Origin of the sequence: Rhodococcus sp. NPDC059179 (genome assembly GCF_042754885.1) — a bacterium.
Classification (GTDB): Bacteria; Actinomycetota; Actinomycetes; order Mycobacteriales; family Mycobacteriaceae; genus Rhodococcus_G.
The window spans coordinates 1-56,857 of the sequence record NZ_JBHZBV010000007.1; the positions used below are offsets into that span (position 1 = coordinate 1).

Consider the following 56,857-nt stretch of genomic DNA (forward strand, 5'->3'; position numbering starts at 1 on the left):
TCATCGGCACACTGTTGAGTTCTCAAAGAACACGCACACACCATCACCACCAAGAAACTCGTTCTCGGCCGCTCCGGGGCAACTGTTCCAGCCTAGCTGATCTACCCCGCCCGGTCAAAACCGGGCCGAATGATCAAGCAGGCGTTGGGATTTTGTCTGGCGCCTACGTCCAACCTCGTGTCCCCGGCCTCTCGGCCCGGGTCGGTGTCCGTGTCGCTCTGACTCGACAAAAGTTACGCGGCGGCGAACGCTGTGGCAAATCGCCATGTCGCGCCCCACTCGCCCCAGAAGTTCCCAGGTCAGGGCCCCGCTCCTGCCGTCAAAACCCGTTGTTCGAAGAATTTCACCGGCTGTGACGCCGGACACCATCAATGGCGTCCCCGCGAAACGAGCGAAAGGCGCCGTCGCCCGCGAGATCGCGGACGACGACGCCCTTCAACGGGAGCAGGTTCGATCAGCCGGCTACTGCAGGGGCAGGCACCCGCTCGATGGCGCCGCCGAGGTCCGTCAGGTTCTCCACGAATCTCGGGTACCCGCGATCGATGTGGAAGACATCGTTCACCTCGGTGATGCCATCCGCGACGAGGCCTGCCAGCACGAGACCCGCGCCCGCCCGGATGTCCGAGGACCACACGGGAGCACTCGAGAGCTGCGGGATGCCGCGGACCACCGCGTGGTGACCGTCGGTGCGGGCGTCGGCGCCGAGCCTGATCATCTCCTCCACAAAACGGAAGCGTGCCTCGAATACGTTCTCGGTGATCATCGAGGTCCCGTCGGCCACCGCGGCCAGCCCGATCGCCATCGGCTGCAGGTCGGTGGGGAATCCCGGGTACGGCAGGGTCGCGTAGTTCACCGCGGTCGGCCTGCCCTCCTGCACGATCCGGAATCCGTCCGTCTCCATGGTCACCTGCGAGCCCGCGGACCGGAGCTTGTCGAGCACGAGCGAGAGGTGCTTCGGGTTGACCCCACGCACCCGCACGTCACCCCGGGTCATTGCGGCGGCGATCCCCCACGTCGCCGCGACGATCCGGTCGCCGATCACCCGGTGTGTGGTCGGCTGCATGGTCTTCACGCCCCGAATGGTCAGCGTCGTGGTGCCCGCGCCCTCGATCTGGGCGCCCATCCGCCTGAGCATGTTGCACAGGTCCACGATCTCGGGTTCGCGGGCGGAGTTGTCGATGACGGTCTCGCCCTTGGCGAGCACCGCCGCCATCAGGATGTTCTCGGTCGCACCGACCGACGGGAAGGCCAGGCGGATGGTGGCACCGTGCAGGTCGTCCGCCTCCGCCACCACACACCCGTGCTGGATCTCGCTGCGCGCCCCGAGCAGTTCCAGTCCGGACTGATGCATGTCGAGGGGTCGTGATCCGATCGCGTCGCCGCCCGGGAGCGCGACCACCGCACGCCTGCACCGCGCGACCAGCGGACCGAGGACGCACACCGACGCCCTGAACTGGGTCACGGCGGGGAAGTCGGCGTGGTACTTCGGCTCGGCCGGCGTCGTGATGCGCGCCTCGTCGCCCTCGAGCACCACCTCGCAGCCGAGCCCGCGCAGTACCTCCGCCATCAACGGGACGTCGAGGATGTCCGGGCAGTTGGTGATGGTGGTGGTGCCCTCCGCCAGGAGAGCCGCCGCCATCAACTTCAGGACGCTGTTCTTCGCGCCGCCCACCGAGACCTCACCCGTCAGCCTGTTGCCGCCGGTGACAAGAAAGCGTTCACTCACAGTGCGACAGCCTAGTCAGCCTCGATGCGCCCGCCGACCGCGACCGGTCCCGATTCGATCTGGGCGAGCGGTACCGTGACGTCATGTCCGTACACCTGACCCGCATCTACACCCGCACCGGCGACGACGGCACCACCGGTCTCAGTGACTTCTCCCGGGTATCGAAGAACGACCCGCGGCTGATCGCGTACGCGGACTGCGACGAGGCCAATGCCGCCCTCGGCGTGGCGCTCGCGCTCGGCGCGCCGGGGCCCGCACTCGTCGACGTGCTGCGCCAGATCCAGAACGACCTGTTCGATGCGGGCGCGGACCTGTCCACCCCGGTCGTCGCGGAGCCGAAGTACCCGCCGCTGCGGGTCACCACCGGATACATCGACCGCATCGAGCGGTGGTGCGACGAGTACAACGAGTCGCTGACTCCGCTGAACTCCTTCATCCTCCCGGGCGGCACCGCCCTTGCGGCGCTCCTGCACGTGGCGCGCACCGTGGTGCGGCGCGCGGAACGCTCGGCGTGGGCGGCGGTGGATGCGGCCCCAGACGACACCAGCGCGCTGCCGGCCAAGTACCTGAACCGGCTCTCCGACCTGCTGTTCATCCTGAGCCGCGTCGCGAACCCGGAGGGCGACGTGTTGTGGAAGCCGGGCGCGGGCGGCACCGAATCCCCCGGCGCACACTGAAAACGAGAAAACCCCGGCCGCGGGCCGGGGTTGAGGTGTGACGGACGTCAGGCCGGACGGCCTCGCATGGACCGTCCAGAGGGACGCGATTCCACCCAGGACAGGAACGCGGTGAGGGCGCCGGAATCGAGCGCCACCTCATAGCCGTGATCGCCGTCCTGCACCGACAGGATCACGATCTCGTCGGTCATGATGTCGAACTCGGTGTCGCGGGGCGCGCGCCGATCCCCCACCTCGATGCCCTGCCTGCTGATCCGCGAGTCGGGTCCGGGCCGGAGGCTGGACAGCTTGTAGAAGACGAGGTCCTCCTCGCCGTACCGGATGACGCCGTGCCGCCAGCCCTGCCCGCCGACAGCAGGCGTCGGACGGACGATCGCCGCGGTACCGCCGCGGCGAAGCACCCCCAACCGGTACACGAAAGCCGCGACGAGCGCCGCGAGCAGGACCACCAGAACGAAGAGAACTATCACTCCAGTGGTCACTGCTCGTCGGCCTTGCTCGTCGCGGCTATCGGCTACTACCGGTCAGGCCCGCTCGACGGCGCGCAGCTGACCCTTGGCGATCGCGATCGCCTCCAGGTCGGCCCGCTCATCCGTCAGCACGGTCTTGGCGGCCTCGACATCGACGTCACCGGCGAAGTCCGCGGACTCGGCCAGGATCGTGACGGTGGTGCCCGTCACCGAGAGGAAGCCACCGTGCACCGCGGCGACAACGCGCTCGCCGTCGGCGGTGGTGATGGCGACCACGCCTGCCTCGATCAGCTGTCCGAGGACCGGCTCATGTCCGTACATGATGCCGATCTCGCCCTCGGTGGTCTGAGCACTGACGAGCGTCGCCGAACCCGACCACAGCCGCTGCTCGACGGCAACCAGCTCAACAGTCATCTCAGCCATCGTCGACTACTTCCCGGCGATCTTCTTGGCAGCGGCCTCGACGTCGTCGAGTCCACCGCAGCTGTTGAACGCCTGCTCGGGCAGGTGATCGAACTCGCCCTTGCAGACGCGGTCAAACGCCTCGATGGTGTCGCGCAGCGGCACCACGGAACCGGCCTCACCCGTGAACTTCTCGGCCACGATGAAGTTCTGGCCGAGGAACTTCTGGATACGGCGCGCGCGGCCGACGAGGATCTTGTCCTCTTCCTGCAGCTCGTCCATACCGAGGATGGCGATGATGTCCTGCAGCTCCTTGTACTTCTGCAGGATCCGCTTGACCTCGTTCGCGACGCGGAAGTGCTCCGCACCGACGATGCCCGGCTCCAGGATGCGCGAGGTCGACGTCAGCGGGTCCACAGCGGGGTAGATACCCATCTGCGAAATCGGACGCGAGAGCTCGGTGGTCGCATCGAGGTGCGCGAAGGTGGTCGCGGGCGCCGGGTCGGTGTAGTCGTCGGCGGGGACGTAGATCGCCTGCAGCGAGGTGATCGAGCGGCCACGGGTCGAGGTGATGCGCTCCTGGAGCTCACCCATCTCGTCCGCCAGCGTCGGCTGGTAACCCACGGCGGAGGGCATACGACCCAGCAGGGTCGAGACCTCGGAGCCGGCCTGCGTGAAGCGGAAGATGTTGTCGATGAAGAGCAACACGTCCTGGTTCTGCACATCGCGGAAGTACTCCGCCATGGTCAGCGCCGACAGGGCGACGCGCATACGCGTTCCCGGCGGCTCGTCCATCTGACCGAACACAAGGGCGGTGTCCTGGAGAACGCCCATCTCGGCCATCTCGAGGTGGAGGTCCGTGCCCTCACGGGTGCGCTCACCGACGCCAGCGAACACCGAGGTTCCGGAGAACTCGCGGGCGATACGGGTGATCATCTCCTGGATCAGAACGGTCTTGCCGACGCCGGCGCCACCGAACAGACCGATCTTGCCGCCCTTGACGTACGGGGTCAGCAGGTCGATGACCTTGATGCCGGTCTCGAGGATCTCGGTCTTGCCCTCGAGCTGATCGAAGGCGGGGGGCTTGCGGTGGATGCCCCACTGCTCGCCGTCGCGACCGAGGCCCGGGGTGTCGAGGCAGTCACCGAGGGCGTTGAACACGTGGCCCTTGACGACGTCACCGACGGGAACCGAGATCGGCTTGCCGGAGTCGACGACCGCCGCGCCGCGGACCAGGCCGTCGGTCGGCTGCATCGAAATGGTGCGCACCAGGTTGTCGCCCAGGTGCTGCGCCACCTCGAGGGTCAGCGTCTTCGCGACCGTCGGCAGAGTGACCTCTGCGTTCAGGGCGTTGAACAGAGCGGGAACGGCGCCACGCGGGAACTCAACGTCCACAACGGGACCGATGACCCGCACGACCCGGCCGGACGTGGTGCCCGAGCCGTTCGCGTTGGTTTGGGTTACTGCTGCGGTCATGTGTCTAGTCACTTCCTGCGCTCGAGGCGAGCGCATTCGCGCCACCGACGATCTCGCTGATTTCCTGGGTGATCTGGGCCTGGCGAACCTGGTTGGCCTGACGGCTCAGGGTGTTCACCAGCTCGTTTGCGTTGTCCGTTGCCGCCTTCATGGCGGTACGACGTGAAGCCGACTCCGAGGCCGCCGCATCGAGCAGCGAGGAGTAGATCCGGGTGCTGATGTACTTCGGCAGCAGCGCCGAGAGCAACGTCGCGGCCTCCGGCTCGAAGTCGTACTGCGCCGTCGGCTGAGCACCGTTCGAATCGGAGAGCATGTCGTCCCCGAGTTCGAAGTTCTCGTCCTTGTACTCGACCTCGAGCGGAGCCATCCGCCGGACCTCAGGCGTCTGGGTCAGCATCGACACGAAGCGGGTGTAGACGATGTGGAGTTCGTCCACGCCCTCGACGGTGCCCTCGCCGTTGTACGCGGCAACTTCGGTGCCCGACCCGGCCATGAAGAGCTCGACCAGGTGCCTGCTCGCCTTCGCGGCATCCGCGTAACCCGGCTGCTGAGAGAACCCGGTCCAGGCGCCCTTCAGATCACGATCACGGAAGGTGTAGTACGTGAGGCCCTTCGCGCCCATCGCGTACAGCACCGGCTCCTTGCCCTCGGAGCGCAGCAGCTGCAGCAGCTCCTCCGCCTCCTTGAGGACGTTGGAGTTGTAGCCGCCGCACATACCGCGGTCGCTGGTGACGACCAGCACGGCAGCCCGCTTGGGCTCCGGCCGCTCGTTCAGCAGCGGATGGTCGAGCGACCCGGAGGCGCTCGCCAGCGCGGAGAGCACCTTGGTGATCTCCTCGGCGTAGGGCTTCGACGCCGCAACCCTGGCCTGAGCCTTGGTGATGCGGGAGGTCGCGATCAGCTCCTGCGCCTTGGTGATCTTCTTGGTCGAGTTGACTGACTTGATACGTGAGCGCAGTTCGCGCAGGCTTGCCATCTACTCAGTCACACTCCCTTCCCACGAGATTCCGACACGGCAGTCACACTCACTTGCTGACGTGCTTGCGAGTGACGGAAACCTGCTCCTGGCTGACCTCGTCCGCACCGAGGGTCGAGGCCGCGGCCTCGTTGACCACGCGGCTGCCGTCGGCGGCGATGAAGCCTTCCTTGAACTTGTCGGTCGCGGCCTTGAGGGCAGCGATCGAGGTCTCGTCGAGGGCCTTGCCACCCTTGATCGACTCGTAGACCGAGCCCGCATTGCGGTGCAGGTCCTCGAGCAGCTCGGACTCGAAGCGGCGGACGTCGCCGACCGGCACCGAGTCGAACACGCCTTCGCCGGCCAGGTAGATCGAGATGATCTGGTCCTCGACGGCGATCGGGGAGTACTGGTCCTGCTTGAGCAGCTCGACGAGGCGCTGTCCACGCTCGAGCTGAGCCTTGGAGGCGTCATCCAGGTCGGAGGCGAAGGCCGAGAAGGCCTCCAGCTCGCGGAACTGGGCCAACTCGAGACGCAGCGAACCGGAGACCTTCTTCATGCCCTTGGTCTGCGCGGCGCCACCGACTCGGGAAACCGAGATACCCACGTTGATCGCGGGGCGGATGCCCTTGTTGAACAGGTCGGACTCGAGGAACACCTGACCGTCGGTGATGGAGATGACGTTGGTCGGGATGTAGGCCGAGACGTCGTTGGCCTTGGTCTCGATGATCGGCAGTGCGGTCAGCGAGCCGCCGCCGAGCTCGTCGGAGAGCTTGGCCGAGCGCTCCAGCAGGCGGGAGTGCAGGTAGAACACGTCACCGGGGTACGCCTCGCGGCCCGGCGGACGACGCAGCAGCAGCGAGATGGCGCGGTACGCCTCGGCCTGCTTGGTCAGGTCGTCGAACACGATGAGGACGTGCTTGCCCTGGTACATCCAGTGCTGGCCGATGGCCGAACCGGTGTACGGGGCGAGCCACTTGAAGCCGGCCGAATCGGAGGCCGGGGCCGCGACGATGGTGGTGTACTCCATCGCGCCCTGCTCCTCGAGGGCCTGCTTGACGCCCGCGATGGTGGAGCCCTTCTGGCCGATCGCGACGTAGATGCAGCGAACCTGCTGCTTCGGGTCGCCGGTCGCCCAGTTGGCCTTCTGGTTCAGGATGGCGTCGACGCAGACCGCGGTCTTGCCGGTCTTACGGTCGCCGATCACCAGCTGGCGCTGTCCGCGGCCGATCGGGGTCATCGCGTCGATGGCCTTGATGCCGGTCTGCAGCGGCTCCTCGACGGGCTGACGCTCGAGCACGGTCGCGGCCTGCAGCTCGAGGGCGCGGTTCTCGGTGCTCTCGATGTCGCCGAGGCCGTCGATGGGCTGGCCGAGCGGGTTCACCACGCGGCCGAGGAAGGCGTCGCCGACCGGCACGGACAGCACGTCGCCGGTCCGCTTGACCTGCTGGCCCTCTTCGATGTGCTCGTAGTCGCCCAGGATGACGGCACCGATCTCGGTGGCATCCAGGTTCAGCGCCACGCCGAGCACGCCGCCGGGGAACTCCAGCAGCTCGTTGGCCATCGCCGAAGGCAGGCCGGTGACGTGCGCAATGCCGTCACTGGTGTCGGACACCGCTCCGACCTCCTCGCGGGAGGCCTCCGGGGAGTAGCTCGCGGTGTAGTTCTCAATCGCGCTACGGATCTCGTCGGAGGAGATCGTCAGCTCCGCCATGTTTTTCCTGCTCTCGGTATCTGGTCTTCGAATATCTGGAGTTTGAGGTCGGACGCGAACGCCGGGACTACTTGAGGGTCTTGCGCAGTGACGCGAGACGTCCCGCCGCACTGCCGTCGATGACCTCGTCGCCCACGCGAACGACAAGGCCGCTCAGGAGCTCGGGGTCGACCTCCACGTGCACGGTGACCGGCTTGCCGTAGGTGCGGGACAGGGTCGCGGCGAGCCGCTCCTCCTGCTCGGCGGACAGCGCCGAGGCGCTGCGCACGTGTGCGACCGCCTTGTCGCGTCGCGCCGCCGCCAGTTCCGACAGCTCGTTGAAGGCATCCGCGGGTGCGGTCCGCAACCGGCCGGCCACCTGGTTTGCCAGGGCCTCGGTGATCGCGGTGACCTTGCCGTAGAGCAGCTTGGACAGCAGTTCACGCTTGGCCGCGGTGGGCGTCGCGCGATCCGACAGGGCCTGCTCGAGGCTGGAATTACCCGCCACGATGCGGCCGAGCCGGAAGAGCTCGTCCTCGACGGTGTCGAGCTGACCCTGATCGTCGGCCGCCTTGAGCAGCGACTCCCGACCGAGCAGCACCAGCGAGTTCCGCAGGTCAGCCGAGCTCGACCAGTCCTGGGACACGGCCGCCTTGAGCGTCGCGATGGCCTCGGCCGAAACCTTGGCCGAGAACACCTGCTCGGCCAAGGCCTGCCGAACCGCCGCGGGGGCCGAGGGGTCGGACAGCGCGCCGCGAAGCGTGCGCTGACCGTCGAGAACCTCGACCGCCGAGAACAGCTCGGCACCGGTCTGTGCCGCAGCGGCAGTCGCCGCGCCGGCCGAAACTCCGGCCAACGCTGATTCCAGGGCGCTCCTCGTATGAGTCAGCGCCTCACGGCTTGCTGCGTACATGGTGCTCACTTTCCGGCTGCGGAGTCAGCGCTGACGGCGTCCAGTTCGCTGAGGAAACGGTCGATCGAACCCGACCGCTTGACCTCGTCGGCCAGCGACTCGCCGATGACCTTCTCGGCCAGATCGACCGCGGTCTTGCCCAGGTCGCTGCGCAGTTCGGTGACGATCTGCTGACGCTGAGCGGCGAGCTGGCTGCTGCCTGCGGCCACGATGCGGTCGCTCTCCGCCTGTGCCTGGACCTTCATCTCGGCGATGATCTGCTGGCCCTGGGTGCGGGCATCCTCACGGATGGCCGCGGCCTCGGTCCGTGCCTCGGCGAGCTGGGCGCGGTACTGCTCCAGCGTCTCCTTGGCCTCGGCCTGAGCGTCTTCGGCGCGCTTGATGCCGCCCTCGATCTGCTCGGTACGGTCCGCCAGCACCTGCTGGAACTTCGGAAGGATGTACTTCCAGAAGACGAAGCCGATGATAGCTACGCAGACCGCCGACCACACGATGTCGTAGGTCGCGGGGACGAGAGGATTGATGTCCTCGCCCTCCGCGGCTGCGATCAATGCAATGGTTGACATGGCGAGATCAGAAAATGAAGCCGGCGACGAGGCCGATCAGCGCGAGGGCCTCGGTGAATGCGATACCGAGGAACATGTTGGTACGGATCTGGCCGGCCAGCTCGGGCTGACGTGCGATGCCCTCGATGGCCTTGCCGACGACGATGCCCACACCGATGCCGGGGCCGATGGCCGCGAGGCCGTAGCCGATGGCGCCGTAGCCCTTGCCGGTGGTCGTCTGCTCAACGGCTTCCTGTGCCAGGTACGCGAGGCTCATTTGGTTTCCGTTCCCTTTCCGTTGCCCACCGCCGGGATCGGCGAATGGGTCAGTTTGTGTGTAGTGCGGTCAGTGCGAGTCGGCGTGCAGCGCCAGGTCGATGTACACGGCGGTCAGCAGGGCGAAGACGTACGCCTGCAGGAAGATCACCAGCATCTCGAAGAGGGTGAATCCGAAGCCGGCTGCCAGCGAGAACACGCCGAAGATCTTCATCCCGGCTGCTGCCTCGAAGAAGAAGAACTGCGTGGCGCTGAAGAACAGCACGAGCATGATGTGGCCGGCCAGCATGTTGGCCATGAGTCGGACGGTCAGCGTGAACGGCCGGAGGATGAACGTCGAGATGAACTCGATCGGGATCAGCAGGACGTGCAGCGCAATCGGGACGTTCGGGACCACGATGCTGCTCTTCACGTACTTGAAGAAGCCGTACTTCTTGATGCCCACGTAGTTGAACGTGACGTACGCGAGCGCTGCCAGCACGATCGGCATGCCGACGCGGGCGTTCGAGGAGATGTTCAGGAACGGGATGATGCTCGACGCGTTCAGGAACAGCACGGTGAAGAAGATCGTGGTGATCACGGGCAGGAAACGCTTGCCCTGCTCCTTGCCGAGCACCTCGTCCGCGATCTGGTTCTTGACGAATCCCAGGCCCATCTCGGCGAGGTTCTGCACGCCACGCGGCACGAGCTTCGGGCTGCGCATCGCGATCACGAAGAAGGCGAGGAGCACCAGCGTCATGAGGATGCGGATGAGCATCAGCCGGTCGAGCTCGAAGGGCGTGCCCTCGAACAGCACAGCGGGAGGGAAGAAGTCTGCAAGTGACGGCGGATGGAACTCCGCGGCCAGGGTGGTGACGCTCAGCGGTCTCTCCCGTAGTCGTGGCCGCAGGCGGCATCGCCTGCGGTTCGATCGGACATTGACGATCTAACAAGTCGACAAGGTCGGCTCGCGTATTCGTCAGCTGCTGTGGCCGATTGGCTCGGCCCCGCGTCTGTCGGTGTCGGCGGACTGTCGTCGACTCGGTGTTCCGCGACGTGCCGGCTCCGAACACGCTGGAGTGGCAATCGTGGTCACCTGCGAGGATGCCGGTCCTGCGAAATGTGTGTTTCGCGTTGTTCCCGCACTCGCTTGGGCCTGACCCTACCAATACAACTACGACGTTGTGTAGATGGGGGTCCGGCTTGACCGATTACGACAGGTCGTCGTACTACTTTTCGTCGGATTCGGGCTCACCGGCCGGGCCGTCCGGCTGTGCGGGCGTCACGTAGGGCACCTTCACCTTGAGCAGCCCGTAGGTCTCGGCGCCGAGCACGATCACCAAAGCGAGCACCATGACGATGACGAGCGCCTGCTTGCTGTAGAAGTCCATGCCCTTGAGCACGCCCAGCACCAGGATCGCCAGGATCATTTTGAGCAGCCAGCTGCCGAGCAGGACCGCGCCGGAGGTGGCGGGCGGGAGCTTCTCGGTGAACAGCACGGCCAACGCGGTGCACAGGATGAAGCCACCGCCGACGGCGACGCCGATCAGCGCACCCCACAGGCCCGGCAGACCAGCGGCGACGGTGGCGAGGATCGAGCCGACCACCGCGAGCGCGATCAAGCCGATCACGCCATAGCGAACCGCTGCACGCAGCGGGGCGGACTGGTCGGGCACGGGTTCCGGAGAGAAGGTCACGGTCTGCAAGCCTAGCGGTCTACCGCTCGCGCGCTCGATCGCGTCCGGGAATCTGCTTCAGGCGCAGCGACGGCACGGCGGTGACGACCAGCGCGAACACCAGCCCGCCCGCCACCAGCAGCACCACGATCCGCCGGTCCAACAACGCCGATCCCACCGCGCCGAACGCGAGCACCCCGACCCACAAATAGATCAGCAGCACCACGCGCCGGTGCGAATGCCCGATCTCCAGCAGCCGGTGGTGCAGGTGCATCTTGTCCGGGGCGAACGGGCTACGGCCCGCTCTGGTCCGCCGCACCACCGCGAGCAGCAGGTCGAGGATCGGGATGAACATGACGGCACCCACCAGCAGCAGCGGCGTCAGCAGGCCGAGGATGTCCCTGGTGCCGTAGGCGCTGAGCGGGATCCGGCCGGAGGCGCTGGTGGAGATGGCCGCCAGCATCAGGCCGATCAACATCGAGCCCGAGTCCCCCATGAAGATCCGGGCGGGCTGGAAATTGTGTGGCAGGAAGCCCAGGCACGCGCCCGCGAGCGCGGCGGCCAGCATCGCGGGCGGATACGCGCTCACGTCGCCGCCCTGGTCGTGCAGCAGGCCGACCGAGAACACACAGATCGCCAACGCGGCGATCAGACCGAGACCGGCCGCCAGCCCGTCGAGGCCGTCGACGAAATTCATCGCGTTGATCATCACGACGGCGATCAGCACCGTCACCAGGCCCGACTGGAGCTGGTCCAGAACCAGCGTGGTGCCGTTGAACGGCAGGTACAGCACGAACCAGCTGACCCCCATCACCACCAGCACGCCCGCGGCGGTGACCTGTCCGACGAACTTCGTCAGCGCGTCCAGTCCCCACCGGTCGTCGATGATGCCGACCAGCACGATCACGCCGCCGGAGACGAGCGCCGCCGGGATGTCCTTGGTGTTGTAGTCGAATCCCCTCGCCAGTGCGGGCAACTGCTGTGCGAACAGCAGGGCCGCGACGAATCCGACGTACATGCCGACGCCACCGAGCCTGGGCGTCGGCTCGACGTGCACGTCGCGATCGCGCGGGATCGCCACCGCCCCGAACCTGAGGGCGAGCAACCGGACGGCCCCGGTCGCCAGGAACGTGATGACCGCCGCGGTGAAGAGCACCAGCAGCAGTTCCCTGATCGGGACCCCGGCCCCTCGGCCCGACTGGGCGAGCAATTCGGAATGGGCGGCGATCACGTCGAAGAGGCTACCGTCACCGCGCGCCGTCCCCCGTCGCTGCACTCTTCCGAGTTGCCGGCCGGGGATAGGCCGGCTTCCGCGCCACCAACTCCGACACCTGATGTGCGACGTCCGCCAACTCGGCGTCGCCCGCGGTGGTGCCGTCCTCGGCCCGCACCGCCCTGGCGATCAGCGCACCGACGGCCGCGCAGTCATCGGCGTCGAATCCCTGCGTGGTCACCGCGGCCGATCCGACCCTGATCCCGGACGCCACCATCGGCGGCGCCGGGTCGTACGGGATCGCGTTCTTGTTCAACGTGATTCGGGCGGCATCGCTCCGACGCTCGGCCTCTGCCCCGGTCACCCCGAGCTCGCGCAGGTCCAGCAGTGCCAGGTGGGTGTCGGTGCCGCCGGACACCGCGCGCATGCCGCCTGCCTCGAGCGCCTTGGTCAGAGCCGCCGCGTTGTCGACCACGCTCGAGGCGTAGGCCCGGTAGTCCTCGCTCGCGGCTTCCTTCAGGGCCACCGCCTTGGCCGCTATCGAGTGCATGAGCGGGCCACCCTGGCTGAAGGGGAACACCGCCTTGTCGATGGCCTTGGCGTGCTCGGCCTTGCACAGCAGCATGCCGCCCCGCGGTCCGCGCAGCACCTTGTGGGTGGTCGCGGACACGACGTCCGCGTACGGCACCGGCGACGGGATCGCCCCGCCCGCCACCAGGCCGATGAAATGCGCGGCGTCGACCCAGAGGATCGCGCCCACCTCGTCGGCGATCTGGCGGAACTTCGCGAAGTCGATCAGGCGCGGATACGCGGTGGCACCGGCGACGATGATCCGCGGCCGGTGGGTCAGCGCGAGGTCGCGGACCTCGTCGTAGTCGATGAGCTCGGTGGACTTGTGCACGTGATACGGGATCGGTGTGAACCACTTGCCGGAAAAGCTCACCTTGGACCCGTGGGTGAGGTGGCCACCGTGCGGCAGGCTCATTGCCAGCACCGGGTCGCCCGGCTGCGCGAACGCGGCGTACACGGCGAGGTTGGCGCTGGCACCCGAATGCGGCTGTACGTTGGCGTGCTCGGCGCCGAACAGCACCTTGGCCCGCTCGATTGCCAGAGTCTCGGCGCGGTCCACCTCGGCGCAGCCGCCGTAGTACCGGCGGCCCGGGTAGCCCTCGGCGTACTTGTTGCTCAGCGTCGACCCCAGCGCCGCCAGCACCGCGGGGCTGGTGAGGTTCTCGCTCGCGATCAGTTGCACACCACCGCGCAGCCGGTCCAGCTCGGCGAGCGTGATCTCGGCGATCTCCGGGTCGGTCCGCTCCAGTTCGGCAAAGTCCGGCCCCCAGAACACCTGCTCGGCAGAGCCCGGTCCCTGAGATCCCGTCCCGGTCATTCCGGTACCCGTCCCGGCTGCAAGCTCTCGCGCGTGACCCCGAGCACGTCCGCGATGTCCGACACGGGGACCGCGCCCTCGCGCAGGATCCGCGGCTCGTCGGCCGTCAGGTCCACGATCGTCGACGCCACCGCGTGCTTCGCGGGGCCACCGTCCAGGTACACCGACGCCGCGCTGCCGAGCTGGTCGCGGGCCTGCTCGACGGTGGAGGCCGGTGCGTGCCCGGAGATGTTCGCGCTGGACACCGCGAGCGGACCCACTTCCCGCAACAGCTCGAGGGCCACCGGGTGCAGCGGCATCCGCAGCATCACCGTCCCCCTGGTGTCGCCCAGGTCCCACGCCAGCGAGGGCGCTTGCTGGACAACGAGACTCAGTCCCCCGGGCCAGAATGCGCGGATCAGCTCGCGCGCCTGCGGCCGCACCGTGAAGACGAGTCCGTCGATGGTGTTCCACGAGCCGACGAGCACCGGCACGGGCATGTCCCGTCCGCGGCCCTTGGCGTTCAGCAACGAGGTGACGGCCTCGCCGTCGAAGGCGTTGGCCGCAAGGCCGTAGAGGGTGTCGGTCGGCAGGACGACCAGGCGCCCGGCCTTGAGCGAATTCGTCGCGGCCGTGATGCCCGCCTCGCGCGAATCGGTCTGCCTGCAGTCGTAGACGATGCTCACTCCCCCATCCTTCCATCCGGCGGTCAGTGCCCGCGAGCCGCCTCGGCGTCGGTCGCGACCCTGCGGGCGACGACAAACCGCGGTTTGCCCGCCAGGTCCGGATGCTCGGCGACCTCGCCGAACACCCGCCGCTCCCGCAGCAAGGCCGCCACCTGACCGCCGTTGGTGTCGTCGTGTTCGATGGCCAGCGCGCCGCCGATCTTCAGCCAGCGCGCGATGTTGGAGACCATCGGGGTGATCACCGACAGGCCGTCCGGCCCGCCGAACAGCGCCAGGTGCGGGTCGAAGTCCGCGACCTCGGGGTCGAGCTCGGCACCCTCCGGGATGTACGGCGGGTTCGACACCACGATGTCGACCTTGCCCTCGAGCTCGGTGAGCAGCGAACGGTCGGTGACGTCGCCCTGATGCAGGGTGATCGGGGTGTCGCCCTCGTTCGCCCTGGCCTCGGCATTGCGGCGGGTCCAGGCCAAGGCGGCAGGATCCAGCTCCACCGCGTGCACGACCGCGTCCGGACGGGCGTTGGCGAGCGCAAGGGCCAGGGCCCCTGTGCCCGCGCACAGGTCGAGGATCACCGGCGGGTGCGCCGAATGACCCTCGAGGAACGCGAGTGCCCAGGCGAACAGCAGCTCGGTCTCCGGCCGGGGCACGAAGACTCCGGGACCGACCTGGAGGTCGATGTCGCCCATCCACGACACGCCGGTGAGGTACTGCAGCGGAACCCGTTCGGCGCGCCGGGCCACCAGCGCGCGGTACCGCTCGATCACCTCCGGATCGACGAGCGGTACCAGTCCGAGCCTGGTGCGTTCGACCCCCACGACGTGGGCGGCGAGCAGTTCCGCGTCGGTGCGCGGACTGTGCACGCCCGCCTCCTCGAGCAGCTTGGTGGCCTCGAGGATCGCAAGGCGGAGGGGTTGACGGCTCACCCGTTCAGCCTGCCATGGGTCGGCCTCGGAACGCCGCATTACCCGACCGCGCCTGGTGCGGCCACGCCCCCGAATTTCGAGCGACCTGCAAGCAGTCGCTACTCGACTGCGAGCCGGGCTTCCCGGTCCGACTTGCCGAGCGCGTCCAGCAGCGCATCCAGGTCGCCGTCGAGGACGGCATCGAGGTTGTGCGCCTTGAACCCGATGCGGTGATCGGTGATCCGGTTCTCGGGGAAGTTGTACGTGCGGATGCGCTCGGAACGGTCCACGGTGCGCACCTGGCTCTGCCTGCCCGCCGACGCCTCGTCGGCCGCGGCCTCCTCCGCCGCGGCCTGCAGCCGGGCCGCGAGCACCTGCATCGCGCGGGCCTTGTTCTGCAGCTGCGAACGCTCGTTCTGGCAGGTCACGACGATGCCCGTGGGCAGGTGGGTGATGCGGACCGCGGAGTCGGTGGTGTTGACGCCCTGGCCGCCCTTGCCCGAGGACCGGTAGACATCGATGCGCAGATCGGTCTCGTCGATCTGCACCTCCTCGACCTCCTCCGGCTCCGGGTAGATCAGCACGCCCGCCGCCGAGGTGTGCACGCGGCCCTGCGACTCGGTCACCGGCACGCGCTGGACGCGGTGCACGCCGCCCTCGAACTTGAGCCGGGCCCAGACACCGTCGCGGGTGTCGCCCTTCGACTTGATCGAGAGGGTCGCGTCCTTGTAGCCGCCGAGATCGGAGATGTTGGCGTCGAGGACCTCCACCCGCCAGCCGTGCCGCTCGGCGTAGCGCAGGTACATCCGGGCCAGGTCGGACGCGAACAGCGCCGACTCCTCGCCACCCTCGCCCGATTTCACCTCGAGCACCACGTCGTCGCCGTCGTGCGGGTCGCGCGGCGCGAGCAGATCGGTGAGGGCGACGTCGAGCTCGGCGACCTTGGCCTCGAGCTCGGGTACCTCGGCGGCGAAGCTCGAGTCGTCGGCGGCCAGCTCCCTCGCCGCCTCCAGGTCCTCGCGCGCGGCCTGCAGCTTGGTGTGGGTCGCCATGATGGGAGCGAGCTCGGCGAACCGCTTGCCGACCCGGCGCGCCGCCGAGGGATCGTTGTGCAGGGACGGGTCGGACAGCTGCAGTTCGAGGCCGGCGTGCTCGGCCAAGATGTCATCGATCGCCGACGGCTGGGTGGTCCCCGCCATGGTTCGCTCCTCGGTTGTGGCATCCCGCGGGGATGCCGGGCAGTGCGATGGGTGTTGCAGGCGACGGGTGGGGCGCGTTGCAGCACAGGTACAAAAAAGCCGACGCCCGGCCTGCAGTGGAACACAGGACGGGCGTCGGCGGCACAGCTAGCTGTCGGCGTCGGCCTTCTTGCCGGCGCGCTTGCCGTAGCGAGCCTCGAAGCGGGCGACGCGTCCACCGGTGTCGAGGATCTTCTGCTTGCCGGTGTAGAACGGGTGGCACTGCGAGCAGACCTCGACGTTGATGCGTCCGGACTCCTTGGTGCTGTGGGTCTCGAACGTGTTACCGCAACCGCAGACGACGGTGGTCGCCACGTAGTTGGGGTGAATTCCTGCCTTCATGGTGTCCCTTTCAGTGGTCGCCGGGTCGGCTTCGCCAATCGAAGCCGTGAACCGGAACCGGACATTGTTGTGCTCGCACGCGGCGAGTGCCGCGGGCGCGGTGGTTCATTCTGCCAGAACGCGCGCATCAAGTCCTAACGACCATCCGCCGCGATCTGTTCCCGACCGGCGCGGACGCCCCTGGGCGAAACGGCTGCGGCCCGGGAACCATCCGGTTCCCGGGCCGCAGCGCCGAATCAGCCGACTAGTCGTTGTCGCCCATCGCGCCAGGTGCGGTCTTGGAGACCTCCATCAGGAACTCGACATTGCTCTTCGACTTCTTGAGCCGGTTGACAAGCAGGTCGATGGCCTGGTGGGTATCGAGACCCGAGAGCACGCGGCGCAGCTTGTGCACGACCGCGAACTCGTCCGGGTTCATCAACAGTTCGTCCTTGCGGGTGCTGGACATGTTGACGTCGACCGCGGGGAACACCCGACGCTCGGCGATCTTGCGGTCGAGCTTGAGCTCGGCATTGCCGGTGCCCTTGAACTCCTCGAAGATCACCGTGTCGCCGGTGGAACCGGTCTCGACCAGTGCGGAGGCGATGATCGTGAGCGAGCCGCCGTTCTCGATGTTGCGCGCCGCACCGAGGAACCGCTTCGGCGGGTACAGCGCGGTCGAGTCGACACCACCGGACAGGATTCGTCCGGAAGCGGGCGACGAGTTGTTGTACGCGCGTCCCAGGCGAGTGATCGAGTCCAGCAGGACCACCACGTCCCGACCGTTTTCGACCAACCGCTTGGCCCGCTCGATGGCGAGTTCGGCAACCGAGGTGTGGTCTGACGGCGGGCGGTCGAAGGTGGAGGCGATGACCTCACCCTTGACCGAGCGCTGCATGTCGGTGACCTCTTCGGGTCGCTCGTCGACCAGAACCACCATGAGGTAGCACTCGGGATTGTTGGTGGCGATGGCGTTCGCGATGTCCTGAATCACCGTCGTCTTGCCCGCCTTCGGGGGCGAGACGATCAACGCGCGCTGACCCTTGCCGATCGGCATGACCAGATCGATGACGCGGGTGGAGATGACGTTCGGCGTGGTTTCGAGGCGCAGCCGCTGGTTCGGGTACAGCGGTGTCAGCTTGCCGAACTCGGGCCTGCGCCTGGCCGCCTCGACGTCGCCGCCGTTGACGGTGTCCAGGCGGACCAGCGGGTTGAACTTCTGACGCTGGCTGCCGCCGCCGCCCTCACCCTCACGGGCGACGCGGACGGCACCGGTGATGGCGTCGCCGCGACGGAGCCCGTTCTTGCGGATCAGGTTCATCGAGACGTAGACGTCGTTCGGACCGGCCAGGTAGCCGGAGGTCCGCACGAAGGCGTAATTGTCGAGCACGTCCAGGATGCCTGCGACCGGCTGCAGGACGTCGTCCTCGCGGATCTCCAGGTCGCGGTCGACACCGGCGCCGCCACCCTCGCCGCGGTCGCGTCCACGACGACGCTCACGGAACCGGCGTCCCCGCCGACCCCGGCCGTCCTCGTCATCGCCGCCGCGGTTGTCGTTACGACCCTCGCCGCGCGGGCCGTTGCCGCCCTGGTTGCGCTCACCCTGATTGCGCTCGCCCTGATTGCGCTCGCCCTGGCCACGCTCACCCTGGTTGCGCTCACCCTGGTTGCGCTCGCCCTGGCCACGCTCACCCTGGCCACGCTCACCCTGGTTGCGGTCGCCCTGATTGCGCTCGCGACGGTTGCGGTCGGCGCCCTGATCCTGACGCGGCTGCCGGTCGCCGCCCTGTTCACCGGCCGGGGTCGTCGACGCGGTCGACTCACCCTGCTCGGCCGAACCGGCCTGACGAGAGGACCCGCGGCGCTGCCGGTTTCGGCGTCCGCCCTGATCGCCCTCGGCGGCGTCGGCCTGCTGTCCGGCCTGCCGCTCCGTCGCGGCAGGAGCCGACTCGGCGGCGGGGGCAACCTCGGCGACCCGCTGCGGCGCGGTCGCGACCTCGCTCACCTCGGCCTTGACCGGGGCTGCCTTGGGAGCCGCGGACTTGGTTGCCGCGGAGCCGCCCTGGCGCTCCTTGATGGCCGCGATCAGGTCGCCCTTACGCAGGCCGGAAGTTCCCTTGATGCCGAGCTCGGACGCGAGTCCACGCAGCTCGGCCAACACCATTCCGGACAGGCCGGAACCGCGTCGCGCGTCGGCGCGCTTGGTGGACGCAGCCACGGCGCCGCCGGTGGTTTCTGAAGTTTGTGCAGTGCCGCCGGCCTGGCCCGCCGCGGAGTCAACCGGGGAATCGAGAACAGGTGTGGCGATCAGGTCCGTATCGGTCACGGAGATCCTTTCCTTCCCTCGCTCGCGCGGCGCGAAGTCGAGGGTTCGTCCCGAGGCTCAGATTCACTGAACTCGGTTATGCCGGACATGTTCGCTGGATGGAACTATCGGCTCGTCCGCCCCCGTGGCCTCGCAAGCAGGCACGTTCCAAGTCGATCACCGCGGAATTCACGCGAGGGAATCGAGCCAGATGCGTCTACTCCTGCTTCAGCGGTCCCGCGATCCGGGAGCCTCGATTCGGAGTGAATGCCCTGGTAGAACACCGGCGTCTGATGCGCACGATGGGCGAACGACCCTCAGGATAGCCTCGAACCGAGCCATGGGCAAGGACCGACCTTCCGGTGCGCCGCGCGATCAGTAGACCTGGACGCCGTCCGCCACGCCGAGCTCGAGCACCGCGAGTCCGTCCGATTCCGCCTTCTGACGGAGTTCGTCCGGGAAAGCCGCGGTGGACAGAGCCAGCACGGTTGGACCCGCGCCAGACACCGTCGCCGCGATGCCTGCCTGGCGCAGCGTGGCGATCCAGCGCGTGGTCAGCGGCAATGCCGAGGCCCGCTGGCTCTGGTGCAGTCGGTCCTCGGTTGCCGCCATCAGCAGGTCCGGGCGGCTGGTCAGCGCGACCACGGCCAGCGCTCCCCTGCTGACGTTGAAGGCCGCATCTGCATGCGGGACCTGTTCCGGGAGCAGGCCCCGGGTGTGTGCCGTCGAGGAACGCTCCGACGGCACCAGTGCCACCACCCGGATGTCGGGATGCACGTCCACGCGGACCGCGGCGAAGGTTCGCGGCGAGTCCGCGTCGCCGGTGTCCTCGCTCCAGGACACCACGGCGCCGCCGAGCACGCTCGCGGACGCGTTGTCCGGATGGCCCTCGAACTCGGAGGAGAGCTGGACCAGCTGTTCCTGGCTGAGCACCAGCGTCGGGTCGAGCTTGCTCGCCAGCCCGTTCGCCACCGCGAGCCCACCCACCGCGGCGGAGGCCGAGGAGCCGAGTCCTCGCGAATGCGGAATCGCATTGCGGCACACCACGTCCAGACCTCCGGCCCAGACGCCGATCGACTCGAGACCGCGCTCGATCGCACGCACGACCAGGTGCGACGGGCCCCAGGGCACGTCCTCGGCGCCCTCGCCCTCCACCCGGATCGACAGCCCCGCACCGGTCGTCGTCACGGTGATCTCGTCGTACAGCCCCAGGGCCATGCCCAGCGTGTCGAAGCCCGGCCCGAGGTTCGCCGTCGATGCGGGCACACGTGCGGTGGCGGTCAGCCCGGCGGGCAGCGTTTGAGTCATCGTGCTCCCTCCGATGCGCGGTTCGGCCACTAGACGAGCTCGAGCGCTGCGGCCACGGCCACCGGATCGACCGGAATCGGCTGCACAGCAGGCATTCCCGCGAGCGCCGTGTCGGGGTCCTTGAGCCCGTTACCGGTCACCGTGCACACGACGGTGAGCCCGGAATCCAGCCAGCCCTCCTTGCGCGCGGCGAGCAGTCCCGCCACGGATGCGGCGGACGCCGGTTCGACGAACACGCCCTCGGTGCGGGCGATCAGCCGGTACGCCTCGAGGATCTCCTCGTCGGTCGCGGCGCGGAACGCACCGTTCGACTCCTCCTTGGCTGCGACCGCCCCGTCCCAGGACGCGGGCGAACCGATGCGGATGGCGGTGGCGATGGTCTCGGGGTCCTTGACCGGGGCACCGTGCACCAGCGGCGCCGCTCCCGCGGCCTGCACGCCGAGCATCCGGGGACGGACCGTGGTGATCCCGTCCGCGAAGTACTCCGAGTACCCGCGCCAGTACGCGGTGATGTTGCCCGCGTTGCCGACCGGGAGGGCGTGCACGTCGGGGGCCTTGCCCAGCGCGTCGCAGATCTCGAACGCCGCGGTCTTCTGGCCCTCGATGCGCACCGGGTTCACCGAGTTGACCAGGCCGATCGTCGGGAACTCCGCCGTGGTCTTGCGGGCCAGCTCGAGGCAGTCGTCGAAGTTGCCCTCGACCTGGATGATCTTGGCGCCGTGCATGACCGCCTGGGCCAGCTTGCCCATCGCGATCTTGCCCTGCGGCACCAGCACCGCGCAGGTCATGCCCGCGACGGCGGCGTAGGCCGCGGCCGAGGCCGAGGTGTTGCCCGTCGAGGCGCACAGCACGGCCTTCTGACCGCGGGCGAGCGCGTCGGTGACGGCCATCGTCATACCGCGGTCCTTGAACGACCCGGTCGGGTTGAGGCCCTCGACCTTGAGGTGGACCTCGCAGCCGGTGATCTCGGACAGGTAGGCCGCGGGCAGCAGCGGGGTGCCACCCTCGCGCAGCGTGATCGTCTTCCAGTTCGGCCCGATGGCGAGTCGATCGCGATACGCCTCGATCAGCCCCGGCCAGGGCGTGTGAACGGGGGTGTGCAGGCGGGGGCTATTCACTGGAACCTTCCAATCGGAGAACGCTGGTGACCGCGGTCACGAACTCGAGTTTGCCGAGGGCCGCAACGGTTTCGGACAGTGCCGCATCGGTCGCCCGATGGGTGACCACGATCAGCCCGGCACCGCTGCCCATGCCCTCCTGCCGGACCGTCGAGATGCTGACGTCGTGCTTGGCGAACTCCGCCGCGACCGCGGACAGCACGCCTGCACGGTCCGCGACCTGCATGTTGACGTAGTAACGGGTGGGGATCTCGCCGATCGGGGCGATCTTGAGGTCGGCGTACTTCGACTCCCGGGGGCCACGGCCGCCGTGCACCCGGTTCCTGGCCGCCATCACCAGGTCGCCCATCACGGCCGACGCGGTCGGCGATCCGCCCGCACCCTGCCCGTAGAACATCAGCCTGCCCGCGGCCTCGGCCTCGACCACGACCGCGTTGAAGGCGCCGTTCACCGACGCGAGCGGGTGATCGAGCGGCACCAGCGCCGGGTACACCCGGGCGGAGATCCGCTCCGATCCGTCGGCGCCGTTGATCCGCTCACAGATCGAGAGCAGCTTGATCGTGCAGTTCAGCGACTTGGCCGCCTCGAGGTCCGCCGAGCTGATCTTCGAGATGCCCTCGCGGTACACGTCGGCGGCGGTGACGCGGGTGTGGAATGCGATCGACGCCAGGATCGCGGCCTTCGCGGCGGCGTCGTAGCCCTCCACGTCCGCGGTCGGATCGGCCTCGGCGTAGCCGAGCCTGCCCGCCTCGGCGAGCGTGTCGGCGTAGTCCGCGCCGGTCTCGTCCATCGCGGAGAGAATGAAGTTGGTGGTGCCGTTGACGATTCCGGCGACCTTGTTGACCCGGTCGCCCGCGAGCGACTGGGTGAGCGGACGGATCACCGGGATCGCACCCGCGACCGCCGCCTCGAAGTACAGGTCGACCTGCTTGTTCTCGGCCGCCTCGGCGAGCTCACCGGTGTAATCGGCCAGCAGCGCCTTGTTCGCGGTGACCACCGACTTGCCGGAGCCGAGCGCGGCGAGGATGAGCTTGCGGGGCACCTCGATGCCGCCGATCACCTCGACGACGATGTCCACATCCGCGCGCGCGACCAGAGAATCCGCGTCGGTCGTCAGCAACTCGGCTGGCACGCCGCGGTCGCCTTCGATACGGCGCACCGCGATACCGCGCAGCACCACCGGCGCACCGACTCGCGCTTCGAGTTCGCGGGCGTGCTCGCGCAGAATGCGCACGACCTCGCTGCCCACGTTGCCGAGGCCGAGGACCGCCACACCGATCGCGGCGTTGCCACTCGGTTCAGTCATGTTGCTGTACCTCCAAGCTGAGCAGATCTTCCACTGTTTCCCTGCGCAAGATCAGTCGGGATCGACCGTCTCGCACCGCGACCACGGCGGGCCGGGTGAGCAGGTTGTAGCGGCTGGACATCGAATAGCAGTATGCGCCGGTGGCGGCCACCGCGAGCAGGTCGCCCGCGTCGACGTCATCGGGCATCCAGGCATCCCGGATGACGATGTCGCCGCTCTCGCAGTGCTTTCCCACCACGCGGGCAACCACCGGGTCGGCCACGCTGTCGCGCGACACCAGACGCGAGTCGTACTCGGCCTGGTACAGCGACGTGCGGATGTTATCGCTCATCCCGCCGTCCACGCTGATGTATCGCCGGGTTGCCTTGCCGTCCAGGCGCACATCCTTGATCGTGCCGACCTCGTAGAGCGTCACGGTTCCCGGTCCGGCGATGGCGCGGCCCGGTTCCACCATCAGGGTCGGCACGGGAAGGCCTGCCGCGGCCGACTCGGTGGCGACGATGTTCGCAAGCTTCGCGGCGAGCTCGTCCACCGGCGGCGGGTCGTCGCTCGCGAGGTACGAGATCCCCAGTCCGCCACCGAGGTCGATGATCGAGACCTGAGAGGTCTTCTCGACACCGAATCCGTCGACGATCGCCCGCAGCAGACCGATCACCCGGTGCGCAGCGAGCTCGAAACCGTCGACGTCGAAGATCTGCGACCCGATGTGGCTGTGCAGGCCGACCAGCCTGAGGTTGTCTGCCTCGAACACCCGGCGGACCGCGTCGAGCGCGTCGCCCCCGGAGAGCGAGAAGCCGAACTTCTGGTCCTCGTGAGCGGTGGCGATGAACTCGTGGGTGTGTGCCTCGACGCCGACCGTGACGCGGATCAGCACCTCCTGCACGACACCGGCTTCGGCGGCCACGGCGTCGAGACGGTCGATCTCCGCCGTCGAGTCCAGGACGACGTGTCCGACACCGGCGGACACCGCGGCCCGCAGTTCGGCAACGGATTTGTTGTTGCCGTGCATCGTGATCCGCTCGGCCGGGAACCCACCGTGCAGCGCGACGGCCAGCTCGCCGCCGGACGCGACGTCCATCGACAGGCCCTCGTCGGCGACCCACCGGGCGATCTCGGCGGACAGGAACGCCTTGGACGCGTAATGCACCCGCTCGGGTGAGCCGAAGGCACGGGCCATGTCGCGGCACCGGGACCGGAAGTCGTCCTCGTCGACGACGAACAGCGGGGTGCCGTACTGCTCGGCCAACTCCGTGACGGGCACCCCGGCCAGCCGGACCACGCCGTCCTCGCCGCGGGCGGCGTTACGGGGCCAGACGGCGGCGGGCAGCTCGGTCAGCTCCGCCGGGGACTCCGGTCGCGGCGGCAGTCCGGGCGCGTGCGGGATCTCGGCGTGCTTGGGCCCCGCCGGATGCGCGCTCACATCCGCTCCGGTGCGCTGACGCCGAGCACGGCCAGTCCGTTGGCGAGCACCTGGCGGGTCGCCGCGCACAGGGCCAGCCTGGCCGTGTGCAGGTCACCCGCGGGCTCGTCGCCCTGCGGCAGCACCCGGCAGTCGGTGTAGAACCGGTGGTAGGTGCCGGCCAGCTCCTCCATGTACCGGGCGATCCGGTGCGGTTCGCGCAGCTCGGCGGCGGCCGCCACCACCTTCGGGTAGTCGCCGATGGTCCGGATCAGGTCGCCCTCCCTGTCGTGGGTGAGCAGCTCCAGCTTCGGGTTCTCGGTGGAGATGCCCAGCTCGGACGCGTTCCGGCCGAGCGAGGCGAGGCGGGCGTGCGCGTACTGCACGTAGTAGACGGGGTTCTCGCTGGTGGTACTCGCCCACAGCTCGAGGTCGATGTCCAGGCTCGAGTCGACGGACGACCGGATCATCGCGTACCGGGCCGCGTCGACGCCGATCGCCTCGACCAGGTCGTCGAGGGTGATGACGGTGCCCGCGCGCTTGCTCATCTTCACCGCGACGCCGTCGCGGACCAGGTTCACCATCTGCCCGATCAGCACCTCGACGGTGTCCGGGTCGTCGCCGAACGCGGCGGCCGCGGCCTTGAGCCGGCCGATGTAACCGTGGTGGTCGGCGCCGAGCATGTAGATGCACAGGTCGAAGCCGCGCGAACGCTTGTCCTGGAAGTAGGCGATGTCGCCGGCGATGTAGGCGGCGTTGCCGTCGGACTTGATGACGACGCGATCCTTGTCGTCACCGAAGTCGGTGCTCTTGAGCCACCAGGCGCCGTCCTCCTCGTAGAGGTTTCCGGAGGTCTTGAGGGTCGCGACGGCCGACTCGACCGCACCGGACTCGAACAGCGAGTTCTCGTGGAAGTACACGTCGAAGTCGGTGCCGAACTCGTGCAGGGTCTTCTTGATGTGGTCGAACATCAGCGCCACCCCGACGGCGCGGAAGGCCTCCTGGCGATCGCCATCGGACAGGCTCAGCGCGTCCGGCCGCTGACGCAGCACCTCGGCGGCGATGTCGGAGATGTAGGCCCCCGCGTAGCCGTCCTCGGGCGCGGGCTCGCCGCTCGCCGCGGCGATCAGCGAACGAGCGAAACGGTCGATCTGGGCGCCGTGGTCGTTGAAGTAGTACTCGCGGGTGACGTCGGCGCCCTGGGCCGCCAGGATCCGTCCGAGCGCGTCACCGACCGCCGCCCACCTGGTCCCGCCGAGGTGGATCGGCCCGGTCGGGTTCGCCGAGACAAACTCGAGGTTGACCCGCCTGCCCGCCAGCGCCTGGGACGAGCCGAAGCCGTCACCTGCGGCGATGGCGTTCGCGACGATGACACCCTGAGCGGCCGCGGCCAGTCGGATGTTGAGGAAGCCGGGACCGGCCACCTCGACGGTCTCGATGCCGTCGGTCGCCGTCAGCGCCTCCGCCAGCCAGGTCGCCAGCTCACGCGGATTGGCGCCCGCCTTCTTGCCGACCTGCATGGCCACGTTGCTGGCGTAGTCCCCGTGCTCGGGGTTGCGTGGGCGTTCGACGGCGAGCGTCGCCGGGAGGACGCTCGTGTCGAGCCCACGCTCGGCGAGGACCTTCGCGGCGGTCCCTCGGAGCAGTTCGGCAAGGTCGGCAGGAGTCACAGGTATCTATCCTATGGTCTGGCCGTTCAAAGCCTGCGCTCAGGCACTGAACGTAGAGTGACCCCGGCGGGGCCCACCTCCGCCGTCCCTGACTGTCCCACCACCGAAAGAGCACTCACCGATGCCAAGCGGTTCGGAAAATCGCGGCGCCAAGAACTCCGGCGCCAAGTCAGCCAAGGCCATCAAAGCCGCCAACAAGAGTGCCGGCGGCGCCAAGCCCAAGGCCGGGCTCCCCAAGCAACGCCACATCCCGTGGATGACCATCGGTGCGGTGGTGGCCGTCCTGGCCCTGATCGCCGTGCTCGCGGTGAACCTGTTCCCGAAGTACCAGGACAAGGCCGAGGCCGACAAGTTCGCGCCGAGCGCCGAGAACAAGGATCCCTCGACCGGGATCGAGGGCGTCGTGAAGAACGACTACCCGGCCGCGCTGCACGTGAGCGCGACGCAGCGGGTGGCCTACGACCAGAACCCGCCGTTCGGTGGCCCCCACGACGCGACGTGGGCCACCTGCACCGGCATCGTGTACCCGAACGCGATCCGCACCGAGAACGCCGTGCACTCGCTCGAGCACGGCGCCGTGTGGATCACCTACAACCCCGACAAGATCTCCGACGAGCAGCGGGACGCGCTCGTCGATCGGGTGGACGGCAAGTCCTACATGCTGATGTCGCCGTACCCGGGACTGGACTCCCCGATCGCCCTGCAGAGCTGGGGCCACCAGCTGAAGCTCGACGACGCGAACGACCCGCGGATCAATCAGTTCATCGCCGCCCTGCGGCTGAACAACTTCGGGGTCTACCCCGAGGTGGGCGCCAGCTGCTCGACCATCCCGGGCGCGTTCGACCCGGACAACCCGCCCGCGTTCGACGGCTCGGCGCCGGGCCCCGACGCGGTGCCGATGGACGGCGCGGGCCTGACCCCCGACCAGGGCGAGCTGGGCACCGGCGGTCTGCCCGGCGGCCTGCCGACCGACCTCCAGGTCCCGCCTGCCGCGCCCGCCGCACCGGCACCCGCCCCCGCGCCGGCCGGCTGAGATGGCCGATCACGTAGGGCCCGATCGCGTGGAGGCCGATCAGGCGCCGGGCACCGGCAAGCGCAGTCAACGCACCGCGCTCGCCGTGCTCGGCCTGATCGCCGCCGTCGCGATCGGGTTCGCGATCGGATTCCTGGCGACCCTGCCGCTGCGTGACGGCGGCGCCGACAATCCGGGCGCCGGATCGGTGGACGTCGGGTTCGCGCAGGACATGGGCGTGCACCACAACCAGGCGGTGGAGATGTCGGCGATCGCGATCGCCAATGCCACCGACCCGATGGTCCGCGACCTCGCGTACGACATCCTGACCACCCAGCAGAACCAGATCGGCCAGATGACCGGCTGGCTCTCGCTGTGGGATCAGCCGCTGCTCCCGACCGGCGACTACATGACGTGGATGAGCTCGGACGGCGACGGTCACGGGGCCGACGGACACGGAGCCGACGGCCACGACATGGGCGCCATGACGTCCGCCGCCGGGGAGCCCGCGTCGACGGGCCCGATGCCCGGCATGGCCAGCTCCGAGGACATGTCCGCGCTGCGGCAGGCCCGCGGTCCGGCCGCCGACGTGCTCTACCTGCAGCTGATGCTGCGTCATCACCAGGGCGGACTGCCGATGATGGAGTACGGGGCACAGCACGCGGAGGTTCCGACCGTCCAGATGCTGGCCCAGACCATGGTCGACACCCAGCAGAGCGAGGCGGACCGGATCACCGGCATGCTCAGGGAGAAGGGCGCGGCGCCCCTGCCGATGAACTAGGGCAGCCCGGGGGGCGCCGCCTACCTGGCGCCCCCCGGCGCCACGAACGGCGTCAACGCGGCGACGAACTCCTCGGGCTGTTCGATCATCGGGCTGTGTCCGGAGTTCTCGATCACCACGGGCGGCAGCCCCGCGCTGCCGTAGCGTGCGACGTTCACCTCGGTCGGCGTCAGGACGTCGGTCGCACCCCACACGACGAGGACCGGCTTGCCGAGGTCGGCAAGCCGGTCGGCCGCGGCGCGCTCGTCGTTGAGATCGTCGCCTGCACTGGACTTGCACACACCCCGGTGGGTGAGCTGCTCGAGCGACCGGTGCGCGAGGTCCGGCACGGTGAAACCGGCGTCGAATCCTGTCTGCAGCGAGCTGTCGGTCATGGCATCGACGCCGCGAAACCGGTCGAGAACGGCGCCGATGATCGGCCAGCAGCCGACCTGTGCCAACGCCGGCCGGTCGAGGAGATCCTTGTCCCCGTACGTGTCGACCACCGCGACGCGCTCCACGAGGTGCGGCTCGCGCTCTGCGATCGCCGTCGCAACGTGGCCACCCATCGAATGCCCGACCAGCACCGCACGGCGCACACCCAGGGCCTCCAGCGCCCGCGTGACGGCCTGCGCCTGGCCTGCGGCGCCGTAGTCGTCATCGTCGCCCGGGGCGTCGGAGCCGCCGTGCCCGACCAGGTCGATCGCGACCACACGGTGACCGGTCGAGGCGAGAGGCTGCGCGACCTGCTCCCACCACTCGATCGAGGCGGAGTAGCCGTGCAGCAGGACGATCGCCCTGTCGCCGGGAGGCCCGTACTCGCGCACGTTCAGGTCCGGACCGTCGAGCTCGATCACCCGGCCAGCCGCGAACGACTCAGCGTTCCGGGTGTCGCGTGATACCAGGAACGCGTTGACCAGCAAGAGCGCCAGCAATCCCACGACGATGGCTGCGGTGATCCGGAGTTTCATCGCGGTCACGCTACCCGTTCAATCCGACTGAACCAGTGTGACATTGGGGCGACACCCCGACTCCGCACCAGCGCTCCGGGGTGTGATGTCAGGCCGTTTATGGATTCCCGCGCTCCATGCGCTACGCTAAGCCCGCCCAATGGCACACCGGATCTTTCCCGGTGCGCCCCCGTAGCTCAGGGGATAGAGCGTTCGCCTCCGGAGCGAAAGGCCGCAGGTTCGAATCCTGCCGGGGGCACCACCATCACTTCGAAACACTGATGGATTGGTGCAATTCTCAGCGGATTTCTCTCACACTCTGCGGCGCGAATGCGCGGAAACCGCCATTGCTCGCGCAGAGTGTGAGAGAAATGCGGTCCGCTAGCCTGCGAGCGCGGTCAGCGGAGCCATGTCGAAGTAGTCCCGCCACGCCGCGATCTTGCCGTCCGGCGCGATCTCGAAGACACCGACCACCGGCAGGTCGATCTGCTTGCCGTTGATGGCGAACACGTCGGTGCGCTCGTTCATCACCACCGCGCCGTTGGCCACCTGGTGGTGCACGTTGAACACGATCCCTCCGAACGATCCGACGAATCCCGTGATGAAATCCTTGATCGCGGCCTTCCCGACGACCGGTTCCATCGGAATGTTGTGGTAGACGGCGTCTTCCGCGAAGTACTCCACGATCGCATCGGGATCGCCCTGTGCCCAGCGCGCGCAGAACTCGGTGACGATGGACTCCGGATTCATGGTTCTCCTTCGGTTGTGATTTACGGGTGCCGACACCTTCTCACGCGGCTCCGCCGCCGGTGCGCGTGTTTCACCCCGGTTGGGGGTACAACTCACTCACGGTCGCTCGATCCGCAACTCCAGGAACTCCCCGTACCGCCGCAGCTCCGCGTCCAGCGCCGCCGTCTCGCGCGCCGTCAACGCCCTGCCCAGCTCCATGTCGATGGTCGCGGACCGGGCGGACAGTGTGTGCTTCCAGCGCCCCACCACCCGCCCGTCGACGAGGACCGCGTGCATGTATCTCGGCTCACCGCGCTCGGCCAGATCGGGTTCGACCAGGTAGCCCTTCGTTTCGGTGTACGACATGATGCACTCGTCGTACCCCTGGACCAGGTCCACGACGGGCGGCCGCGGCGGGGTGTCCTTCCTGGGCGGATACCAGAGCGCGAGCCCCTCGACCTCGTCCACCCGGAACTCGTCCGCGACCGCGTCGATACCGGACCGGCAGTCGGCGACCGTCAGGCCCGACCACCGGGCGAGATCGCGGACCGTCGCCGGTCCCCTGCTGGCGAGATATCGCCGGGCCAGCTGCGCGAGGGCCGCGTCCCGTCCGAGCGGATCGCTCGCCTGCACCCGCTCACCGAACGCCGCGTAGGTGTGCTGCCTGCCCTTCGGCACACCGCTGATCACCACCCGGTCCAGCTCCGCGCACATGAGGATGTAACCGAGCCGCAGGCCGTCCGCCTCGACCCCGGCGGCGTGCAGCATCGCACCGATCTGCCTGCGCGTCAGGTGGTTTCCGCCGTCCACCGCCGCCGCGATCAGCTCCCCGGTCTTCGCGAGGGTGGCGTCGTCCAGTTCCAGCTTGCGCAGGTAGTAGCCGTTGACCGCATGCACCCGCGGCGCGGTCAGATCCAGCAGCCAGCTCGCGTCCTCCGGGGTGACGAAGTGCCAGGTCGGTCGCAGCAGGTGGGTGCGCAGGATCGACCCCTGCGCGTAGGCGGCCGCGATGTCCGCCTCGACGACGGTTCGGGTTCGTTGCGCCAGCGCCCATTTCGCGTACGCGAACTCCTGTGCCTGCACGGCTACCAGCGCCCCGAGCACCTCGGGGGCCGTCCGCAGCGGCGCGCCCCACAGGTGCTGGTTTCGCATCCGTCGCGGCAGAACCTGGGCCCGGTCCACAATCGGAACGATAGGCCACTGTGCGCGCGTCTCACCCCTACTGGGGTACGACACACTCACGGGTGGCGGAGCCGCGTCACCCGGGCATGTGCGGCTCGATGATCGCCAGGATCGACTCGATCTCCCCGCCCGGCACCGCGAAGTGTTCGGTGATCGCGACGGTGATGACGTGCTCCCCGGCGCCCATGTCGAGCAGGAACCGGGCCACCACGTTCGGCCCCCACTCCCGGAACTCGAGGTCCCGAATCCCGGTGATCGGCTTGTACTGATCGCCGTGCTCGAGCTCCGCGATGATCAGCGGCCCCGAATCGCCTGTGCGCTGGCCGTTCTCGACCCGGAAGCAGTCCCGCGCCAGACGGACCTTGCTCGCGTCGTGGCTGACCAGGCTGTCCAGATACTCCCGCACCATCGCCACGCGCGGGCTCTCCGCAGGCGCGCCGGTCAGCTCCGCGATCCCGGCGAGCAGCGGCAGGGCCAGCTCCGGTCGGCAGATGACGAGATCCGGCAGGTAGGGGTGCGCCTCGTTGTAGGCCAGCGGTGTCCCGTCGATCCGCGAGCAGTGCAGGCCGGCCGCGAGGGCGACCCCGACCGGGGCCGCCGAGTCCCACTCCCACTGGCCGCCGGCGTGAACGTAGGCGTCGGCCTCGCCGCGCAGCACCGCCATCGCCTTGGCCCCGGCCGACCCCATCGGCGCGACGTCGGCGCCGATCCGCTCGGCGAGCGCGCCGATGAACTCGGGAGGGCGGCTGTCGCTGACCAGGATTCGCGGCCGCGTCGCCGACTCCGGCCGCGGGCGGGCCAGCCCGGTCCGATCCGCCATTTGCGACGATCCGCTCACGTAGACCTCGCCCAGCGCCGGCTGGGCGACGGCGGCCGCGGTGATGCCCGCGCCGCGTTCCCACAGCGCGACGTGGACCGCCCAGTCCGGTCGCCCGGGCAGCCCGTACTCGCGCGAGCCGTCCAGCGGATCGATGATCCACACCCGCGGATTGCTCAGGCGTGCAGGGTCATCGGCGGACTCCTCGGAGAGCACCGCATCACCCGGACGCAGCTCACCGAGCAGCCGCAGCAGCAGCGTGTTCGCCTCCTTGTCGCCCCTGCGCCCGAGTTCGCGCGCCTGCGCCTTCTCGAGCGGGGCCTCCCCCAGCTCGCGGTTCCTGAGCTCGAGCAGGAGTTCGCCCGCCCGGGAGGCGAGTTCGCTCGCGAGTGCGGCATCGGTGGTCATCGGTTGAGATACTCCATGATCGCGGCGGCCTGGGCGACGGGATCGCCGTCCTCGGGGCGCAGCACCAACTCGGCGTTCCCCGGCGCCTCGTACGGATCGTCGACGCCGGTGAAGCCGGTGATCTCCCCCGCCCGCGCCCTGGCGTACATGCCCTTCGGGTCGCGCGACTCGCACACCTCGACGGGGGTGTCGATGAACACCTCGACGAACGGCAGCCCCGCCGCGACGTGCTGGGCCCGCACCCGGTCCCGGTCCTCCCGGTAGGGACTGATCAGCGAGGCGACCGCGACCATCCCCGCGTCGGCCAGCAGCCGCGCGACCTCGCCGACCCGTCGGACGTTCTCTGCCCGGTCCGACGCGCCGAAGCCGAGGTCGGCGTTGAGCCCGTGCCGCAGGTTGTCCCCGTCCAGCCGGTAGGCCGGCACCCCCGAGGCCACCAGCCGGCGCTCGAGCTCGACTGCGACCGTGGACTTCCCGGACGCGGACAGCCCGGTCAGCCACACCGTCGCGCCCCGGGTGGCCCGCTCGGTGCGGGCGACCGCCGCCGCGTGCCAGACGACCCGCGATTCCTTGAGCGTCGGCCCGGTGATCATGCCGGCCGCGACGGTGTTGCCGGTCGACTCGTCGACCAGGATGAAGCTGCCGGTGACCCGGCTGCGGCGGTACGGGTCGAACAGCAGCGGCTGCTGCGTCTTGAGCTGGATGCGGCCGATCTCGTTGAGCGACAAAGACTGCGCGGACTCGTCCCGATGCAGGGTGTTGACGTCGAGCCGGTAGTCGAGCCGGACCACCTGCGCCTTGGTCGACTTGGTGGTGTGCAGCAGCGTGTACCGCGTGTTCTCGGAGAGCGAGGATTGTTCGGTCAGCCAACAGACCATGGCGTCGATCTCCTGACCGACCTGCGGGCGGTTGTTCGGCCTGCAGAGCACGTCACCGCGGCTGACGTCGAGGTTGTCGGTCAGCGAGATGGTCACCGCGGACGGGGCGAACGCCTCATCGATCATCGTGCCGCCCGGACCGAAGATCGACTCGATCGTCGAGGTGAAGCCCGAGGGCAGCACCACGACCTCGTCACCCGGCTTGAACACGCCGCTCGCGACGGTGCCCGCGTAGCCGCGGAAATCGTGCAGCTCCGCGTCGGTCTGACGCTGCGGCCGGATCACGTACTGCACCGGGAACCGTGCGTCGATGAGGTTGCGGTCCGAGGCGATGTGCACGTCCTCGAGGTGGTGCAGCAGCGACGACCCCTCGTACCAGGGCATGTTCTCGGTGCGGGTGACGATGTTGTCGCCCTTGAGCGCGGAGACCGGGATGAAGGTCAGGTCGTGCACGTCGAGCTTGATCGCGAACTGCCGGAACTCCTCCTTGATCTTCTCGAAGCGCTCCTGCGACCAGTCCACCAGGTCCATCTTGTTGACACACAGCACCAGGTGCGGGATCCCGAGGAGCGTGGACAGGAAGGCGTGCCTGCGGGTCTGCTCGAGCACGCCCTTACGCGCGTCGACCAGGATCAGCGCGAGGTCCGCGGTGGACGCCCCGGTGACCATGTTCCGGGTGTACTGCTCGTGGCCGGGGGTGTCGGCGATGATGAACTTGCGGTGCGGGGTGGCGAAGTACCGGTGCGCCACGTCGATGGTGATGCCCTGCTCCCGCTCGGCACGCAGTCCGTCGGTGAGCAGGGCGAGGTTGGCGTACTCGTCGCCGCGTTCGCGGCTGCTGCGCTCGACCGCCTCGAGCTGGTCCTCGAAGATCGATTTGGAGTCGTAGAGCAGCCGCCCGATCAGCGTCGACTTCCCGTCGTCGACGCTGCCCGCGGTCGCGACGCGAAGCAGCTGGAGCGCGTGGTGGGACTGCGGCATCAGAAGTACCCCTCCTTCTTGCGGTCTTCCATCCCGGCCTCGGAGATCCGGTCGTCGGCCCGGGTGGCACCGCGCTCGGTGATGCGGCTGGCCGCCACCTCGGTGACGACGGCGGCCGCAGTGGTCGCCGAGGACTCCACGCAGCCGGTGCAGGTGGCGTCGCCGACGGTCCGGAACCGGACCAGCTCCTCGTACGGTTCCTCCCCTGGCAGCAGGGTCAGGAATCTGGTGTGCGCGAGCAGCATTCCGTCGCGCGGCACGACCTGCCTGCGGTGTGCGTAGTAGATGGCCGGCAGCTCGATCTCCTCCTCGAGGATGTACTGCCAGATGTCGAGTTCGGTCCAGTTCGACAGCGGAAACACCCGAATGTGTTCGCCCTTGCGGTGTTTGCCGTTGTAGAGGTTCCACAGCTCCGGTCGTTGCGCGCGCGGGTCCCACTGCCCGAACTCGTCGCGGAAGCTGAACACCCGTTCCTTGGCGCGGGCCTTCTCCTCGTCGCGACGGGCGCCGCCGAAGACCGCGTCGAACTCGTTGTCGCGGATGCCGCGGAGCAGCGCGTGCGTCTGCAGCCGGTTGCGGCTGGCCCTGGGGCCGCTCTCCTCGGTGACGCGGCCCGCGTCGATGTCGTCCTGCACGCTCGAGACCACGAGGCGGAGGCCGGACTCCAGGGCCACGCGGTCCCGGAACTCGATCACCTCGTCGAAGTTGTGGCCGGTGTCGACGTGCATCACCGCGAAGGGCAGCGGCGCAGGCCAGAACGCCTTGGCCGCGACGTGCAGCATCACCACCGAGTCCTTGCCCCCGGAGAACAGCAGGACGGGACGCTCGAAGGTGGCGGCCACCTCTCGGAAAATGTGCACCGCCTCGGCCTCGAGCGCGCCCAGGTGGGACAGCTCGTAGGCGGGTGGGGCGTGACGGGCTGGCATGTGCGGCTCCTCGACTGTATCGGGGTCCGAGCATCGGTACATTTTTGTACCGATATGGTTCGAAAGCTGAAGTCTGAGCCGAGAATAGAACGCGTTCTAGGTTGGGTCAATCCCCCTGCCTGCCAACGGAACACTCGAATCCCCGCGTCGCTCCGGCCACCGCCCACCGACCTCGGCCGTCACCGCGTCGGCCGCCGCCGCGAGGGCGGTCCCCCGTCGCACGATCTCCGCGCCGCTGATCGACGAGCCGACGTCCAGCGTCAGGACCAGCGCCTGACGCCCGTCGGCGTCGTAGGTGGGCGCGGCGATCAGGCTCACCGGATACTCGGCGTCGGCGGCCGTCTCGCGCCCCAGGTACACGCGCTCACCCAGGCTCGAGACCATCTCGCCGAGCAGTTCGCGGATCTCCGACGGCAGGTCACGCCCGGCGACGCCCTGCATGAGCGAGAAGAGCCTGCGCCCCATCGGAGTGAGCCTCTCCACGAGATACCCGGCCCCGCGGCAATCCTCGACCACCTCGCGCAGCAGGTCGCGGTCGAGCACCACCGGCAGCGTCGGCTCGCGGCGCAGCCACGCCTCGAGGTCCTCGTCGGCGCTCCACAGCACGTACATGAGCCCGACGGGGGGTGCGAACGGGTACGCCTGCCCCACCCTGGCCCCGGTCCGACCGCCCGATTGCCCGGGCGGCATGGCCACCTCGAGGATCGTGATCCGGTCCCCCACCACCGCAGACGCCGTGCAGATGGACCCGAACTCGGCCGCGAGCCGGTCCAGGTGGCCGCGCGCGATCGGACCGACCGCGAAGCCCCGCTGCGCGGCCCGCCCGGCGGCGATCAGCGCGGGACCGAGCCCGTAGGTCTTGGACTCCGGATCGCGGGCGAGGTACCCCCCGGAGACCAGCGCCGACAGGATCCCCAGGCAGGTCGGCTTGCTGATCGACAGCGCCCGCGCCAGCTCGGACAGCCCGAATCGCTGATCCGGACGCGCGACAAGGTAGTCCAGCACCTGAATCACCCGCTCCGTCGGCGGGGAGCGACGTCCGGCGGCCGCGCCCGCGACTGCTTCCGGCTCCGAGACCATTGACCACTCCTTAGAACGCGTTCTATTGTCGGATCATCGTAGATCTACCCCTTAGGTACATATGTGTACCACTAGTACGCGAGGACACCAGTGTGCTGACAGAACCCCTGGCCGACGCCATCGCCGAGGCCGAGAAGCTGATCGAGTCCGCCCCCCACATCCGGTCCGAGCAGGACCGGCTCGAGGGCTACCAGTACCTCGCGGGCGGCATCCTGGCCACCGTGCACGCCGCGTGGGCGACCGAGAAGACCCACCCGACCTTCATCCAGGGCACCGGCCCGTACACGAAGATGGGCCTCGACAACCCGGACACCCTGTACTTCGGCGCGCGCATCAACGACGACGCCGAGTACGTCGTCACCGGGCGGCGCGGCACCACGGCCGACCTCAGCTTCCAGGTGCTCAGCGGCAACTACACCGACTCCAACGTCCCCGGCAGCGACGCGGCCTTCGACGACCGCGCCATCGACATCGAGCCGGACGGCAGCTTCGAGGTGCGGTTCGGGCCCGACGCGTCGAACGGGCGCCGCAACTACTTCACCCTGGCACCGGGCGCGTCACAGCTGGTGGTCCGCGAGGTCTACAGCGACTGGTCCCAGCGGCGCGGGACGGTCCGGATCGACCGGGTGGACCGGGTGGGGGTTCCCGGCGACGCCTTGACCCCGGAGGAAACCGCCAAGCGGTTCACCCGCGCGGGCAAGGCCCTGGTCAGCCGCGTCAAGACCTGGCTGCAGTTCCCGGAGTGGTTCTACCTGAAGCTTCCGGTGAACACCATGACCGAGCCGCGGCTCACGCCGGGCGGCCTGGCGACCCAGTTCTCCTCCGTCGGACACTACGAACTCGGCGACGACCAGGCAATGATCATCACGGTGCCGAAATCCGATGCGCCATACCAGGGTTTCCAGCTGGGCAGCATGTGGTACATCTCCCTGGACTACACCGGACACCAGACGTCATTGAACAACACCCAGGCCCAGGCGGACCCGGACGGCATGATCCGCATGGTCGTCTCGGAGCGGAACCCGGGTGTGGCCAACTGGATCGAGACGGTCGGCCACCCGCGCGGCATCCTGCAGTTCCGCTGGCAGCGCACCTCCCGGGAGTTCACCCCGGCCGACGGTCCGACGGTCGAGGTGGTCGGCATCGACGAGGTCGCCGCGAAACTGCCTTTCCACGAACAGAACAAGATCACGTCAGAGGACTGGACCGCCCGCATCGCGGCACGCCAGGCCGCAATCGCCGACCGGATGCTGGGGTAACACGGACATGAGCAATCTTCTGCAGGACAAGGTCGTTGTGATCTCGGGGGTGGGTCCCGCACTGGGGCGCACCCTGGCGCTGCGCTGCGCCGAGGCGGGCGCCGACCTGGTGCTGGCCGCCCGCACCCAGGCCCGCCTGGACGAGGTGGCCAAGGAGGTCACCGACCTCGGCAGGCGCGCGGTGACGGTGTCGACCGACATCACCGACCAGGCCTCCGCCGAGAACCTGATCGCCGCGAGCGTCGAGGCCTACGGCCGGGTGGACGTGCTGGTGAACAACGCGTTCTCGATCCCGTCGATGAAGCCCCTCGCGCGCACCGACTACCAGCACATCCGCGACAGCATCGAGCTCACCGTGCTCGGTGCGCTGCGGCTGACCCAGCTGTTCACCCCCGCGCTCGAGGAGAGCAAGGGCTCGGTGGTGAACATCAACTCGATGGTGCTGCGGCACTCCCAGGAGCGCTACGGCAGTTACAAGATGGCCAAGGCCGCGCTGCTCGCGATGTCGCAGTCCCTCGCCACCGAGCTGGGTCCCAAGGGAATCCGGATCAACTCGGTCGCGCCCGGCTACATCTGGGGCGACACCCTCAAGCAGTACTTCGAGCACCAGGCGAAGAAGTTCGGGATCACCGTCGAGCAGATCTACGAGCACACCGCGGCGGCGACCGACCTCAAGCGGCTGCCCGAGACGGAGGAGATCGCCGACGCGGTGATCTTCCTGGCGTCCCCGATGGCCAGCGCCATCACCGGGCAGTGCCTCGACGTCAACTGCGGCGAATTCCACCACTAAGCGTGGAGCCCGCGGAATGCCCATCCAATCTGGAGAGACGACCATGACTGAACGCAGCAAGCCCGAACGCACGACTGTCGGCACCGTCGAGGATCTGCACGCCTCCGCAACCCGGCTGACCGGCCTGACCGACTTCGGCGCCGACGACTACACCGAGGCACTGGGCGTCCTGCTCGACTCCTACGCCCGCGACGAGGACCTGACGCCGTTCGGCAGCAAGATCTCTCGGGTCTTCCTGCGCGGCGCGCTGGTCGCACGACTGCTGAGCGAGGCGGCGTGGAAGCAGCATCCCGAACACGCCGACGTGCCGATCGAGCGGCCGGTCTTCGTCACCGGCCTGCCCAGGACCGGCACCACCGCCCTGCACCGACTGCTCACCGTCGACCCGGCCCACCAGGGCCTGGAGATGTGGCTGACGGAGATGCCGCAGCCGCGTCCGCCGCGGGAGAGCTGGGACTCGAATCCGGTCTACCAGGCGATTGAGCAGCAGTTCAGCCAGCACCACGTCGAGCACCCCGAGTTCATGGGCGTGCACTACATGTCGGCGGGCGAGGTCGAGGAGTGCTGGCAGCTGCTGCGCCAGACGTTCAAGTCGGTGTCCTACGAGTGCCTGGCCAACCTGCCGACCTACTCGAAGTGGCTCGAGGGTCAGGACTGGACCAACGCCTATGCGCGGCACAAGAAGAACCTGCAGCTGATCGGGCTGCCGGATCGGGACCGCCGGTGGGTGCTGAAGAACCCGAGCCACCTGTTCGCCCTCGACGAGCTGATGGCGGTGTACCCGGACGCGTTGATCGTGCAGACCCACCGGCCGCCGAGCACGATCATGGCGTCGGCGTGCAGTCTCGCCGAGCAGGCCACCGAGGGCTGGTCCAACAGGTTCAAGGGTGAGGTGATCGGGCGCAGCCAGCTCGAACTCTGGGCCCGCGGACTGGAGACCTTCACCGCCGCCCGCGCGAAGTACGACCCGGCCCAGTTCATCGACGTCGACTTCGGAGACTTCCACGCCGACCCGCTCGGCACGGTCGAGGGCATCTACTCGCGCTTCGGCATTCCGCTGAGTTCTGGTGCTCAGCAGAACATGGAGGCCCTGCACTCCGACTCCCAGACCGGTGACCGAAAGCCGGTACACCGGTACACCCTCGAGGACTACGGACTGACGGGGGCGGAGGTCGACGAACGCTTCGGCGCCTGATCGGCTGCCCGATCCCCGCCCGTCACGCGACCTCGGACCATCCGGCGGCGTGCAGGGCGGGGATCACCTGCAGTAGCGCCTCCGCGATCTGCTCTCCCACCCGTTCGAACGCGTCGCCGCGCAGCCCCACCGGATCGCTGATCGACTCGCCGCGGCCGGGCCTGACGAGGTCCCGGCCCGCGGCCAGTTCGTCCACGGTCCGCGCCCCGGTCAGCCACACGATGCGGTGCGCCTCCGGCAGCGTGAAGGTGCGATGCGCGGCCGCAGGCCCCACCCGCACCGCCTCGTCCCGGACCGACTCCGACATGGCCAGCACCAGATCGGCCCGGTCGATCATCTCCGGCCGCAACCGGCGAGCGACGAAGCCCGACGGGTCACCGCCGAGCCCGCGGAGCACCTCGGCCGCCACCGGTTCCATCGGGAAGCCGACCAGCGCCCTGGTGCCGGCGCTCTCCGCGCTCAGGCCCGTCAGCCCCAGCTCCGAGGCAATGGCGACCGCGAGCCGCTCGGCGATGGCCGAACGGCACACGTTGCCGTTGCAGACGAACAAGACGTGCATGGCCGGGACTCTAGCGACGCCGATTGACCTCGGCGAGTTGAGAATTCGTCATTCGCGGTGGAATCGCCTGAGGTTCACCCGCCGTGCCCGAGGAGTTCATTCCCCAGCCCTCAGCCGGCAAGGTACGGCCGGCGCACGCTTGTCGACCGGGCGGAAACAGGTAGGTACGTACGTAGATCTACCGTCGCGGGAGGGGACAAACAAGGCGACAGTGTGATCTGTATCACCAACCGACACCCTGCCGAGGTCCCGATGCACCGACACCTACCCCCACCCACGACGTCCGACGCCGCACGGACGGCCACCGTCGAACCGGATGTTCTGCTCATCAAACGCTGCGCCGGCTGCGCCACCCTGCTCGCGCCGACGACGGTGACATGCGCTTGCTGCCACGGAACCGAGATGGGGGCGGTGCCGTCGTCCGGTATCGGGTCGATCGTGTCCTGGAAGGTGGCATCAGCTCCACCCGACGAACCACAGGCCTGCCCGCTACCCTCCGCCATCGCCATCGTCCGACTCGACGACGGCCCCCAGATCTATGCGTGGATCGAAGGCGAGGTCCCCGTGCTGTCCGATCCTCCCGTCCGGGTCCGGTTCCGGTCGGCGCTGCAGGGCGAGCGCTCCCCCGTATTCGCCGTCAGTTCGACCGCGATCACCGCGCCGACGGCGCCGTCGACGATGGGCGCGATCTGATGGCAGGCGCCGGGGACGACGCCGAGCGGATTCGAGCGCGGCGTCGAGCGTGCAGTCACCTCGAACGACTAGGCGCCATCAGTCCGTACGCCGCGCGGGTGATCGATTTCGCGATCACCTGGGCGCCGTTCGGCGGCGCGAGCAGGGCCGACCTGCTCGAAACCTTCGGGGTCACCCCCGCGCGATTCCTCCAACTACTCCACGAGTCGCTCGACCCGCACGGCGCCGCCGACGACGTCGGAACCCTCAAGCGCCAGTTGACCGACTCACTGCTGAGGGCGTGGACCGGCGTCAACCGCACGAGGATTCCCGTTCGGCACGTGTGACGGGCCAGCGGAGCAGCCGGGCTGCCTCGAACCCCGCTCAGGCCTGCCGCAGGTGTGCCCCCAGCAGCGCGTCCAGCCGCTCCGGCACCTCCTCGGGGATCCAGTGGCTGACGCCCTCGAGGACCTCGAATCGGTACGGGGCGTCGACGTATCGGCCGGAGAGCTCGGAACCGACCCGGCCGAGCGCGGTGTCCCCGTCGCTCCACACGTGCAGGGTGGGCACCCGAACCTTGCCCGCGGTGGCGCCGGGCGTGGTCAGCAACATCGCGCGGTACCAGTTCAATCCGCCGCGGGCCCGGGACTTCTCGCGCATCGGCGCGAGATCCCGGTCGGCGGCCTCGGCGCTCATGCCGCCATCGAGAAAAAGGCGGCGCACCGCGTCACCGGAGGCGAACAGACGTTCCGGCAGCCAGGGCAACTGGAACATGAACATGTACCAGGACTTGACGATCTGATTACTGGTCAGCAGTGCTCGCACGAATGCCGCCGGGTGCGGCACCGACAACGCGGTGAGCGTGCGCACGTGGTCCGGGCGCTGCGCGGCGACGCCCCACGCGAGTGCGGCGCCCCAGTCGTGACCGACCAGATGCACCTTGCCCAGGCCCGCCTGCTCGACCAGTGCCACGACGTCCTGGTTCAGTTCCCGCGACCGGTACGCCCAGCGCGAGCGGGGGCGCGCACCGACCGAACAGCCACGCAGATCCGGTGCGAGGGTGCGGAACCCGCGCCGGTGCAGCAGCGGCGCCAGCCGATCCCAGGACCGGGAATCCTGTGGGAACCCATGCAGCAGCACGACAGGCGCCCCGTCGATCGGTCCGGTGTCGCGGACATCGAACGTCAGGCCGTCACGGACGAAAGAGCCGATCCGCTCGCTCATGCGCCCGACGCTACCCGGTCCTGCGCATCGACACCACGGGCCTTGGCTCCCGCGGGCAGGAACTGTCCGGTCTTCTCGATCCCGAACCCGGGCGTGAACTCGCCGTCCCGGTAGACGAGCCTGCCGTTGATGACGGTGGCCACCGCCGCGGCGTCGCTGCGGTTCACCATCCGGCGAATTCCGCCGTACTCGGGCACGGGCTCCTCGAACAGGCCGTCGACCGAGGCGTCCAGGCCCGCCGGATCGACAACCACGAGGTCCGCGCGGTCGCCCTCCCGCAGGTGCCCGGCGTCGATGCCGTACCAGTCGGCGAGCTCGCCGGTGAGCCGGTGGATCGCACGCTCGACCGTGAGGAACGGCTTGCGCTCGGAACGGGCGTCGTTGACGCGCTTGAGGAGTCGGATCGGGTAGTTGTAGAACGCCATGTTGCGCAGATGCGCTCCCGCGTCCCCGAACCCCATCTGCACTCCCGGGCTGGCGGCCAGCTTGTCGGCGAACTTCGGCCGGTGGTTCGCGACCGTGGTCCGCCATCTCAGCTTCGCGCCGTATTCCACCACCAGGTCCAGGTACGCATCGACCGGGTGGACCCCCCTCTCATCGCCCACCCGGCCGAAGGTCTTGCCGATCAGGGTCTCGTCGGGGCACCCGACGATGACCGCGTCGTAGAAATTGCGGTGCCAGATCCGCGGCGAGAACTTGTTGTCGTAGTCCTTGCGGAACCAGCGGCGGTACTCCTCGTCCTGCAGCAGCGCGTTGCGTTCCACCTCGTTCTTCAGGTGCAGCGCGGCTGCGCCCGCGCCGAACTCCTCGAACACCACCAGGTCGATGCCGTCCGCGTACACGGTGAACGGCACCGGCAGGTGCTGCCAGCGGAAGTTGGTCTTGGCGAACCGGTTCAGCAGCGGCGCCGCCGCGAGCATGAAGTACACGATCGCCGGGTAGGCCTTGGAGTCGGCGCCGGAGAGCAGCGACGTCTTGAGCGGCTCCTTCCGTCCGATCGCGGAGCTCTCGACAAAGAAAGCGGCCACGTTGGGGTGCAGGTTGATCGTCGGCGCGCTCTGCAGGATCTTGCCGCGGTCACGCAGGATCCGGTTGAGGAAGCGGAATTCACGCCAGCGCGCGTACGTCGACGGCAGTGAGCGCGAACGGTATTCGTCACCGTCGATCTTGTCGAGGGCGTTGGTCATCGAGGACAGCCCGAGGAAGCCGGCGTCGATCGCCTCGGTGAGCATCACGCCCATCCGGTCGAGCTCGGCGGCGGTGGGCTTGGTCTTCTTGTCCGTGCCGCGGCCGAGCCCGAGGACGTGGGTGCGGATGTCAGAGTGGCCGATGAATCCGGCCACGTTCGGGCCGAGCGGCAGCGCATTGAGGGCGTCGACGTACTCCGCCGGCCCGCGCCAGGTCTTGTTCTCCTCCAGGATCCGCAGCACGGCGTCGCGCGGCACCGCCTCGACCCGACTGAACAGGTCGGCGCACTCGCGCGGGGTGGAGTAGACGGTGGACAGCGAGCAGTTGCCCAGGACCACGGTGGTGACGCCGTGCCGGACCGATTCCGGCAGTCCCGGGCTGACCAGGGCCTCCGCGTCGTAGTGCGTGTGCACGTCCACGAATCCCGGCAGCACCCACTTGCCCGCCGCGTCGATGACCTCGGTGCCGGGCCCGACCGGCAGGGGTGCAGCGGAGACCGCCTTCACGACGCCATCCCGAATGCCGAGGTTACGGCGCTGCCCCTCGGCTCCGGTGCCGTCGAACCACAGGCCGCCGTTGACCACGATGTCGAACTCGGGCATTGTCGGGCTCCTCGCCTCAAGTAAGTGTTACCCGAGGTTACAGATCCTGTTGAGTAGAAGTCAATGGACCGGCTGAGTATTTCTCAATAGAGTGCCGTGAATGGCCGCCGTCCCCCTTTCCCCCGCCGATCGGCGCGCGCAGATACTCGAGGTCGCGGTCCGGATGCTCGAGTCGGAATCCTTCGACGAACTGTCGATGGACCGGGTAGCCGCGGAGGCGGGGGTCTCGCCCCCGCTGCTGTTCCACTACTTCAAGAACAAGCAGGGCTTCCGGAACGCGGTACTCGAGGCCTCCGCGGAGGCCCTGCAGCGGCGGATGACCCCGGACCCGACGCTGCCCACCTCCGCCCAACTGCGGGCCGGGGTGGAGACCTTTCTCGACGCGGTGGTCGCGCACCCGACGAGTTATGTCGCCGTGATGCGGTTGGCGGGCAGCGGAGACGAGGGCATGCGCCGGATCTACCGCGGGATGCGGCGGACCTTCACCGGCTGGATCGTGCGCTCGCTCGCCGAACTCGGCCTGCCCACCACGCCCGCAGTCGACGCGGCCGTCCAGGGCTGGCAGGCGTTCATGGAGGAGGTGGTGCTGTCCTGGCTGGACGAACCCACCATGGAGCGCGGCGAGGTGATCGACCTGTGCGAGCGCGCCTTCTACCACCTGCTGCCTGCCGCGGGCCTCGACGTCGAGCAGATCGCGCGCGCACTGGCGTCGACGCAGGCCGAGGGACTCACTCGCCCCCCGCAGGGACGGTTTATACGGTGACGTCCGAGTAGGGCATGTGCTCAGACACCCAAGGAAATACGACTTCCATGAGCAGTAGGAATAACGCGACAACGAGAATGATCACCAGCAGGGCCTTCACCGGTCGGGGTCCGGGGAGCGCGCCCCAGAGATAGCCGTACATCTATCGCTCCTGCAATGCCGCGGGACTGTCGCCCGGGGACTTCGAGATTGTTTCGACGAGAACAGCATGCACAATCATGCGTTCGGCGTTCGAGAACAGCGGATGGCACGTGGTAAGCGTCAACACAGTTTCCAGCCCGGGGCCCGGCTCGACCCAAGGCATGCCGGGCAGCGGATTGACGACGTCGACGTCGCCGGGCACCGTGATGTGTCGACCCAGGACGTGAGCGTAGTCGCCGTCGGAGACGCGATCGGCCTGCGCGGGGCTCAGGCAGGCTTCCGCCGCCGCACGCCGTTCGGGCGAGGCCAGGTCGAGTGGGAGCAGCCGGTAGGTCATCCATTGGGACTTGGTCTCCACGACGACGGCGTCGCATGCACCGAGTTGATCCAGGTGCTGGAACACCGCACCGGAACCGTTGCGATGCCCGGCGAGCGCGAAGTTTCCCGCCTCGCCGGGCATCTGTGTGTCGGTGTAGTGGCCGGGTCCGGCCTGCAGGTCCTCGTTGTTGGTGCCCTCGACGACGGCGTACGCGGCGCCGAGTGTGGGAAAGTGCACGCGCGCGAACCCCTCGCCGAGCACCGGGATCAGCGGGGCCACCGGCTCATCACCAGCGACCCCGGGGTCAGTGCCCCAGGACTCCTCCAGGTGGGCGCTGACCTCGTCCTGCAGCCGCCCCGAGACGATATTGGTCCAGAACGCCTCGTAGATGACGAAAAGCAGGACGATGACCCCTGCCGTGAGGAGCAGCTCGCCGATGACCTGGCTCGGCCGGAGTCGCCTCGATACCTGGACCTTGGTATCGCTCATGAAACCGGGGACTCCTCCGCTAGATGTGTCGACTATCCGCCCACGTTGATAGTGGCGCTTCCGGTGCCGCCGACAAGATCGTAGAGGAGGACGGACAGTTGACCGAGCCCGTCGATCGCGGCGGAACCGGTGGTGTGGACGTCGAATTCAACCGAGAGCGGGAGGATGAGCACGAGAGATTCTCCTTCGAGGGACGGCCGAGCGATCGGCCGCGAATTGGGGGGTGAGGGGTAGTGCGGGGCGGGCGACCATGGGAGGTCGTACCCGCCCCGCACTACCGTGTTCCGACTGGAGGATTACTCCTAGCCGGTCGACTTCCTGCGGTTACGCAGGGCAAGCCAGGCGCCACCAGCGATCAGCACCAACGCTCCACCGGTGAGCCAGATGACGTTCGCACCGGTAACCGGCAGGGACGACGACTGGCCTGGCTTGCCCGGAGCCGGCTTGCCCGGAGCACCGTTGTGGCCAGAGCCGCCCGGATTCTCCGGCGAACCGGGTCCGCCCGGCACGCTGGGACCCGGGGGAGTCCCCGGTCCCGGCGGGACCGACGATCCGCCGTCCCACGGCGGGACCGAGGATCCACCGCCCCACGGCGGGATGAAGCCCCACGGCGGCAGCGGAATCGGGATCGGGATGATGATCAGACCCTTGCTACTGGTCTTGTTCTCCAGACCCAGGACCACGGAACTGTTCGCGTCACCGGTGAGGGTGACGGTGGTGCCGGTCGGCTCGCCTTCGAGCTCGGTGACGTCCGCCTCGCCTTCCTTCACGTCCCACACGACCTCGCCCCACTGGACGTTGGGCACGTCGGTGTGGGCGCCGGACTCGACAAAGTTGATCTCGGTGTCGAGCGGGAACTGGACTTTGCCGTCGATGACGGCTGCATCGCACTTGGCGGTCGGGGTGACCGAGCCGCCGGGCTTGACGTCGAGGATGCAGGTGCGCGCCTCGCCGTCACTGTCCGTCCAGGTCGCCGTGATCTGGAAGGTCGCGGACGGATCCTTCATGACCTGATCGCCCTTGGGCCCGGTCACGATCTTTTCGATGTCCACGTCCGTGGTCGGGATGATCCGGTTGTGGATCTCCACCACTGCCTTCTCACCCGGCACGATTCCGACGGTGTTGCGGTAGTCCGCGTCACCGGCGTCCTCGGCCACCCAGTAGTACGGCCGCGCCCAGTCGAAGCCGGGCAGGTCCTTGGGATCGACCTCGGAGAAGGTGACCACGGTGTTCCGCGGCAGCACCTCGCTGGACTTCCAACTGAAACCGTTTCCAGCGTTCAGCTTGATGGTCTCGCCCACTGCCGGGAAATCGACACCTGCGGGAAGAGGCGGATCGATGTTGTCGATCCGAACCTCGAACTCCGCGCCCTCGGGCAGGTCGGCATCGGTGGCGGGGACGGCCTTGTCACCATCGAGGATGTACTTCGTGAACTCGACCGAGCCGAACTTCCACAGCGCCTCGTTCGTCAGCGTGATCAGACGACCTTCACTGGGATCATCCGAGACGATGCCGGTCGCGGTGCCGTCGGCGTTGGAGGTGATCCACGATTCACCGCTGGGGTCGGTGCCCCAGGTGATCGTGCCCCACTCGACGCCCTCGACATCGGGACGACCAACCTCGGTGAACGTCACCTCGGTGCCGATGGGGAGGTCGACGCCGAGCGGCGTGGCCACACCGTTCTTCACGGTCAACACCTTGGTGCGGTAATCCACACCGTCCTTCCACCGGGCCTCGACCGTGAACTCCGCGTCATCACCAACAGACTCAGCGGCTTCGCCGGAGACCTGCTTGAGGATGCGCAGGGTGCCGTCGTTCTTGTCCACGAAGTTCGTCACCTCGACCTTGCCGGGCTCCTTACCGATGGTCACCACGCCCGACTTGCCGTCGATCGTGACGTCACCGGTGAAGGCGGGCACGCCCCAGGCGAGACCGTTGCCGTCCTCCGGAACCACCTCGGTCAGCGTGACCTTGGTGCCGCCGGGCAGGTTCTCCCCGAACGGGACCGAAGTGCCGTCGGACGGCAGCGTGAGCGTCTTGGACTGCTCGACACCCGCCGCATCGGTCCAGGTCGCGATAACGTCGAACGTCTTGGGAACGTCCTTGTTAGATGCCTCCGGGCCGGTGAGCTTCTTGCTCAGCTCGAAGGTGCCCTGGGTGATCTTCGCCTCGTTGGTGACGGCGATCGTGTTTGCGCCCGCGTCGGTGCCGATGGTGATCGTCTTCGGTGTGATCACCGGCTCCGACCACGTCACGAGGTCGGTGTTCACCGGCTTGACCTCGGTGAAGGTGACCTTCGCGCCGATGGGCAGGTCCTTCAGCTCGTAGGACTGGCCGCCCTTGAGCGTGAACTCCCGCAGCTCACTGCCGCCGTCGCCGTAGGCGATCTCCGCCTTGACGACGAAGGATTCGTCGCCCGTGATCGCCGCGTTCTCGGGGTTGAGGACGGTCTTGGTGATCGTCGTCGCGCCGAGAACCGCCTTGTTGACCAGGCTGACCTCGACGTTGGTCTTCGGCTCGATCGCCACCAACGCCACGGTGTCACCGTCGCTGAGCGTCACGCCCTCCGCCGGGCGGAACTTGCCCTGCTCGAAGTAGACGCCGTCGACCTGCGGCAGGTTGACCTCGGACAGGCGGATCGTCCAACCGGTGCCACGGGGGTTGAGCCCGCTGACCGGGGTTCCGTCTGCCTTCACCTTGATCTCATAGGTGCTCGACACGGGGCCGACAGCCGGATCCACGCCAGGAGCGAACTCCTCGACCTTGACCGTGAACTCGGTGCCCTCCGGGAACTTCTCGGAAGCGGAGTCGATCTGCTTCAGCAGCGAGAACGAGCCTCGCGACACGCCTTCACCGGTGCCACTGCCGCCCCACGTCTGCGTGACGCTGCTCTTGTGCTCCGCGCCTTCATAAGCGAGCGCGTTGCCGTACACCGTGCCGCGGTCGTCCAGTCCACCGCTCGCGGTGCAGAGGGTGTATTCGATGACGTACTTCGTCTCACGGCTGTAGTCGCCCGCCGCGGCATCCTTCGGCAGGGTGATTTCGATCCCGTTGGCGGTGCGAGTGACGATGGTGTCGGCGGTCAGGTCGCGATCCGGGGCGGCACCCTTGCCTCCAATGGAGTCCTTCGCGACAACCCTGAAGTTGAGGTCCTTCTTGAGATCACCGCTGACATCGCACACGGTCAAAGTCTCGGAGAACGTGTCCGTGATGACAGCCCGCTCGGTGAGGGCCTCCAGATTCTTCCCGGGGACCTCCGCATCCCAATCGATGGTGGTGCCGGCCGGCTGCATCTCGCCGCCGACTTCCTTCGGCTCGGTGTTGAGGTTGCCCTTCTTGCCGCCCTTGAACTCGGGGCCCTTCGCCGAAGCGGTGACCTCGACGCCGTTGACGAGTGCCTTGTTCGAGAACACGTCGGTGTTGCTCGGCACCTTGTCCCCGTCGACGCAGGTCCGGTACGTCACGTAGTAGTACTGCTCCGCGTCGAACGGATCGTTCGGCGTGAGGGACACGGTGAAGTTCTCCGCGCCAGGAGTGGCCGACTCAGCGATGGTGAACTGATCGGTGACGTTGGTGCGTCCGACTCCTCCGCCACCGGGGCCGGGCAGGTAGTTGGACTTCTCGATCTTCAGCGAAAGGCCGTCCGGACACACGGCATGGCCGCCGATGAGCGTGTCCGCAATGGTGACCTTCGTGTCAGGGCTGGACGCGATGAAGGAACCCGGGACCATGACGGTCCACTCGGCAACCCGGTAGCGCTCGCCATTGCCGTTGACGAGCTTGCCGGACTTGCTCGGCGCGGTCGTCGGCTCCCAGTCCTGCCCGACGCCGGCGCCCACGGTCTCGTCACCAATGGCAATCGAGTTGTTGTACTGAGTGTCCTTGGGATCCACCGTGCCGCTGGTGCTGCATGAGGTGTACTCGATGCGGTACAGCTTGTCCTTCTCGAACGGCGCGCCGTTGTTGATGTCGATGATGACCGGATCGCCCGCGGCATCCTGGGTGATGGTGACCCCGCCCGGGACCTCCTTGAGCTCGCCCGGACGTCCGGACAACAGCTTGGCGTTGAGCCTGCCGTCCCCGCACAGCTTCATGTTGGCCGAGAGCTCGTCGTTCAGCTTCACGGAGCCGGTCTTGCCCGGGTCCAGGGCGGCCAGATCGGAGCCCGGGATGTCGATGGTCCAGCGTACGGCCTGCTTGTCCGGCTGGAGCTGCCCGGACTTCTTGGCAACGCCGAGATCCTTGCCATCGCTGATGCCGCCCTCACCGGGCAGATCGACCAGCGTGCCCTCGCCGTTGATCTCGAACTCCACCTCCTCGGAGGTGGTGTACTCGACCGCCTTGGTGAAGACGGTGAAGGTGCCGTGCACCAACTCGGGGTTGGCCGTCACGGCATCGGTGAGCACGCAGTTCATCAGGTTGGTGCCGGCATTCAGCACGCAGTTGCCCCAGACCGTGCCGTCGTCGCCCTTGAGCTGAATGCTGGGGTTCCCGTCGAGCTTGAGCTCGTCGGGGAACTTGACCGTGAACTCGTCGCCTGCCTTCGGATCGGCGGCGGAGGCGTCCCAGGTACCGGACACCGTGACGGAGTCACCGACGGTGATCTGCTCGTCGTTGGTTCCGCCCTCGACCTGGATGTCGGTGATCTCGACCACGATGCCGGGATTGAGTCCGCGCGCGGCCAGCCGCTTCGCCACCGCGGGCGTCGTCGTCGTGGGCGCGGTCGTCGTGATCGTGGGCTTCTCCGTCGTGGACGTCGACGCCTCCGTCGTGGACGTCGGCGCCTCCGTCGTGGTCGCAGGCGCCTCCGTCGTGGTCGGCGTCGCCGTCGTCGTCGTGGTGGGCTTCGCCGTCGTCGTGGTGGGCTTCGCCGTCGTCGTGGTGGGCGCCGTCGGTGTCGTCGTGGTCGGAGAAGTTGTGGTGGTGGTCCCGATTTCCTGTGCTACGGCAACCGGGGCGAGTGAGAACGAAGTCATGACCAGTGCCAGGACTGCGAGAATCATCCCCAGCGCCGCCCACCGAGACACCACCTCCTCTCCGGCACGACGGTGGAAGACACGGTTACGCATGAGGTGCACCTTTCGTTCAACACGTACATGATTTTTGCTCCGTGTCGGAGGCTGCTGAACTGGCGCACGGGACCCTTTGAACAACCCCTTGTCGTGCCTGTGGCCTCGAAATGAGCACCACTGGTTCAGGGTTGACCACTTGCGGACCCGAGACATCGTGCAACTACCCCCCCGGGTGGCGCCACCGGAGCCCCGCTCGGCATCGCCACCTCACAGCCCCTGGGTTGAGGCCGTGAAACGCGACCATAGCTAAAGAGTTGGTCAAATCCAAGTACGCCACGGCCTATGAAGACCACTCGTGCCGCCTGTCAGTTTCAGAAGTCGACTGCATTCTCCACAAGGCAGTGCACAGCATTGGTGGATCCGGTCCTCAGAGTTCGCCGACCGGAAAAACACCCGCCTCCCCCAGCACCTCGATGGCCACCAGCGCGCCGACCGCCGGGGTGCGGGTGCCGGCCTGACGGACCCTGATGTGGGTCGGCGAGGAGTTGAGGGTGATGTCGAGCAGTGCCTGCGAGCCCAGGAACTCGGTCGCCGTTACGGTGCCCGTCTTGCGCCCGTCGGACTCCGACCCCAGGTCCGACGCCACGATCTGCTCGGGGCGGAGCAGTGCCCGGGCCGGACCCTCGAACGACCTCTCCCGCACCGGGATACGGCCGAGCGCACACTCCGCGACGCCCCCGGCGACGACGGCGGACAGCAGGACACACTCGCCGAGGAACTCGGCAGTGAAGATGTCCACCGGACGGTGGTACACCTGCTCGGGCGCCCCGACCTGGGTGAACCGGCCGGACCGCATCACCGCGACCTGCCCGGCGAAGGAGAGGGCCTCCTCCTGGTCGTGGGTCACCAGGATCGTCGTGACCCCCGCCGCTCCGAGCGTGCCCGCCACCGACTTCCGGGTCGAGGCCCGAAGCCCCGCATCGAGCGCACTGAACGGCTCGTCGAGCAGCATCACCTCGGGTTCCCGCGCGAGCGCGCGGGCCAGCGCCACCCGCTGCTGCTGCCCGCCGGACAGCTCGTGCGGCCGCCGCCGCGCATAGGACTCGTCGAGCGAGACCATCTCCAACAGCTCGGCGACCCTCCGGCGGGAACCAGCCCGGTCCCGAAATCGCGTGCCGCGCAGTCCGAATCCGATGTTCCCCGAGACGGTGAGGTGCGGGAACAACGCGCCGTCCTGGGCCACGTATCCGACCCGGCGACGGTGCGCGGGCATGACCCGGCCGGGCCGCGCGACCAGCGACCCCGCGATGGCGACCGTGCCTGCGTCGGGCCCGTCGAACCCCGCGATGACGCGCAGCAGGGTGGTCTTCCCGCAGCCCGACGAGCCGACGACCGCCGTGGTCGTGCCGCGTTCGACGCGCAGGCTCACCCCGTCCAACACCACCGTCGGGCCGTAGGACTTCGACACGGATTCGATCTCCACCTCGCTCACAGCCCGGCCGCCTTCTGGGACTGACGCAGCAGCAGATATGTCATGGGCAGCGCCAGCAGGACCATCGCCAGCGCGAAGGGCGCCGCGGCTGCGTAGTCGAGTTCACTGGTCAGCGACCAGAACCGGGTCGAGAGCGTCCGGGTTCCGTTGGGCGCGAGCAGGAGCGTGGCGGTCAGTTCCGTCACGATCGCCATGAACACCAGCGCGGCGCCCGCCGCGGCCGCGGGGGCCGTCAAGCGCAATGTCACCCGCACAAACGTGCTCGCCTGCGAGCACCCGAGCGCGGCCGACGCCTCCTCCAGTCCGACCGGGACCTGCGCGAGACCCGAACGCAGCGACACCAGCGCCCGGGGCAGGAACATCAACACGTAGGCGGCGATCACCACGACCACGGTCTGGTAGAGCGGATTGGCATAGCGGATGGTGACGGTGATCAACGCGAGTGCGGTGACGATCCCCGGCAGCGAGCTCGTCACGTAGTTGCAGCCCTCGACGATCCTGCTGAACACCCCGGGGCGCCGGACCGCGATCCAGGCCACGGGGAACGCCAGCGCGGTGGTCACCGCGGCGCCGAGCAGGCCGAAGACGAGGGTCTGCGTCAACGCCTGCCACAGCGCGCCCGTCCGCCAGACGTCCGCGCCGCCGATCCGCAGCCAGCGCGCGATGGTCCACAGCGGGACCCCGAGAGCGGCCACCGTGAGCGCCGCCAACCCGAGTGCGGCGGGAACTGCGCTCCACCGCAACCGAATTCGGTCCGGCCGCCTGGGCGCACCGGAGCCCAGCCGCGCGTACCGGGCCGAGCCCCTGGCCGTGGCCTCCGCGGTGAGCAGAACCAGGCAGCACAGCACCAGCACGCTCGCGAGCATGCTGCCTGCCGCGCCGTCGAAGGTCGACTGGAACTGCTCGAAGATCGCGGTGGTGAAGGTGTCGAAGCGGAGCATCGCGAACGCCCCGTACTCCGCGAGCAGATGCAACCCGATCAGCAATCCGCCACCGAGGACCGGTAACCGCAGCTGCGGCACGACCACCTGGAAGAACACCCGGTACGGCCCGGCCCCGAGCGCACTCGCCGACTCCTCGACCCCGGCGTCGAGCCGCCGAAGCGTCGCCGCGACGGGCAGCGCGACCAGCGGGAAGTAGGACAGCGTCGCGATCAGCACCCCGGACCACAGCCCGTGCAGCGACGGGATCACGCTCACCCAGGCGTAGCTGTTGACGAACGCGGGCACCGCGAGCGGGGCGGCCAGGACCGGGGCCCAGAACCGGCCTCCGAACACCGTGGTGCGCTCGACGACCCAGGCGGCGCCCACCCCGATTGCCACGCAGATCGGCACGGTGAGGACCACGAGCGCGACGGTGTTGCGCAGCAGCTCCCCGACCCGGGGCCGAAAGATCAACGCGGACGCCGTCGCCCAGCCGGTGGCGATGGTGGTGGCGATGACATAGCCGAGCGGGATGAGGGTGATCGCGACCAGCACCGCGACCACCGCCGCGACGGCCGGCGGCAGCCTCCGTCGCTCCGCTCGCCGGTACCGGGGGCGCGAGAGCGCGGGAGCGATCATCGCACTAGAGAAGCCCGGCCTCGGTCATCAGCTCGGTGACCTTCTGGCTGTTGAGCTTCGACGGATCGACGGTCGGGGCCTGCAGGTCCGCGAGCGGCACCAGCGCCGGATTCGACGGGACGTCGCTACCGACCGTGTACTCGAACGAATCGCCCGTCTGCAGGACCTCCTGCCCGGACTTTCCGGTCACGAACCTCAGGAACTGCTGCGCGGCAACGGCCTTGTTGCTCGACTCGAGCACGCCGCCGCCGGACACGCTGACGAACGCGCCCGGGTCCTCGTTCTTGAAGTAGTGCAGCGCGGTGTTGGCGCTGTTCTCACCGGTCTTGGCCTGGTCGCCGAACCAGTAGTACTGGTAGATGATCCCGCCGGGCACCTCGCCCGCGTTGACGGCCTTCATGACGGTGCTGTTGCCCTTGTAGGGGACGGCGTTCTCCTTCATGCCTGCCAGCCAGGCCCTCGTCGCGTCCTCTCCCCTGAGCTCGAGCAGCGCGCTGACGATGGCCTGGAAGTCGGCGCCAGAGGGCGAGGCGGCCCAGCGCCCCTTCCAGCTCGGGTCCTGCAGGTCGAGGAGAGATTTCGGCAGCTGGTCCTGCGGCAGCTTGTCCTTGTTGTAGACGAAGACCGTCGAGCGGGCCGCGATCCCCGTCCACTTCCCGGTGGACGGCCGGAACTGCTCGGGTACCTGCGCGAGGGTGTCGGGATCGACGTCGGCCAACAGACCCGCGTTCTCGACGAGCGCCATCGCGGGAGAGTTCTCGGTGAGGAACACGTCCGCCGGGGAGGCCCCGCCCTCGGCGACGATCTGGTTGCCGAGCTCGGTGTCGCTCCCGTTGCGCAGGTTCACCTCGATCCCGGTCTCCGCAGTGAACCCGTCCACCCATTCCTGGGTAAGCGATTCGTGCTGGGCGTTGTAGACGGTGATCTGCTCGGGCGTGTTCGCCGGGGATCCGGGGTCCGAGCCGTTCGAGCAGGCGGCGAGGCCCACCAGGGTCGATGCCAGAAACGCCGCGCCCGCGATCGTCTTCCATCCTGCTGCCATGACGGTGCCCTTCGGCCGCTGTGACCACCGGGAATCCCCGATGAGGATTGCCTCAGCAACGTACACCCGCGCCTGCGGCGGCGGGCCCTGATCGACCCCCGATCAAGATCAAAAAGTTGGGTTAGCCTACCCTTTTCAACTGCCGATCCTTAGTGTAGCCTTCCCTGAGGAAGTAGCGCTGGAGGATCACGACATGTACGTCTGCGTTTGCGAAGCAGCCACCGAAGAACACGTGCAGCAATGCATCTCTGCGGGGGCTCGCACCGCCAAGCACGTCGCGCTTGGCTGCGGCGCGGGGCGCGGGCGCGGTTGCGGGATGTGCCGCGATCGGATCAAGTCGATGATCGAGCAGCACTACGCCACCGTCGGCGAATGCGAGGAAGAAGCGATCAGCGCCTAGTCGCAAAATGCGCACAAATACACCGAGTGAACTCACCCGGTGAGGGTTAGGCTGAGTCTAGTGTTCAGCCCACCCCCACCGGAGGTGTCATGCGCGGCGACGATGAGGTCATTGCCCTTCTCAACGAGCAATTGACCAGTGAACTCACAGCGATCAATCAGTACTTCCTGCACTCCAAGATGCAGGCCAATTGGGGTCTGACCAAGCTCGCGGAAAAGACTCGGCAGGAGTCCTTCGAGGAGATGCAGCACGCGGAGCTGCTCACCGACCGGATCCTCATGCTCGAGGCCCTGCCCAACTATCAGCGGCTGCTGCCGCTGCGTATCGGACAGACCATTCGGGAGCAGTTCGTCTCTGACCTCGCCGTCGAGGTCGAGGTGGTGGAGCGCCTCCGTCCCGGCATCACGATGTGCCGCGAGAAGGGCGATCACACCAGTGCCGGCCTCTTCGAGAGAATCCTCGCCGAGGAAGAGGACCACGTCGACTACCTCGAGACCCAGCTCGAGCTGATCGACAAGCTCGGCGAGCAGCTCTACCTCGCACAAACCGTCGATCAGCCGCCGACAGTCGGCTGATCCGCGGAGGCTCAAGCCCGGCAGGTGGCCACCTGCCGGGCTCGTCGAGCGGATGACGGGATTCGAACCCGTGTGAACGGCTTTGCAGGCCGGTGCCTAGCCACTCAGCCACACCCGCATCGATAGGACACTCTGCCGACCCGCGGTCCATCCGACCAGGGTTTGGCTCACGATGATTCTCAGTCGGCCACCGCTGGGCGGCGCAGCGCCAACAGCGCACTGAACCCCGCCGCCAGCAACGCGAACGCCACCGAGCAGATCGCGAACGCGGTGCCGCCGAGCGTCGCGACGCCCAGCGCCGTGGTGCCCGCACCGGTGCCGATGTAGAGCACCGAGTTGTTCCAGGACACCGCGGGCGCGCGGCGCTCGGCCAACACCGTGGTCAGGTACACCTGCGCGGTGCTGAAGAAGGCCGTGCCCGCGAAGAAGGCGGCCACGAAGCCGGCCAGGCACAGCTGCCAGCTGTCCGCGGTGGTGGCGACACCCAAGGCCGCCGCGAGGACCAGACCCCAGCCGACACAGAGCACCGGCTCGTGCCGCCCGCGCGAGCGCCAGCGGTCCACCAGCGGTCCGGCCACCAGTGAGCCGATCAGCGACCCGAGGCCCACGAGTGCGCCGACGAGGCCGAGCACACCGGTCGCGAACCCGAACTTCGTCGCGAACAGCGCGCCCGCATACGCATAGGTCCCGAGCCGCGCGGCCTGGACGAAGAAGTTGCCGGCCATGATCAGCCGGAACACCCCGCCCCGCCACAGCGCGAAGGACGACCGCAGCGCCGCCAGCGCGCCCCGGTCGTGAATCCCGATGGCGCGCGCCGATTCCCGCAGCCGCAGCGCGATCAGCGTGCCTGCCACCGTCAGGCCTGCGGCGATGGCGGCGAAGGCCAGCCGCCAGCTCGACCCGGCCGCGACGAACGTCGCCAGGGGCACTCCGACGATCTGGCCGCCCGCGTACGCCGCGGCGCCCCGCGCGATCGCCCGGCCCCGTTCCATCGGCACCGAGGTCTCGGCCAGGTACGCCCACATCGCGGGCCCGATCAGCGCCCCGCCGACGCCGCTGATCGCCCGGGCCGCGAGCAGCCAACCGAGGTTCGGGGCCAGCGCGCACAGCGTCTCCCCCGTCGTGAACACCGCCAGCCCGGCGAGGATCACCCGCCTGCGCGGGAGGTGTTCGGTGAGCGCCCCCAGCAGCGGGCTCGCGATCGCGTAGGCCACCCCGAAGGTGGTGACGACCCAGGCGGTGCTCGCGATGGTGGTTCCGAAGTCCGCCGACATGGTCGGCAGCAGCGGGGAGGCCAGGAAGAGCTCGGCTCCCATCAGGAAGAACACCAAATGGATCAGCAGGTGCTGGCGCCAGGGTGTGTGCGGCTGGGTCAAGTCTCACTCCTTCGGCGCCGACGCTACCGCCAGCGGTCGCCCGTCCCCGGCGCCGGCTCCCGCTCACAGGGAACGGGAGGTGCCGGGCCGAGCCCCCCGCCTCTACCGTGCGGTGATGACTGCCTTCGACTTGCGGGACCTGACGGGCACGACCGCAGTCGTCACGGGCGCGGCCTCCGGCATCGGCGCGGCCATCGCCCGACGGGCCGCCGGACTCGGAATGCGCGTGGTACTGGCCGACTTCGACAGCGACCGGCTCGACGAGGTCGCGCACGGGATCACCGCGACCGGCACCGAGGTGCTCGCCGTGCGCTGCGATGTCACCGACCCCGATGACGTCGAGCGCCTCGCCGCGACCGCGTACGAGGCCTTCGGCCCCGTGCGCCTGCTGGTCAACAACGCAGGCGTCGAGGGGACCGGGCGGCTGTGGGAGCTCTCCCCCGGCACCTTCGGCCGGGTGATGGACGTCAACGTCTCCGGGGTGTTCCACGGGATTCGCGCGTTCGTCCCGCGCATGCTGGCGGCCGGGTCCGCCGCCCACATCGTCAACACCGCCTCGATCGGCGCTGTGACCTCCTTGCCCGCCCAGGCCAGCTACTGCGCCAGCAAGCACGCGGCGCTGGCGATGACGGAGTGCCTGGCGATCGAACTGGCCGCAGAGCAGGCGCCGATCACGGTCGCCGCCCTACTGCCCGGGCCGGTCCACACCGCGATCTACGCATCCGCCGGGTCCGACGGTTCGGCGGGCGCCGCGACCCGGGACCGGATGGATGCCTTCCTGCGCGAGAACGGGGTGACCCCGGAGGCCGCCGCGGACACGCTGTTCGACGGCCTCGCCGCCGGGGACTTCTGGA

The 56,857-nt window shown here is 68.4% G+C and carries 52 protein-coding genes and 2 tRNA genes (1 of these 54 cut by a window edge); 13 read left to right on the top strand and 41 right to left on the bottom strand.

All coding sequences use genetic code 11. The features are described 5' to 3' along the window. Window positions 1-454: 454 nt before the first annotated feature. On the bottom strand, window positions 455-1,726 hold the full coding sequence (gene murA, locus ACFXMV_RS15205; protein WP_378502426.1) for a UDP-N-acetylglucosamine 1-carboxyvinyltransferase: 1,272 nt from the start codon (window positions 1,724-1,726) through the stop codon (window positions 455-457). A gap of 83 nt (window positions 1,727-1,809) precedes the next feature. On the opposite strand from murA, the gene ACFXMV_RS15210 reads away from it, so the two are divergent. Then, on the top strand, window positions 1,810-2,403 hold the full coding sequence (locus ACFXMV_RS15210; protein WP_378502551.1) for a cob(I)yrinic acid a,c-diamide adenosyltransferase: 594 nt from the start codon (window positions 1,810-1,812) through the stop codon (window positions 2,401-2,403). A 47-nt stretch (window positions 2,404-2,450) separates the two neighbouring features. Here the strand turns inward: ACFXMV_RS15210 and ACFXMV_RS15215 are convergent, their stop codons facing one another. The 22 genes from ACFXMV_RS15215 to argS all read right to left on the bottom strand — a co-directional run bounded on the left by ACFXMV_RS15215 (window position 2,451) and on the right by argS (window position 25,620). Next, the gene (locus tag ACFXMV_RS15215) at window positions 2,451-2,885 is read right to left on the bottom strand and encodes a DUF2550 domain-containing protein (protein ID WP_378503081.1); all 435 of its coding nucleotides are present in this window, start codon (window positions 2,883-2,885) and stop codon (window positions 2,451-2,453) included. A 42-nt stretch (window positions 2,886-2,927) separates the two neighbouring features. Beyond that, complete coding sequence (locus tag ACFXMV_RS15220; protein ID WP_378503080.1) at window positions 2,928-3,296, bottom strand: F0F1 ATP synthase subunit epsilon; 369 nt, start codon at window positions 3,294-3,296, stop codon at window positions 2,928-2,930. Window positions 3,297-3,302: 6 nt separating this feature from the next. Beyond that, the gene (atpD, locus tag ACFXMV_RS15225) at window positions 3,303-4,751 is read right to left on the bottom strand and encodes a F0F1 ATP synthase subunit beta (protein ID WP_072753560.1); all 1,449 of its coding nucleotides are present in this window, start codon (window positions 4,749-4,751) and stop codon (window positions 3,303-3,305) included. A gap of 4 nt (window positions 4,752-4,755) precedes the next feature. After that, complete coding sequence (locus tag ACFXMV_RS15230; protein WP_378503079.1) at window positions 4,756-5,727, bottom strand: F0F1 ATP synthase subunit gamma; 972 nt, start codon at window positions 5,725-5,727, stop codon at window positions 4,756-4,758. Window positions 5,728-5,776: 49 nt separating this feature from the next. Then, window positions 5,777-7,420 carry a F0F1 ATP synthase subunit alpha gene (gene atpA / locus ACFXMV_RS15235; RefSeq protein ID WP_378499517.1) on the bottom strand — a complete coding sequence of 548 codons (1,644 nt, stop codon included), beginning with the start codon at window positions 7,418-7,420 and terminating at the stop codon, window positions 5,777-5,779. Window positions 7,421-7,487: 67 nt separating this feature from the next. After that, window positions 7,488-8,312, bottom strand: a complete 825-nt coding sequence (locus ACFXMV_RS15240) for a F0F1 ATP synthase subunit delta (protein ID WP_378499518.1) — start codon at window positions 8,310-8,312, stop codon at window positions 7,488-7,490. A 5-nt stretch (window positions 8,313-8,317) separates the two neighbouring features. After that, the gene (locus ACFXMV_RS15245) at window positions 8,318-8,878 is read right to left on the bottom strand and encodes a F0F1 ATP synthase subunit B (RefSeq protein WP_378499519.1); all 561 of its coding nucleotides are present in this window, start codon (window positions 8,876-8,878) and stop codon (window positions 8,318-8,320) included. A gap of 7 nt (window positions 8,879-8,885) precedes the next feature. Next, complete coding sequence (locus ACFXMV_RS15250; protein WP_027503025.1) at window positions 8,886-9,134, bottom strand: ATP synthase F0 subunit C; 249 nt, start codon at window positions 9,132-9,134, stop codon at window positions 8,886-8,888. A 69-nt stretch (window positions 9,135-9,203) separates the two neighbouring features. Further along, window positions 9,204-9,929, bottom strand: coding sequence for a F0F1 ATP synthase subunit A (atpB, locus tag ACFXMV_RS15255; RefSeq protein WP_378499520.1), 726 nt, complete (start codon window positions 9,927-9,929; stop codon window positions 9,204-9,206). 412 nt (window positions 9,930-10,341) lie between these two features. After that, window positions 10,342-10,818: a hypothetical protein gene (locus ACFXMV_RS15260; protein WP_378499521.1), complete on the bottom strand. Its 477-nt coding sequence runs from the start codon at window positions 10,816-10,818 to the stop codon at window positions 10,342-10,344. 10 nt (window positions 10,819-10,828) lie between these two features. After that, window positions 10,829-12,019, bottom strand: a complete 1,191-nt coding sequence (locus tag ACFXMV_RS15265) for a glycosyltransferase family 4 protein (protein WP_378499522.1) — start codon at window positions 12,017-12,019, stop codon at window positions 10,829-10,831. A gap of 16 nt (window positions 12,020-12,035) precedes the next feature. After that, window positions 12,036-13,388: a serine hydroxymethyltransferase gene (gene glyA / locus ACFXMV_RS15270; protein WP_378499523.1), complete on the bottom strand. Its 1,353-nt coding sequence runs from the start codon at window positions 13,386-13,388 to the stop codon at window positions 12,036-12,038. Next, complete coding sequence (locus tag ACFXMV_RS15275) at window positions 13,385-14,053, bottom strand: L-threonylcarbamoyladenylate synthase (protein ID WP_378499524.1); 669 nt, start codon at window positions 14,051-14,053, stop codon at window positions 13,385-13,387. The genes glyA and ACFXMV_RS15275 overlap by 4 nt, the downstream gene beginning before the upstream one ends. A gap of 23 nt (window positions 14,054-14,076) precedes the next feature. Beyond that, window positions 14,077-14,976 carry a peptide chain release factor N(5)-glutamine methyltransferase gene (prmC, locus tag ACFXMV_RS15280; protein WP_378499525.1) on the bottom strand — a complete coding sequence of 300 codons (900 nt, stop codon included), beginning with the start codon at window positions 14,974-14,976 and terminating at the stop codon, window positions 14,077-14,079. Window positions 14,977-15,074: 98 nt separating this feature from the next. Next, entirely contained in the window at window positions 15,075-16,154 is a 1,080-nt protein-coding gene (gene prfA / locus ACFXMV_RS15285; protein WP_378499526.1) for a peptide chain release factor 1, read from the bottom strand. 147 nt (window positions 16,155-16,301) lie between these two features. Beyond that, window positions 16,302-16,535: a 50S ribosomal protein L31 gene (gene rpmE / locus ACFXMV_RS15290; RefSeq protein WP_027503018.1), complete on the bottom strand. Its 234-nt coding sequence runs from the start codon at window positions 16,533-16,535 to the stop codon at window positions 16,302-16,304. Between the two features lie 244 nt (window positions 16,536-16,779). After that, window positions 16,780-18,840 (bottom strand): transcription termination factor Rho, encoded by a 2,061-nt coding sequence (gene rho / locus ACFXMV_RS15295; RefSeq protein WP_378500178.1) that lies wholly within the window; start codon window positions 18,838-18,840, stop codon window positions 16,780-16,782. 354 nt (window positions 18,841-19,194) lie between these two features. Then, complete coding sequence (gene thrB, locus ACFXMV_RS15300; protein WP_378500177.1) at window positions 19,195-20,127, bottom strand: homoserine kinase; 933 nt, start codon at window positions 20,125-20,127, stop codon at window positions 19,195-19,197. A 29-nt stretch (window positions 20,128-20,156) separates the two neighbouring features. Further along, window positions 20,157-21,245, bottom strand: a complete 1,089-nt coding sequence (gene thrC, locus ACFXMV_RS15305; RefSeq protein WP_378500176.1) for a threonine synthase — start codon at window positions 21,243-21,245, stop codon at window positions 20,157-20,159. After that, entirely contained in the window at window positions 21,238-22,551 is a 1,314-nt protein-coding gene (locus ACFXMV_RS15310) for a homoserine dehydrogenase (RefSeq protein WP_378500175.1), read from the bottom strand. Before ACFXMV_RS15310 ends, thrC begins: the two co-directional genes overlap by 8 nt. Continuing rightward, window positions 22,544-23,971, bottom strand: coding sequence for a diaminopimelate decarboxylase (lysA, locus tag ACFXMV_RS15315; RefSeq protein ID WP_378500174.1), 1,428 nt, complete (start codon window positions 23,969-23,971; stop codon window positions 22,544-22,546). Before lysA ends, ACFXMV_RS15310 begins: the two co-directional genes overlap by 8 nt. Continuing rightward, on the bottom strand, window positions 23,968-25,620 hold the full coding sequence (argS, locus tag ACFXMV_RS15320) for an arginine--tRNA ligase (protein ID WP_378503078.1): 1,653 nt from the start codon (window positions 25,618-25,620) through the stop codon (window positions 23,968-23,970). Before argS ends, lysA begins: the two co-directional genes overlap by 4 nt. A gap of 121 nt (window positions 25,621-25,741) precedes the next feature. On the opposite strand from argS, the gene ACFXMV_RS15325 reads away from it, so the two are divergent. Next, window positions 25,742-26,653, top strand: coding sequence for a DUF3105 domain-containing protein (locus tag ACFXMV_RS15325; protein ID WP_378503077.1), 912 nt, complete (start codon window positions 25,742-25,744; stop codon window positions 26,651-26,653). Between the two features lies 1 nt (window position 26,654). Beyond that, window positions 26,655-27,413, top strand: coding sequence for a DUF305 domain-containing protein (locus ACFXMV_RS15330; RefSeq protein WP_378503076.1), 759 nt, complete (start codon window positions 26,655-26,657; stop codon window positions 27,411-27,413). A gap of 20 nt (window positions 27,414-27,433) precedes the next feature. Here the strand turns inward: ACFXMV_RS15330 and ACFXMV_RS15335 are convergent, their stop codons facing one another. Further along, complete coding sequence (locus tag ACFXMV_RS15335) at window positions 27,434-28,363, bottom strand: alpha/beta fold hydrolase (protein ID WP_378503075.1); 930 nt, start codon at window positions 28,361-28,363, stop codon at window positions 27,434-27,436. Window positions 28,364-28,528: 165 nt separating this feature from the next. On the opposite strand from ACFXMV_RS15335, the gene ACFXMV_RS15340 reads away from it, so the two are divergent. Then, a tRNA-Arg gene (locus ACFXMV_RS15340) sits at window positions 28,529-28,604 on the top strand. A 119-nt stretch (window positions 28,605-28,723) separates the two neighbouring features. Here the strand turns inward: ACFXMV_RS15340 and ACFXMV_RS15345 are convergent. The 6 genes from ACFXMV_RS15345 to ACFXMV_RS15370 all read right to left on the bottom strand — a co-directional run bounded on the left by ACFXMV_RS15345 (window position 28,724) and on the right by ACFXMV_RS15370 (window position 35,343). After that, window positions 28,724-29,092, bottom strand: coding sequence for a nuclear transport factor 2 family protein (locus ACFXMV_RS15345; protein ID WP_378498854.1), 369 nt, complete (start codon window positions 29,090-29,092; stop codon window positions 28,724-28,726). A gap of 96 nt (window positions 29,093-29,188) precedes the next feature. Then, window positions 29,189-30,253: a winged helix DNA-binding domain-containing protein gene (locus ACFXMV_RS15350; RefSeq protein WP_378498853.1), complete on the bottom strand. Its 1,065-nt coding sequence runs from the start codon at window positions 30,251-30,253 to the stop codon at window positions 29,189-29,191. Between the two features lie 76 nt (window positions 30,254-30,329). Continuing rightward, window positions 30,330-31,478: a 3'(2'),5'-bisphosphate nucleotidase CysQ gene (locus ACFXMV_RS15355; RefSeq protein ID WP_378498852.1), complete on the bottom strand. Its 1,149-nt coding sequence runs from the start codon at window positions 31,476-31,478 to the stop codon at window positions 30,330-30,332. Then, window positions 31,475-33,337, bottom strand: a complete 1,863-nt coding sequence (gene cysN / locus ACFXMV_RS15360; RefSeq protein ID WP_378503074.1) for a sulfate adenylyltransferase subunit CysN — start codon at window positions 33,335-33,337, stop codon at window positions 31,475-31,477. The genes ACFXMV_RS15355 and cysN overlap by 4 nt, the downstream gene beginning before the upstream one ends. Further along, window positions 33,337-34,263, bottom strand: coding sequence for a sulfate adenylyltransferase subunit CysD (cysD, locus tag ACFXMV_RS15365; RefSeq protein ID WP_378498850.1), 927 nt, complete (start codon window positions 34,261-34,263; stop codon window positions 33,337-33,339). The genes cysN and cysD overlap by 1 nt, the downstream gene beginning before the upstream one ends. Before the next feature lie 96 nt (window positions 34,264-34,359). Next, the gene (locus tag ACFXMV_RS15370; RefSeq protein ID WP_378498849.1) at window positions 34,360-35,343 is read right to left on the bottom strand and encodes an IclR family transcriptional regulator; all 984 of its coding nucleotides are present in this window, start codon (window positions 35,341-35,343) and stop codon (window positions 34,360-34,362) included. A gap of 92 nt (window positions 35,344-35,435) precedes the next feature. On the opposite strand from ACFXMV_RS15370, the gene ACFXMV_RS15375 reads away from it, so the two are divergent. From ACFXMV_RS15375 to ACFXMV_RS15385, 3 genes are read left to right on the top strand one after another with little or no spacing between them, the layout of a single operon-like run. Beyond that, the gene (locus ACFXMV_RS15375; RefSeq protein WP_378498848.1) at window positions 35,436-36,602 is read left to right on the top strand and encodes a hypothetical protein; all 1,167 of its coding nucleotides are present in this window, start codon (window positions 35,436-35,438) and stop codon (window positions 36,600-36,602) included. A gap of 7 nt (window positions 36,603-36,609) precedes the next feature. Next, complete coding sequence (locus ACFXMV_RS15380; RefSeq protein WP_378498847.1) at window positions 36,610-37,392, top strand: SDR family oxidoreductase; 783 nt, start codon at window positions 36,610-36,612, stop codon at window positions 37,390-37,392. Window positions 37,393-37,435: 43 nt separating this feature from the next. Continuing rightward, window positions 37,436-38,587, top strand: a complete 1,152-nt coding sequence (locus ACFXMV_RS15385; protein ID WP_378498846.1) for a sulfotransferase family protein — start codon at window positions 37,436-37,438, stop codon at window positions 38,585-38,587. Window positions 38,588-38,609: 22 nt separating this feature from the next. Here the strand turns inward: ACFXMV_RS15385 and ACFXMV_RS15390 are convergent, their stop codons facing one another. Beyond that, window positions 38,610-39,146 carry a low molecular weight phosphatase family protein gene (locus tag ACFXMV_RS15390; RefSeq protein ID WP_378498845.1) on the bottom strand — a complete coding sequence of 179 codons (537 nt, stop codon included), beginning with the start codon at window positions 39,144-39,146 and terminating at the stop codon, window positions 38,610-38,612. Window positions 39,147-39,359: 213 nt separating this feature from the next. Between ACFXMV_RS15390 and ACFXMV_RS15395 the strand changes: the two genes are divergently transcribed. Both ACFXMV_RS15395 and ACFXMV_RS15400 read left to right on the top strand, forming a co-directional pair. Further along, window positions 39,360-39,839 carry a Zn-ribbon domain-containing OB-fold protein gene (locus ACFXMV_RS15395; protein ID WP_378498844.1) on the top strand — a complete coding sequence of 160 codons (480 nt, stop codon included), beginning with the start codon at window positions 39,360-39,362 and terminating at the stop codon, window positions 39,837-39,839. Beyond that, a complete protein-coding gene (locus ACFXMV_RS15400) occupies window positions 39,839-40,165 on the top strand; it encodes a hypothetical protein (RefSeq protein WP_378498843.1) in 327 nt (108 codons plus the stop codon). The genes ACFXMV_RS15395 and ACFXMV_RS15400 overlap by 1 nt, the downstream gene beginning before the upstream one ends. 37 nt (window positions 40,166-40,202) lie before the next feature. Here ACFXMV_RS15400 and ACFXMV_RS15405 read toward each other — a convergent pair whose 3' ends face one another. Together ACFXMV_RS15405 and ACFXMV_RS15410 are read right to left on the bottom strand one after the other, a co-directional pair. After that, the gene (locus tag ACFXMV_RS15405) at window positions 40,203-41,042 is read right to left on the bottom strand and encodes an alpha/beta fold hydrolase (RefSeq protein WP_378498842.1); all 840 of its coding nucleotides are present in this window, start codon (window positions 41,040-41,042) and stop codon (window positions 40,203-40,205) included. Then, window positions 41,039-42,832: an amidohydrolase family protein gene (locus tag ACFXMV_RS15410; protein WP_378498841.1), complete on the bottom strand. Its 1,794-nt coding sequence runs from the start codon at window positions 42,830-42,832 to the stop codon at window positions 41,039-41,041. The genes ACFXMV_RS15405 and ACFXMV_RS15410 overlap by 4 nt, the downstream gene beginning before the upstream one ends. A gap of 100 nt (window positions 42,833-42,932) precedes the next feature. Here ACFXMV_RS15410 and ACFXMV_RS15415 point away from each other — a divergent pair, with 100 nt between their 5' ends. After that, window positions 42,933-43,595, top strand: a complete 663-nt coding sequence (locus ACFXMV_RS15415; RefSeq protein ID WP_378498840.1) for a TetR/AcrR family transcriptional regulator — start codon at window positions 42,933-42,935, stop codon at window positions 43,593-43,595. Window positions 43,596-43,737: 142 nt separating this feature from the next. On the opposite strand, the gene ACFXMV_RS15420 is transcribed toward ACFXMV_RS15415, so the two are convergent. The 6 genes from ACFXMV_RS15420 to ACFXMV_RS15445 all read right to left on the bottom strand — a co-directional run bounded on the left by ACFXMV_RS15420 (window position 43,738) and on the right by ACFXMV_RS15445 (window position 53,652). Beyond that, window positions 43,738-44,544 carry a class E sortase gene (locus ACFXMV_RS15420; RefSeq protein WP_378498839.1) on the bottom strand — a complete coding sequence of 269 codons (807 nt, stop codon included), beginning with the start codon at window positions 44,542-44,544 and terminating at the stop codon, window positions 43,738-43,740. Window positions 44,545-44,576: 32 nt separating this feature from the next. Continuing rightward, a complete protein-coding gene (locus ACFXMV_RS15425; protein WP_378498838.1) occupies window positions 44,577-44,717 on the bottom strand; it encodes a hypothetical protein in 141 nt (46 codons plus the stop codon). 129 nt (window positions 44,718-44,846) lie between these two features. Then, window positions 44,847-49,613, bottom strand: coding sequence for a DUF5979 domain-containing protein (locus tag ACFXMV_RS15430; RefSeq protein WP_378503073.1), 4,767 nt, complete (start codon window positions 49,611-49,613; stop codon window positions 44,847-44,849). Window positions 49,614-49,983: 370 nt separating this feature from the next. Beyond that, window positions 49,984-51,048 carry an ABC transporter ATP-binding protein gene (locus ACFXMV_RS15435; RefSeq protein ID WP_378503072.1) on the bottom strand — a complete coding sequence of 355 codons (1,065 nt, stop codon included), beginning with the start codon at window positions 51,046-51,048 and terminating at the stop codon, window positions 49,984-49,986. Then, window positions 51,045-52,610 carry an ABC transporter permease gene (locus tag ACFXMV_RS15440; RefSeq protein ID WP_378501576.1) on the bottom strand — a complete coding sequence of 522 codons (1,566 nt, stop codon included), beginning with the start codon at window positions 52,608-52,610 and terminating at the stop codon, window positions 51,045-51,047. Before ACFXMV_RS15440 ends, ACFXMV_RS15435 begins: the two co-directional genes overlap by 4 nt. A 4-nt stretch (window positions 52,611-52,614) precedes the next feature. Further along, window positions 52,615-53,652, bottom strand: a complete 1,038-nt coding sequence (locus tag ACFXMV_RS15445) for an iron ABC transporter substrate-binding protein (RefSeq protein WP_378501575.1) — start codon at window positions 53,650-53,652, stop codon at window positions 52,615-52,617. 193 nt (window positions 53,653-53,845) lie between these two features. Here ACFXMV_RS15445 and ACFXMV_RS15450 point away from each other — a divergent pair, with 193 nt between their 5' ends. After that, window positions 53,846-54,052: a (2Fe-2S)-binding protein gene (locus ACFXMV_RS15450; RefSeq protein ID WP_378501574.1), complete on the top strand. Its 207-nt coding sequence runs from the start codon at window positions 53,846-53,848 to the stop codon at window positions 54,050-54,052. A gap of 89 nt (window positions 54,053-54,141) precedes the next feature. Then, window positions 54,142-54,627, top strand: a complete 486-nt coding sequence (gene bfr, locus ACFXMV_RS15455; RefSeq protein ID WP_378503071.1) for a bacterioferritin — start codon at window positions 54,142-54,144, stop codon at window positions 54,625-54,627. A 47-nt stretch (window positions 54,628-54,674) separates the two neighbouring features. On the opposite strand, the gene ACFXMV_RS15460 is transcribed toward bfr, so the two are convergent. Continuing rightward, a tRNA-Cys gene (locus ACFXMV_RS15460) sits at window positions 54,675-54,745 on the bottom strand. Between the two features lie 61 nt (window positions 54,746-54,806). Beyond that, complete coding sequence (locus ACFXMV_RS15465; protein ID WP_378500018.1) at window positions 54,807-56,003, bottom strand: MFS transporter; 1,197 nt, start codon at window positions 56,001-56,003, stop codon at window positions 54,807-54,809. A gap of 115 nt (window positions 56,004-56,118) precedes the next feature. Here ACFXMV_RS15465 and ACFXMV_RS15470 point away from each other — a divergent pair, with 115 nt between their 5' ends. Further along, window positions 56,119-56,857 carry the 5' portion of an SDR family NAD(P)-dependent oxidoreductase gene (locus ACFXMV_RS15470; RefSeq protein WP_378500019.1) on the top strand. It continues 86 nt past the right edge of the window, so the window shows 739 of its 825 coding nt (coding positions 1-739); it begins with the start codon at window positions 56,119-56,121; the stop codon falls past the right edge of the window.

Bases quoted from the DNA above. Each gene is read 5' to 3' on its own strand.
- ACFXMV_RS15210 (WP_378502551.1), top strand. From the start codon at position 1,810: ATGTCCGTACACCTGACCCGCATCTACACCCGCACCGGCGACGACGGC.
- ACFXMV_RS15220 (WP_378503080.1), bottom strand. From the start codon at position 3,296: ATGGCTGAGATGACTGTTGAGCTGGTTGCCGTCGAGCAGCGGCTGTGG.
- atpD (WP_072753560.1), bottom strand. From the start codon at position 4,751: ATGACCGCAGCAGTAACCCAAACCAACGCGAACGGCTCGGGCACCACG.
- ACFXMV_RS15230 (WP_378503079.1), bottom strand. From the start codon at position 5,727: ATGGCAAGCCTGCGCGAACTGCGCTCACGTATCAAGTCAGTCAACTCG.
- atpA (WP_378499517.1), bottom strand. From the start codon at position 7,420: ATGGCGGAGCTGACGATCTCCTCCGACGAGATCCGTAGCGCGATTGAG.
- ACFXMV_RS15240 (WP_378499518.1), bottom strand. From the start codon at position 8,312: ATGTACGCAGCAAGCCGTGAGGCGCTGACTCATACGAGGAGCGCCCTG.
- ACFXMV_RS15245 (WP_378499519.1), bottom strand. From the start codon at position 8,878: ATGTCAACCATTGCATTGATCGCAGCCGCGGAGGGCGAGGACATCAAT.
- ACFXMV_RS15250 (WP_027503025.1), bottom strand. From the start codon at position 9,134: ATGAGCCTCGCGTACCTGGCACAGGAAGCCGTTGAGCAGACGACCACC.
- glyA (WP_378499523.1), bottom strand. From the start codon at position 13,388: ATGACCGGGACGGGATCTCAGGGACCGGGCTCTGCCGAGCAGGTGTTC.
- prfA (WP_378499526.1), bottom strand. From the start codon at position 16,154: ATGGCGGGGACCACCCAGCCGTCGGCGATCGATGACATCTTGGCCGAG.
- rpmE (WP_027503018.1), bottom strand. From the start codon at position 16,535: ATGAAGGCAGGAATTCACCCCAACTACGTGGCGACCACCGTCGTCTGC.
- thrB (WP_378500177.1), bottom strand. From the start codon at position 20,127: ATGACTCAAACGCTGCCCGCCGGGCTGACCGCCACCGCACGTGTGCCC.
- ACFXMV_RS15310 (WP_378500175.1), bottom strand. From the start codon at position 22,551: ATGACTGAACCGAGTGGCAACGCCGCGATCGGTGTGGCGGTCCTCGGC.
- ACFXMV_RS15325 (WP_378503077.1), top strand. From the start codon at position 25,742: ATGCCAAGCGGTTCGGAAAATCGCGGCGCCAAGAACTCCGGCGCCAAG.
- ACFXMV_RS15330 (WP_378503076.1), top strand. From the start codon at position 26,655: ATGGCCGATCACGTAGGGCCCGATCGCGTGGAGGCCGATCAGGCGCCG.
- ACFXMV_RS15335 (WP_378503075.1), bottom strand. From the start codon at position 28,363: ATGAAACTCCGGATCACCGCAGCCATCGTCGTGGGATTGCTGGCGCTC.
- ACFXMV_RS15345 (WP_378498854.1), bottom strand. From the start codon at position 29,092: ATGAATCCGGAGTCCATCGTCACCGAGTTCTGCGCGCGCTGGGCACAG.
- ACFXMV_RS15355 (WP_378498852.1), bottom strand. From the start codon at position 31,478: ATGACCACCGATGCCGCACTCGCGAGCGAACTCGCCTCCCGGGCGGGC.
- cysN (WP_378503074.1), bottom strand. From the start codon at position 33,337: ATGCCGCAGTCCCACCACGCGCTCCAGCTGCTTCGCGTCGCGACCGCG.
- cysD (WP_378498850.1), bottom strand. From the start codon at position 34,263: ATGCCAGCCCGTCACGCCCCACCCGCCTACGAGCTGTCCCACCTGGGC.
- ACFXMV_RS15370 (WP_378498849.1), bottom strand. From the start codon at position 35,343: ATGGTCTCGGAGCCGGAAGCAGTCGCGGGCGCGGCCGCCGGACGTCGC.
- ACFXMV_RS15380 (WP_378498847.1), top strand. From the start codon at position 36,610: ATGAGCAATCTTCTGCAGGACAAGGTCGTTGTGATCTCGGGGGTGGGT.
- ACFXMV_RS15385 (WP_378498846.1), top strand. From the start codon at position 37,436: ATGACTGAACGCAGCAAGCCCGAACGCACGACTGTCGGCACCGTCGAG.
- ACFXMV_RS15390 (WP_378498845.1), bottom strand. From the start codon at position 39,146: ATGCACGTCTTGTTCGTCTGCAACGGCAACGTGTGCCGTTCGGCCATC.
- ACFXMV_RS15400 (WP_378498843.1), top strand. From the start codon at position 39,839: ATGGCAGGCGCCGGGGACGACGCCGAGCGGATTCGAGCGCGGCGTCGA.
- ACFXMV_RS15405 (WP_378498842.1), bottom strand. From the start codon at position 41,042: ATGAGCGAGCGGATCGGCTCTTTCGTCCGTGACGGCCTGACGTTCGAT.
- ACFXMV_RS15410 (WP_378498841.1), bottom strand. From the start codon at position 42,832: ATGCCCGAGTTCGACATCGTGGTCAACGGCGGCCTGTGGTTCGACGGC.
- ACFXMV_RS15415 (WP_378498840.1), top strand. From the start codon at position 42,933: ATGGCCGCCGTCCCCCTTTCCCCCGCCGATCGGCGCGCGCAGATACTC.
- ACFXMV_RS15420 (WP_378498839.1), bottom strand. From the start codon at position 44,544: ATGAGCGATACCAAGGTCCAGGTATCGAGGCGACTCCGGCCGAGCCAG.
- ACFXMV_RS15430 (WP_378503073.1), bottom strand. From the start codon at position 49,613: ATGCGTAACCGTGTCTTCCACCGTCGTGCCGGAGAGGAGGTGGTGTCT.
- ACFXMV_RS15440 (WP_378501576.1), bottom strand. From the start codon at position 52,610: ATGATCGCTCCCGCGCTCTCGCGCCCCCGGTACCGGCGAGCGGAGCGA.
- ACFXMV_RS15445 (WP_378501575.1), bottom strand. From the start codon at position 53,652: ATGGCAGCAGGATGGAAGACGATCGCGGGCGCGGCGTTTCTGGCATCG.
- ACFXMV_RS15450 (WP_378501574.1), top strand. From the start codon at position 53,846: ATGTACGTCTGCGTTTGCGAAGCAGCCACCGAAGAACACGTGCAGCAA.
- bfr (WP_378503071.1), top strand. From the start codon at position 54,142: ATGCGCGGCGACGATGAGGTCATTGCCCTTCTCAACGAGCAATTGACC.